Origin of the sequence: Glutamicibacter sp., from assembly GCF_032154645.1 — a bacterium.
In the GTDB taxonomy this organism is placed as follows: domain Bacteria; phylum Actinomycetota; class Actinomycetes; order Actinomycetales; family Micrococcaceae; genus Glutamicibacter.
Genome location: NZ_JALDXV010000007.1, coordinates 112,022 through 163,073 on the forward strand (window position 1 = coordinate 112,022; position 51,052 = coordinate 163,073).

Here is a 51,052-nt window from a genome sequence, read left to right on the forward strand (position 1 = left end):
GAATTCCTCCGCGGCGCTGCGCTGTTCGGCGATGACCAGCACGCGCTTGCCCTGTGCGGCCAGCGCCGCGGCGGCGTTCAGCGCGGTCTGAGTGGCACCGGTGCCCGGGGCGGCGTTGATTGCCACCGATTCACCGGCGGCAATGTATTCAAGCATCCGCGACTGCGACTCATCGGCATCCAGCAGGTACAGCTCGGATTCCGGGTCGCGTTCATCGGAGTTGGTGGCCAGCGTGGAGGTGCCGGTGTGCACCTTGCGGGTCTTGGTGTCCTCGGGCTTGCGCCCCAGCAGGCTCTTCACGCGGGAGAGACGGGAAGCCGATTCTTCGCCGGCTTCTTCCGCGGCGTTGGACTCGAGCGTGCTCACCGGCTTGGCGTTCTTGGAGGCGACCAGGTTTGCCAGCGCGGTGGATCCCTTGGTGGCTTCGGCGACCTTGGCGGCGCGGGCTGCCAGCTTTTCGTTGGCGTCGTGCGCGATCAGCGCCTCGATCACCGGGTGCGAACCGGTCAGCTTCTTCGGGTCCGCAGGGTCCATCAGGTCGGAGAAGGTGGACAGCAGCAGGCGGTGGCCCACCACGACGCCGGGGACCTCTGCCATCTGGTGGCGCAGGGCATCCATGCCGCGCACCGGATCGAAGCGGGCGATGGAGTAGGCAGCGGCGTCCACTGCGGCCACGTCGACCCTTGCCTGGTGGTCAGCCTCGAACTGGCGGACGAAGGCGGGCGACACCTCGGCCCGGCCCACCAGCTGCAGGTCGTAGTCGTCGGTGTCCAGGTGCTTGGTCAGGGTGATGCGCCCGAGCATGATCGGGGCGGAGACCGGCTCGCTCTTGCCCTCGTGCACCGCGCGCCAGTTGGCGACACCGGCGGCCAGGTAGCCGACGTCGATGCCTCGTTCATCCCACAGCTCGGAAATTTTCGATGACAGCGCGCGGGCGGTGCGGCGCGCCGTGGCGTACTGTTCGGCGTCATGCAGCAGTGTGGACAGGCGCGTGCGGCGACCTGCCAGGAACTGGGCCAAGCCGGAGGGATTTGAATGGGTGATGTCGATGCTGTTCGACGTCGACGGCGCAAAGCGCAAAGTAGTGTCGGCCCCGGCACTTTGTCCCAGGGATTTCACCCAGAGGGCCACGCGATCGGCAGCAGCATTCTGAGAACTGGTCACGACAGTAATTCCCTTCACTTACCCGCACCTACAACGGTGCCGCGCACCTGCGCACGCACCTCTTTCTAACGTAGTGCACGGGTGGCGAATCTGCCGGGCGCGAAACACGTTTTGCGCTTAAACGCACGAAGCGAAACCCGCACAGGTGCGGATTTCGCTTCGTTGTGGATGAACCCTAGCGGGTTACTCCCATTCAATGGTTGCAGGTGGCTTACTGGTCACGTCCAGTACCACGCGGTTCACGCCGTCCACCTCATTGGTGATGCGGTTGGAGATGCGCGAGAGCAGATCGTAGGGCAGGTGCGACCAGTCGGCGGTCATGGCATCCTCGGAGGATACCGGACGCAGCACGATCGGGTGGCCGTAGGTGCGGTGATCGCCCTGGACGCCCACGGAGCGGACGTCGGCGAGCAGCACTACCGGCATCTGCCATACTTCGTTGTCCAGACCGGCTGCGGTCAGCTCGGCGCGGGCAATCGCGTCGGCCTTGCGCAGGATCGACAGGCGCTCCTCATTGACCGAGCCGATGATGCGGATACCCAGGCCCGGGCCCGGGAACGGCTGGCGGTTGACGATTTCCTCTGGCAGGCCCAGTTCGCGGCCCACTGCACGGACCTCGTCCTTGAACAGTGCACGCAGTGGTTCAACGAGCTCGAACTGCAGGTCCTCCGGCAGGCCGCCCACGTTGTGGTGGCTCTTGATGTTGGAGGTACCTTCGCCGCCGCCGGACTCGACGATGTCCGGGTACAGGGTGCCCTGAACCAGGAACTTCACCGGCTCGCCCTCGGAAGCAGCCTCGGCAACGATCGCTGCCTCTGCTGCCTCGAAGGCGCGGATGAATTCGCGGCCGATGATCTTGCGCTTGGTCTCTGGATCGGTCACGCCGTCCAGAGCTGTCAAAAAGCGCTCGCGCTCGTCGGCGATGTACAGCTTGGCGCCGGTGGAAGCGACGAAGTCCTTCTCCACCTGCTCTGCTTCACCTTCGCGCAGCAGGCCGTGGTTCACGAACACACAAGTCAGCTGGTCGCCGATGGCCTTCTGCACCAAGGCAGCTGCCACAGCAGAGTCAACGCCGCCGGACAGGCCGCAGATGGCCTTGCCGGTGCCGACCTGGGCGCGGATGATTTCAACCTGTTCTTCGACAATGTTGTCCGCGGTCCAGTCTGCCTTCAGACCTGCACCGTTGTACAGGAAGTTTTCCAGTACGTCCTGGCCGAATTCGCAGTGCTTGACCTCTGGGTGCCACTGCACGCCGTAGAGGTGCTTTTCCTCGTTGGCGAAGGCTGCAACCGGTGCGCCAGCGGTGGTAGCCAGCACATCGAATCCTTCAGGGGCCTTGGAGACGGAGTCGCCGTGGCTCATCCATACGGTCGGAGGAACGGTGGCGCCGGCAAGGATCGAACGGGCTTCGCCGTTGAATTCCGAGGCGGTGCGGCCGTACTCGCGCAGACCGGTTTCAGCTACGGTGCCGCCCAGGGCGTTGGCCATAGCCTGGAAGCCGTAGCAGATGCCCAAGACCGGCACGCCGGCGTCGAACAGGTCTGCCCCGACAGATGGGGCGCCATCGGCGTAAACGCTGGAGGGACCACCGGAGAGGATGATCGCTGCAGGGTTCTTGGCCAAGATGGCTTCGGTGGACAGGGTGTGCGGAACGATCTCCGAGTACACTCGGGCTTCACGAACGCGGCGGGCGATGAGCTGCGCGTATTGGGCCCCGTAGTCGACGACCAGAACCGGCTTATGTTCTGGAATTTGGGAAGCAGTAGTCACCCATCTAGTCTACGTGGTTCACAGGGTGTGAAACAGCACAGTTTGAGATAAGTGGTACACCAAATTCGTCACAGTTAGCGCAAATGATCGCGGGCCGCACTCCCTTATGAGGAGTGCGGCCCGCGATCAACAGTAATTCGAGATACTAGTAGCGCTTGGCTGCCTTGGGATGTGCTTCCAGTTCTCGCACTACCTCCGCATGCACGCGCTTCTCGGTGAAGAAGGACAGGAACGGAACTACGCCGCCCAATGCGATGGTGATGAAGCGGGCGAAAGGCCAGCGCATCAGGGACCAGAGGCGGAAGTCGGCGAACAGGTAGACAACATACAGCCAGCCGTGGGCGATCAAGATGCCCAGGGAGGCGTTGAAGCCACCGGCTATTTCGGCGCGGTTGTACATACCGATGGTGTTGCTGGTGCCGTCCACCAGGCTGCCGCCGATGAACAGCTCCAGTTGCCAGAAGTACTTGAAGACCATTTCAAGGCACAACAGCAACAGCATGACACCGGTGATGTAGGCGAAGACCTTGTAGAACGCAGCCGCCGAACGGATCTGCGCCGGGGTGCCTCCAAACTTGCGCGGGCTGGAGGCTGGGGTGGTGCTGGACATTGTCACGTGATCCTTCCGTGGCGGTCAGTGCGTAGTTTCTGGTGAGTTCTGGTGTACTCGGCGGTTTAGGCCTGCTCGTCGTCCGTCTGCGTTTCCGCATTTTTCTTGGCCTGGGCTGCCGCCTGCTCGGCGATCTGCTCCATATCGCGCTGGTAGTCGTCGCGAACCATGCGGTACCAGAGGAACAGCGCGAACCCGGCGAACACTACCCATTCGATGCCGTAGAAGACATTGAGCCAGTTTACTTGTGCTTCCTGTGGCTGTGGACCGATGAAGATCTCGGTGATGCCCGGCTCTTGCACATCGGCGCCATCCGCGGTTTGCGTGTCATGGGCGACGACGAATCCTGAATACATGATGCTGTCCCAGATATTTGCCAGCTGCGCCGAAGACAGGGTCTCCAAAGTTGGACTGCGCAGATCGTGCTCGTTCTCGGGGCCTTCGGTAGGCATCAGGCGGCCGGTGATTTTAAGTTCGCCGTCTGGTACGGGACTCGGGGTATTCGCCTCCGGCTGCCAGCCGCGAACTACAGCAATCGTCGCGTCATCGGGTGCGCCGTCCACTTTGAACTCGGAGACTACCCAGACGCCCTTCTTACCGTCTTCGATACGCGGAGCAATCAGTTCATCGGTGCCTTTGACGAACTTTCCGTTCATCGTCACGATCTGATCGGCCTTGTTCCCCAGTAGTTCGGTGCCGACTTCATGGTGCCCTACTAGGGGCACTGCCTTCTCTGTGGTCTCCGCTTTTACCGGTGGTTCAGTTTCAGAAGAACCAAACTGCCATCCAGACAGCGCGACGAAGCCGGTCGCCAAAAGCAACGCGGCAAGCAACGCAAGGAGCCATTTTGGTTTGAAGGCAGTTTTCAGCACCCTTTAACCGTACTTCTATTCATCGTAGAATTCGAAACGAGGATAACGTGAGCTTGCACCCGTGACTGGAAAATCACTGTCAGCTGATATCAATCCATCAGTGACAGCAATGCATCGAACTCGCCAGCCATGATTCGCTCGGATAGCCGGTTGCTAGCCTGCATGTCATGTTCCCAGTATTCGTCGTCGGAGAAGTCAAAATCCTGTTCTTCATCCGACGCTAGTTCATATCTCTGAGGCACCTTCTCCGGAATAGGATTCAGTGCTTTGTCTTCACCATTGAGAATTCTCTTCAACCTTGCCAGCCCTACCAGCGGCGGCGGAACCGACCTAAACGAAATTTTTGACGTCGGCCGAATGGTGATCTCATGAGGAGTCGAGTTCGTGACTTCTTCGCTCCAGCCGGGCGATTCCTTGGCGAGGTTGCAAATTGGACAGCGGTTTCCACTGTTGTCAAAACTGGTTTCCCCACCTCGCGCAGCCTGCTTGACATGATCGATGTGCTTAGGATCATTGGAACAATAGGGCGTCCTGCAATATGGGTCGCGCATCTGGATCAACCGACGCAGCTGCCCCGAGAATAACCGTGACTTCGAATCCATGGCTACAAGCTCCTGCCCTGTCGGGTCCGTGTAGACCCGGCGAAGCGTCGGCATGGCATTCATTCGTGCTCGCATGCTCTGAGAAATTGTTGGTTCAGGCGCCGCTGCTTCGATGGAATGACTCTCGCAGGTTCCAGTTTCCAAATCATCGTTGCCCAAATCGTGTTCTGCGTCGAAAGTGGGCACACCTGTCCCCTGCGGCTTCAGGTCGCTCGAATTTTCAGCCCTCTGCTCGGCATCCGATTCATTGAGTCGCGCGATAATGATGCCTCCTGGCGCACCGCCGCCGCGCGTTTTCCTGACAGGTTCTTGATCATCCTGCATTTCGGCCAGCATTGCGCGTACATAATCAGCGGGAACGCTGCCATAGCCCTGAACCACTACGGGTTCACTACCTCGGAAGAATAATGTCCTGTCTGTAACCACCATGTTGATGTGCAGATTAACGCCGAGCGGTTCATTCACTGGCTGGCGAGCTGCCACAGCAGCAAAGATGTCAGCTCGCAACTGGTCCATCGTCCGCTCATCGCCCGCACGGTGCTGCGCGTGCGCAGCTTTATTGATCAGTTCCTGCAGCGCCACGCCCACTTCTACAGGCAGTGACCCATTGACTTTGAAGCAATCTTTGCCCTTGGTAAGTCTCATAAAACGCCGGTCCGCGGCAGATTTAACTTCAGCGCTGCGCTTTACATCGAACTTCTCGTCGTAGTACTTCTGTACGGTTTGGCCTGCGGCCACAGCCCCAGCATTTTCGAAGAGATCCGGATGCTCGCGGTAATACTCGTCAAATTCGATGCGCGCTGCCGGCTTACTGTCATCGAACGGAGCCAGAATACACATGACGTGCTTGAGCCCAAGATCGCCATTTTCAAAACGATGAAAGAGATAGGGCATGTCCGGAATGAGGTTTCGCATCCTGCGCACATAGGTAATTAAGCCGTACTGACTTTCATGCCGGGCCATACCAATGAGGTTGGCAGTTCCCCGTTCACGAAGGATCGGATGATTGTTAATAGTGCAACCGGATAGTGCGTCAATCCGTGCGGTCAAGCGAGCCTGAATGGAGCTCCAGAAAGCGATCTGCCGCTGTGCATATTGCATTGCCTCGATCTGATCCGAGGATTCCTCTGAACTCAGCGCATCGTTCATTGCCCGGGCATCCCATGGGTCTAGGCACGGCGGATGCTCGAAGGACCCCAACTCCCAGTCATGGTCTTCGAAGTATTCATTCGAAACTTCATACCAATCGGACATATATCCATTTTACTCCCACAAGATACCAAAGTATAGAACTTATCTACGAATATAAGTCCTTGGCGTAGGGGCGAATTCATGGAAAATGCAACAGCCCGCCACCAGCGTAATGCGGGTGACGGGCTGCGCTTCAGGCGCGGTGACCAACTGAGGATTTAGTAGCGGTCGGACTCGTAAGGTGACATGACGACGTCCACACGCTGGAATTCCTTCAGCGTGGAGTAGCCGGTGGTCGCCATGGAGCGACGCAGCGCGCCAACCAGGTTGGAGGTGCCATCGGTTTCATGCGATGGTCCGTTGAGAACTCGCTCTAGCGGTCCGACGGTGCCGACGAAGGCGCGGTCGCCGCGTGGGCTTGCCTCGTGAACCGCTTCCATGCCCCAGTGGTAGCCCGACCCCGGCGCTTCTTCGGCGCGTGCCAGCGCCGTGCCGAGCATGACCGCGTCGGCCCCCATGGCGATGGCCTTGACGATGTCGCCGGAGTTGCCCATGCCGCCGTCGGCGATCACGTGGACATAGCGGCCGCCGGATTCTTCGATGTAGTCGCGGCGGGCTGCTGCCACGTCGGCGATGGCGGTGGCCATTGGCGCGTGGATGCCCAGGGTGCGGCGGGTGGTGGAGGAAGCTCCGCCGCCGAAGCCCACCAGCACGCCTGCGGCGCCGGTGCGCATCAGGTGCATTGCAGGGGTGTAGCCTGCGGCGCCGCCGACGATGACGGGGACGTCGAGTTCGTAGATGAACTGCTTGAGGTTCAGCGGTTCAACACTCTTGGAGACGTGCTCGGCGGAAACGGTAGTGCCGCGGATGACGAAGATGTCAACGCCTGCGTCAACCACGGTTTTGTAGAACTGCTGGGTGCGCTGTGGCGTCAGCGAGCCGGCGACGACGACGCCGGATTCACGGATCTGCGCCAGGCGGGAGGTGATCAATTCGGGCTGGATTTCAGCCGAGTACAGCTCCTGTAGCTTTGCGGTGATCTTCGGATCGTTGCGGGTGCTGGATTCGCTCTTCAGGCCGGCGATTTCCGCCAGCACCGAGGTTGGATCCTCGTAGCGGGTCCATAGGCCCTCGAGGTTCAGCACGCCCAGACCGCCCAGCTCGCCCAGGGCGATGGCGGTTTCAGGGGAAGTCACCGAGTCCATCGGTGCACCCAGGATTGGGGTGTCGAACTGGAAGGCATCGATCTGCCATGAGACCGACACGTCCTTCGGGTCACGGGTGCGGCGATTCGGTACGATCGCTACGTCGTCCAGGGAATATGCCTTAGTGGCCCGCTTACCGCGGCCGATCTCAATCTCATTACTCACGACTCTAGGTTATCAAGAGTGACAGGCTTTCCAGTTCTCCGTGACTCGAAAACGAGTCGATCACGCGTCGGCTGCGACACAGTCCTAGGCGCGCAGCGCGGCCACCGTCTCGGCGAGCGCCGCGGCGCTGTGCTCTTCGGCATCGGCAATCTGCTCCAACGCGCCGGCCAGGGCGTTGAACAGGTCGGCAGGTTCCAGTTCCGCGAAGAGCAGCTGGGAGAAGTCAATCCACAACGCTGCCAGTGCCGCGTAGCTGGCGGCGTGCTCCCCCAGCGCCTCCAGCCCCGGAAGCTCCGCCGCCTCGTCGAGGAAGTCTGCGTACTGTCCGCGCAGGCCGCCGATGCCTCCGAAGCGGGTGTCGGCAAGGAACCCTGCAAGCTGCTCAAGTGCCTGCTCGCGCTGGGCATCCTCGGCGAAGAGCTGCGCCCAGCCGGTCTTGCCTTCACTATCGCGCAGCCGAGCGGCGAAGGTGCGCATGCCGGCGACGCCGAAGTTCTTGGCGAAGTGGGCCGGGATGCCGCGCATTTGACTGGTGCCCAGCAGGCGTGCTGTGGTTTCCGAAATTGCATCCAGTACGTTTGCTGCCAGCGCTTCGGACTTCGGCGAGCGGCGGGAGACCACCCAGGCCTGCCAGAACTTTTCCTTCTTGCGCTTGGCACGTGCGGCGCTCAGGTCTTCCGGGCTGATCGCATTCAGCGAGCCGGAGCCGTCGTCCACCAGCAGGTCGTCCTCGTAGTCGCCGACGACCGCCAGGTCGATGGTGTCCGCCTCATCCACCTGATCCGCGTCGATCCACGGCAGGGCGTTGACTGCAACGCGTACGACCACTGCCCGGCCGGCATCCAGACCCGCATCAAGGTACTCGGCGGCGCGGATCGGCGAGCTGGTGGTGCGCTCCAGCAGCTTGGCGCCGCTGCGGGTGAGCAGGTTCTGCGTGTAGGGCTCCGGGTGGGCGCGGGTAATCAGGGCGACCGATACCTCGTCCTGGTCAACGAAGCTATGCTGCATGAACCCGATGCCGCCCGCCAGTCCCGCGAGCATCGCCTCGGTGAACGGCTGTCCGGTGACCGGGTTGACGACGCCCGCCTGGGTGAAGACCCGGTGCCACAGCGCCGCGTCGTACTGCATCACATTTTCGGGTGCCGGGTATTCGGGAAGCTCTTCTTGCTTTGGCGCCTGCTTCGGCGCGGCCGCGGCAGCGGGAGCGGGAGCCTTCGCCTTTTGCGCAGCTTCCTTGCCGTAGTTGCGTGCGGCGGCCGCCCGGGCTGCTTTGGGGCTCTCGGGCTTGTTGGTCATGATGTTCTTACGGGCGGTGGTGTAGCTTTCACCGGTGCGTTCCATGCGTTCGCGGGTGAGCTTCTTCAAGTTCTTCGGCTGAACCACTGGGATCAATAACCTTTCCATCACCGGCGAATCGGCGGATTCACTCTGCCTTGCGCACCTCGCATCGCCATCAGGTAATTCTACGTGGCCGGCTGGCGGTTCACGGCGGCAACCGGCGTGGGATTAAATACCTGGGCAGCAGCGCCGTTCAGCGTACATGATCAGTAGACGGCCGATAGACTGGCGACATCATCGGATTGTTTGGCGGGCGACGCCACAGGTGGGGGCTTGAGCAATGAATCGTGTGGGGACGCGTTGGATATCCGCAGCTATAGCAACGTACATCGTTGCGATGGCGCTCATAGCCTTCTGGCCGACCCCCGTGGACAAGGGTGCTGGCCCGTGGTTGAGCTCCTTCATCGCCACCCTCCATTCCCTCGGCGTTCCGAAATGGTTCAGCTATTCGGCCATCGAGTTCGGCTCGAACATCATTTTCTTCCTCCCCTTCGGATTCCTTGCCATGTGGGCCAGCCGCAAGGTGTGGCTGAGCCTCCTGCTGGGGTTCTGCGTCTCCGCGATGATTGAGTTCTGCCAGTTCCTGTTCCTTCCTGCGCGATTCCCTTCGGCGTGGGATGTCCTGGCCAACTCCCTGGGATCTCTGATCGGAGCCTTGACTTTTGCGGCGATCGCCCGGCTCATGGCCCGCAGGCAGCTCAACACTGTTTAGCAACTTTGGTTGACATGTGCGATTAAGCAACTAAAGTTGACAGCATGGAGAGTGTTCAGATCCCGCCGCTGGGCGGCGTAGCGGATGAGCTGGCGGCAGTGCCCAGGCTGCGCGAGCTGGCAGACCGGCTCGAAGATTCGGCAGTGGAGCGCGCCCTGGCTCAGGGATGGAGTTGGACACAGATTGCCGAGGCGCTGGCGGTGACCCGGCAAGCGGTACATAAGAAGCACCTGCACCGGGTTGCGCAGGCAGACATCCCCCTGAGGAGGAGAAATGGCTAACCAGAAGACACCGGATCAGCTCAAACCAATCGTGGAGGGCAGCATCGACACCGCAAGAGAAGACCGGGCCCGCAGCGTTGAATCCGAGCACCTGCTGCTCACGGTCCTAGCGCAGGAACAACTGACCGCCACGAAGATCCTAGCCGCGGCTGGACTTGACTTCTCCTGGTGGCAGCAGGCCCTGGAACGCGAGCGGATTCAAAGCTTGGCTGCCGCTGGAATCTCCATCACCGACGCACCCCGAATACGCGCCGAACATCCCAGCCGCCCGCGCTGGGGAGCCTCGGTTAAATCCTGTCTGAAGCGCGGCACTGCCTACAGCAAGGTGCGCGGACATCGCCGCATGGACGACGTCGATGTGGTCTTGGGTGCGCTCGACGGACGCTTCGATGCCGTCGGACGCATCCTCAACCGGGAGCACGTCGACGTCGCAACCTTGCGCTCCAAGCTATTGGCCGCTTAAGGCTGTGATGGCTTCCGAGCCACCAGCAGGGTCGGGTAGAGAAGTTCCGCCCGAACGGCGTCGATCACATGCTTCATGCTCAGCGCTGGGTTCTCGCCCATGACCAGGGGTGCGCTCAGCGCAATGCCGGCGTGGGGCAAGACCGAGTCTGCATAGCTCAAGGCTTCTTGGGTGCGGTCAATCGTTTCCTTCACGTCAAAGCCAACAGCTTCCAGGTGTTCACGATAGTCTTCACGCGGCTCCACATGCGAAGCCGCGGGGACGTCCGCCCGAGGTACCGGGTAGCTCAGCTCATTTGTGCCCATTGGTTCATAGACTCCCAGGACGCCCCCCGGGGCGCAGCAGCCGGAAGATTTCGGCAAACAGCGACGTCTTATCTGCGATGCTCATCCCCACGTGCATCAGCACCGCGACGTCGAAGCTCGATCCTTCCAGTCCAGTTTGCTGTCCGGGCCGGTTCAACATCTCGATCGAGCCTTCAAGCCCGCAAGCCTGGTTCAATTCCGTGGCAAGATCTGTGAACTCCTTGGTGACATCCACCCCCGTGACCCGAGCGCCCAACACCGCGAAACGACGGGCGGGGCCTCCCAGCCCGCTGCCGACATCCAGTACTCGCACGCCTTCACCAATACCCAGAATGCCGGCGATCCAGTCGGTGGTATCCCTGCCACCCAAGTGGAAGTGGTCGCCCTCATTGAGGTCGTCTGGTTTCAGCCTTGCCGGATCGTGTCCTGCGTCGCGCAGGGCAGCGTGCACCCTCTCGCGCAGATTTCCGGTGGTGTAACGCGCAACGGCGTCGTCGATATCGCTCATGATCCGCTCCCCCAAGCCGACGCCGGGCGTGGCTCCGGGGCGAAACCACAGTGGCAGCCTTCGCGTCGTGCATCTCATGTTAAGCCCGCCAGGAACTATTGAACCCGGGCGTAAGCGCCAAATCTGGGCAGGCTCTGGGCGTACGACAAACCCCGCCGCCGCGCGCCTGGTCGGCGGGCAGTGGCGGGGTTTATTTCGACGTGTTTAGCGCGAACGGTAGTTCGGGGCCTCAACGGTCATCATGATGTCGTGCGGGTGCGATTCCTTCAGACCTGCGGCGGTGATGCGCACGAACTTGCCGCGCTCCTTGAGTTCAGGAATGTTCGGACCGCCGACGTAGAACATGGTCTGGCGCAGGCCGCCCACCAACTGGTGCACCACTGCGGACAGCGGGCCGCGGTATGGAACCTGGCCTTCGATGCCTTCAGGGATCAGCTTCTCGTTGGATGGTACGTCCGACTGGAAGTAACGGTCCTTGGAGTAGGAGGTATTCTTGCCGCGGGTTTCCATGGCGCCCAGCGAGCCCATGCCGCGGTATGCCTTGAACTGCTTGCCGTTCATGAACACCAGGTCGCCCGGGGACTCGGCGGTCCCCGCCAGCAGCGAGCCGAGCATAACCGAGTCGGCGCCGGCCACCAGTGCCTTGCCGATGTCGCCCGAGTGCTGCAGGCCGCCGTCGGCGATCAGCGGTACGCCGGCGGGGATGGCCGCCTTGGCCGATTCGTAGATGGCGGTGACCTGAGGAACGCCCACGCCGGCAACGATGCGGGTGGTGCAGATGGAGCCCGGGCCCACACCGACCTTGATGGCGTCTGCTCCGGCGTCGATCAGTGCCTTGGCGCCGTCATAGGTGGCAGCCTGGCCGCCAATGACGTCCACGTGGGCTGCGGCAGGGTCCTTCTTCAGGCGGGCGATCATTTCCAGCACGCCCTTGGAGTGGCCGTTGGCGGTGTCCACGACCAGTGCGTCCACACCGGCGTCGATCAGGGTCATGGCGCGCTCGTAGCCCTCGCCGAAGAAGCCGACGGCGGCGGCTACACGCAGACGGCCCTCGTCGTCCTTGGTCGCCAGCGGGTACTGCTCTGCCTTGTCGAAGTCCTTGACGGTGATCAGTCCGGTGAGCTTGCCGTCGTTATCCACCAGCGGCAGCTTCTCGATGCGGTTCTTGGACAGCAGACCGATGACCTCTTCGCGGGAAACGCCTTCCTTCGCGGTGATCAGCGGGGTGCTGGTCATGACCTCGTACACCTTGGTGGTCATGAACTGCTCGCGCGGCACAAAGCGGGTGTCGCGGTTGGTGATGATGCCGACCAGCTTGTGGTTCTCGTCAACGACCGGCAGGCCGGAGACGCGGTACTGGGCGCACAACTCGTCCCAGTCGGCGAGGGTTGCACCGGGGTTCACGGTGACAGGGTCGGAGATCATGCCCGACTCGCTGCGCTTGACCTGGTCGACCTGCTTGGCCTGGTTCTCGATGGACAGGTTGCGGTGGATGACACCGATGCCGCCCTGGCGGGCCAAGGCGATGGCCATCGGCGCCTCGGTCACGGTATCCATAGCAGCGGAGCTGATTGGCACGTGAATGTTGATGCGCTTGGTAAAGCGCGTGGTGGTGTCGGCGTCGGATGGGATCACATCCGTCGGACCGGGTAGCAGCAGCACGTCGTCGTAGGTGAGTCCTTCGAAGGCAAAGGGGTTGAACTCAGTCACGTATGAACCTTTCGGTGCGAAAGCGGAGGTTGCTTATATGTTAGAACTCTTTTGGCCCGCGCGTGATTCCCGATTGTCTCACTGTGTCCAACTTCATGCCCTCGCCCAGTCATAGAGCCGGTTCAGCCCTGTGATCCGTGGTCCTTGAAGCCGGTGGCCCTGCGGAATGCCGTCTCAAATTCTCCGGCGGCGCTGTCCACGAAGGTCTTGGACAGGTGGGAGTCATCCAGATAGGTCAGGACATTGCCGATGACCGCCTTACAGGTGCCGTCCGGGCAGAGCAGCTCGGTCAAATCCAGCGAAACGACCTTGTCGCCGTAGTGCTTCGACTGCAGCCAGGTATCCACCGGATTCACCGCATTGAGCCGTTCGGAAGCTTCCCTGTCACACTGGCCGGCGGCGAGCTTCTTCGAATCTGCACACTCTGGAATGGAGTATTCGTAGCGCGGGGTATCCCTGACCGCGATGATCTTGCTTCCAGCGTCCAGGAATGGCTGGATGGCAGCATCGAAGTTGTCCACCAGGTGCTCCTGCTCGCCGGGGCTGCGCAGGTCCTCGTCATAGCTGGCGGTGGTCATGCTTCCAGTGGCCATGACCCATGTTGGTGCAAGACTCTTCACGTACTCCCGTGCCGCATCCTGGAAGTCGGCACACTCCTGGACTTCTCGTGCCTCGGTGGAGCCATAGCGGCATCCCGGGTGGTGGACCAATATCCAGCTTCCTCTGGCCTCCTCCATCATCTTGGAGGCGGCATCGGACCAATGCTGAACATGCGAGTCGCCGAGCATCACCAAAACCGGCTTTCCCGGCGTGAAATCTCCGCCCTGTGCACAGAAGATGATTCGTTCGTCATTCGGCTCGTTGTCCCCCGCGCAGCTTTCGCCCGGGGTCTGCCACTCGCTGTCCAGGTCGGTGGCCAACGGAAGGGTGAGCGCTGCGGGCGATGGATCCCAGTCCTTGGGAGCCATGGCCCCGGGGTTTTCATCGGCCGACTGCGTGGCGGCGACGGTTCGGCGCTGTTCAACCTTGCCCTCCCAGGCCAATGCAGGGACGCTGGCAGCACCGATGCCGATGACCAGCACGAGTGTTCCTGCCACGAACTGCGCTTGGCGCCCCACCGCCATGCCGCCAAAGTCCAGTGTTGACTGCCATTTGGACAAGGGCTTTTCCACGCCGTGGGTGGTGCACCAAGCCAGTGCGATCGAAACGATGATGAGCACGGTTCCTGCGAAAAAGCCTGCCTGCTCGGTGCCGCTGAGCGCCAGGAAGAAGACGAGCAGCGGCCAATGCCACAGGTACATGCCGTAGGACAGGTCGCCGAGCTTGGTCAGAACCGGCAGCGAAAGGACACCGGATGGGTTGGACCAGCTGCGTGGAGCCGGTGCGGCAATGATCAGGGCCGCACCGAGCGTCGGGACCAGCGCCATGTATCCGGGGAATTGCCCCTGCACGTCCAACAGGGCGCCGCAGGTCACGATCGTGACAAGCCCTGCCCAGCCGCCGATGCGGCGCAGCCTCTCGGGCAGCGTGGCAAACCATGGCATGGCCAAGGCCACCAGGGAACCGAGGGCGAACTCCCACAGTCGCGCTCCGGTGTGGAAGTAGGCCACCTGTTGGTTGCTCGCGGTGATGCTGATCGAATAGGACAACGAGCTGGCAAAGATCAGGGTGAAGGCTGCACCAGCAACCCATGCAAAGTTGATACGCGAAAGGAAGAGCTTCCACACCAGCGCGCAGAACGCCAAGATCAAGGGCCAGATGATAAAGATCTGCCCCTGCACCGACAGCGACCAGAAGTGCTGCAACGGGGAGGCCGATGAATGGTCGAAGTTGTAGTAGTTGACCTGATTCGCCGCGAGATACCAGTTCTGCCGGTAGAGCAGCGAGGCGAATGACTGGTCAATCAGCGCTGGCCACCGGTTGGATGGAAGGAAGATCCATGAGGCGGCAATGATGGTCATGATCACCACCGCCGCCTGCGGCACCAGACGAGAGAAGCGATGCGCCCAGGCGCTGAGCACCTTGGGCCGCTGACCACGCGAGATCCGCTTGGCGGTGGACGCGGTGAGGAAGAACGCCGAGAGCATCAGAAAGATGTCTACTCCCCCGGATACCCGGGAGAACCAAATGTGATAGATCATCACCAACAACACCGCCAAGGCGCGCAAACCCTGCAGGTCGCTCCTAAAACCGGACTTCTTTTCGGTTTGCTGGGGTGGGGCGATCGTAGTCGTCACGAAGTAGTGCTTTCGTTGGGGGCATTGCAGTCAGCTTCCAGCTCCAAGGCTGAATCCAGACATCCGTCGATACTACCAAGTGAGAATTTCTCTTCCATGTGCATAGATAGTTTTTCAACGGCTTCTCTCAGGTTGCGTGCCTTCAACAGCCCTCTGACTTGTTTGTTCCAGGTCCGGCAGGTTGGCAAAGTTCTTACAGAATCTCCTTTTCTGCGACAGCTGGCTTAATTCCACGACACTGATTAGAGTGCCGCAGGACACAATAATTCTGCGTCTGTCGTTTCGCTGGGCTGTTCGCCACCATGCGTTCAACTATCTGTTTCCACGCACCGTGAGGACAAAGAAGAAGCCGCTGCCGAATCAAGTGGAGACTTGATTCGGCAGCGGCTTCAGCTACTGAGGTTGAAAAACCTTAGTGCGCGTGGGCGTGCTCTTCCGCTTCCTCAGATGGTTTGTCAGCCACCAGAGTTTCGGTGGTCAGCACCAGGGCAGCGATCGAAGCTGCGTTGCGCAGCGCCGAACGGGTGACCTTGACCGGGTCGATGACACCTGCGTGCAGCAGGTTCTCGTAGACACCGGTGCGGGCATTGAAGCCCTCGTTGGCGCCGGACTCTGCCACCTTGGAAGCGACTACTGCACCGTCGAAACCGGCGTTGCTAGCAATCCAGAACAGCGGCTGCACCAGTGCGCGGCGAACGATCGCCACACCTGCTGCAACGTCGCCTTCGGCGGAGGTTGCACGAGCATCCTCGTCCAGGGCTGCCAGGGCGTCGACCAGTGCGGTACCGCCGCCGGCAACGATGCCCTCTTCAAGTGCAGCGCGGGTGGAGGACACAGCGTCCTCGATGCGGTGCTTGCGTTCCTTGAGCTCAACCTCGGTCGAAGCGCCGACCTTGATGACGCCGATGCCGCCGGCCAGCTTGGCCAGACGCTCGGAGAGCTTCTCGCGGTCCCACTCCGAATCGGTGCGGGTCAGCTCGGCCTTCAACTGGGATACGCGATCCTGAACATCTTCCTCGGTTCCGGCGCCATCAACGATGGTGGTCGAATCCTTGGTGATGGTCACGCGGCGGGCAGAACCGAGCACCTCGGTGCCGACCTGGTCCAGGGACAAGCCCAGCTCAGGGGAAACCACCTGTGCGCCGGTGAGGATGGCGATATCCTGCATCATTGCCTTGCGACGGTCGCCGAAGCCCGGTGCCTTGACGGCAACGACGCTCAGCAGGCCGCGCAGCTTGTTGACCACCAGGGTGGACAGGGCTTCGCCCTCGACGTCCTCGGCGATGATCAGCAGCGGCTTCTTGGCTTCCAGAACCTTTTCCAGCAGCGGCAGGAATTCTGCCACGGTGGAGATCTTGCCTGGGTTGATCAGGATGAGCGCATCTTCCAGGACGACTTCCTGGCGGTCTGCGTCGGTGATGAACTGCGGCGAAAGGTAGCCCTTGTCGAACTGCATGCCCTCGGTAAGGACCAGTTCGGTGGCGGTGGTGGAGGACTCTTCGATGGTGATGACACCGTCGGTGCCAACGGTCTTGAAGGCCTCTGCCAGCAGGTCGCCGATTTCCTCGGACTGCGCAGAGATCGCGGCTACGTTGGCAACCTTGTCTTCCACTGCCACGGCGTTGACTGCCAGGCGCTCGGAGACGATGTCGGTTGCCAGCTCGATGCCCTTGCGGACATCACCCGGAGCGGCGCCGGCGGCGACGTTCTTCAGGCCTTCCTTGACCAGTGCCTGAGCCAGGACGGTAGCGGTAGTAGTGCCATCGCCTGCAACGTCGTTGGTCTTGGTGGCAACTTCCTTGGCCAGCTGCGCACCGAGGTTCTCGTATGGATCTTCCAGATCGATGTCACGAGCGATGGTGACACCGTCGTTGGTGATGGTCGGGGCGCCCCAGGTCTTGGCGAGCACCACGTTGCGGCCGCGTGGGCCGAGGGTGACCTTCACAGTGTTTGCGAGCTTATCGATGCCCGCTTCGAGGGCGCGGCGTGCGTCCTCGTTGAATGCTAGCTGCTTAGCCATGCATTTACTCCTGAAAAGTTGTAAAGGAAGGCGTTACTTGACGACGATTGCCAGAACGTCGCGAGCCGAGAGCACCAGGTACTCCTCGTTGCCGACCTTAACTTCGGTTCCACCGTACTTCGAGTACAGAACTACGTCGCCCTCGGCTACGTCCAGTGGAATGCGGTTGCCATTGTCGTCTACGCGGCCTGGGCCTACTGCAACAACGGTGCCTTCCTGTGGCTTCTCCTTGGCCGAATCTGGAATGACCAGACCGGAGGCGGTGGTGGTGACGGCTTCGACCTGCTTGATGACAATGCGGTCTTCGAGCGGCTTGATGGAGACAGACATGGTCTCTCCTTTTCAGTGTATGAACCAATGGTGTAGGGGTGCGCCCTACTGGCATTGGACCAACCGTCGTCGCGGTGCCAGTTGGTGGTGTCCAGTCAGGCGGTAGCTGATTGTCAACTTGAACTGATACATGTAAACAATCAACGTCCAAGGATGACTTTATGTCGACGTTTAGCACTCGGTCAAGGCGAGTGCTAATAGTGCGGCGTGTTCTTCATGCTGGTTCGCGCAGAGCGCACCGCTGCCGCACCACAAACCTGCATGAGACGCCGGGACAAGCGAAAAAGTGTCCCCGTTGGGCAAGGAGGATTCCTTGCCCAACGAGAACACTTTTCACGACGGCACCGGAATTAGCCGTTGGACTTCAACTCGGTGCAGGTCTGCGCGGTGCGTACAGCGGCCGACTCTTCAATGTCGTCCGGAGCTGACAGGTCCATCTCGGTCAACTTGACCACCTTCGACTTGGTGACCAGTCGGTGCACCAGCCACAGCCCAAGGAAGAGCGGCAGACCGATGTAGGCGGAAAGAACTTCTAGGCCCTTGCCCGCAAGCACAGCCTCGTAGTTCTGCCCGGCAATCACCAGAATCAACATCACGAAGGCAACGATCGGCCCCAGCGGGAAGAACGGCGCGCGGTAGGGAAGATCCTTGACGTCATAACCTTGCGCCAGGTAGCCCTTGCGGAACCGATAATGCGAAACGGCGATGCCGACCCAGACGATGAAGCCGCACAGGCCCGAGACGTTCAGCAGCCAGGCGTAAGCCGAACCCTGTCCGATCAACGCAGTCAGGAATCCAAACAGGCCGATGGCGGCGGTGGCCAGCAGCGCAGCCATGGGAACACCGCGGCGATTGACGCGACCGAAGATCTTCGGAGCCTTGCCGTCGTGGGCCATCGAGTAGAGCATGCGGGTGGATGCATAGAGTCCCGAGTTGCCAGCGGAAAGGATCGCGGTCAGGATGACTGCGTTCATTGCTGCGGCGGCGAAGGCAATGCCTGCACGTTCAAAGACCAGGGTAAACGGCGAGGATGCTACGTCGGCTTCGCCACTGGACAGCAGGCTTGGGTCGGTGAATGGCAACAGGCAACCGATGACGAAGATTGCGCCGATGTAGAAAATCATGATGCGCCAGAAGACCGAGCGGATGGCCTTGGGAACTTCTCGGCGTGGATCCTTGGCCTCGCCCGCGGCAACGCCTACGAGCTCGGTTCCCTGGAATGAGAAGCCGGCAATCATGAACACCGAGATGACCGAAACGAAGCCGCCGTGGAAGACGTCGTCTCCCACCTTCCAATTGGACAACGGGTCGGTGTGGTCACCGAGGATTCCGAAGATCATCAGCAGGCCGGCAATGATGAACGCTACGACGGTGGCTACCTTGATCAACGCGAGCCAGAACTCGCCCTCACCGAAGGCTTTGGCCGAGAGCGCATTCAATCCCGTCAACACCGCGAGGAATCCGCCGGCCCAAATCCATCCAGGAACATCGGGAAGCCAGAAACTCATGACGATGCCTGCAGCTACCAGCTCCGCGGCCACGGTGATGGCCCAGTTGAACCAGTAGTTCCAGCCGATAGCAAAGCCAAAGGACGGTGAAACGAATCGCGTAGCGAAGGTCTGGAAAGAACCGGCCACCGGAATCTTGGCGGTCATTTCGCCTAGGGACTGCATCAGCAGGTAAACCATGAGACCTACCGCGGCGTAGGCAACGAGCGCTCCGCCGGGCCCCGCCTGGGCGATGGTTCCGCCGGAGGCTACGAAGAGCCCGGTGCCGATTGATCCACCAATGGCGATCATCTGCAGGTGGCGGCTGCTCAGTCCGCGCTTGAGCTTGTGCTCCGAGGCTTCCGCACCGACGCTTGCCGCGTCAGTGGAGGCGCCTGACTTCTCTTGCGAAGACTCCAAGGTCTTCTCGCTTTGATTCATCACATGTGACATCAAACACCAACATCCATCCCCTTCGCGACGAGCTGCACCCAACTTGCGTCGAATGGATTCCGTGATTTTGCGCCTCACTTTTTGGCAGTCACGGATCCTGCCGAAAAGCGGCAGAGCACTCTACGCCACCAACTTTGGGTAAAAACGCTGAACGGAGTCGAGAAGTGACAAGGATTACGCTTCACTAACTCTCAGATAAATATGCAACAGGATTCCTTGCCCAAAAACAGGCACACTTTCCGGCCACGGAAAGCGCAGATACTCAAGGGGTACTTCACATCTTGCTTCGATCCGCACCATCGCTTACGAAAGAAAATTCTTCAAGCCGCTAATGTGACGCGATTGTGACGCGTTGTTCATGTTCCTAACGAAAGTTCGGACGTTGCAGTTGTATAGACACTGCACAAAAATTGGATCCCTCCGGTTCGCACATCAGTGGCGGCAAAGCCCCGTGGCGCACCGCACCTGGCCGGAGAAGCCTCAACGTGATGATCACCGCTAGGCTTGAACTATGGCTCAGGCTTCTAATGACTCAACGCTCAATGAACAATTCGCAGCCCTTCTTTCCGCAGAAGGTTGGAGTTTGCTGTCCACCATCGATCCTTCGATGGTGGCAACTAAGGATGCAGCGTGGTCATTAAATGAAAAGCTACGACGCGAAGGCCACGACGCACAGGTCGTTCGGGCCGTCATGGCTCAGGCAGAACTTCGCTATCGAGCCCGAGTGAAATTCGGTCCTTTCGCAGATTCACTCATCTTCACCCCAGCGGGCCTGGAACAGGCGACCCGATTAACCATTGCCGGTTTGCACGCTCGCCGTTTCGCCAATGCCGGTTGCACCCATGTTGCCGATCTCGGATGCGGTATCGGTACCGACTCCATCGCCTTGGCCAGCGCCGGCCTTCAGGTGACCGCGGTAGAAATGGATGAAACCACCGCCGCGGCGACAACACTGAATCTGATGCCATTTGAAAACGCCACGGTGATCCACGGCAGCGCCCAAGACACCGACCTCGCGGGAATCGACGGCGTCTGGCTGGATCCGGCCCGGCGCACCGACGTCAAGGGAAGCACCCGCAGGCTCTTTGACCCGGAAGCGTTCTCCCCTCCCCTCTCTTTTGTGGAGCAGCTCGTTGACTCGGGCCTCGACGTCGGAGTGAAGCTTGGACCAGGAATGCCGCATGAGGCGATCCCGGAAACCGCCGAAGCCGTATGGATCTCCGACCACGGTTCAGTCATTGAAGCGTGCCTCTGGTTCGGCAGACTCAGGCGTCAAGACATCGCCCGGGCGGCGCTGGTAATCGATAAGGATGGAGCACACGAGCTCACCAGCCCCTTGGCTGTGGATGCCGATGCTGCTGCGCCCGTAGGGGAACTTGGCGAGCATATCTATGAGCCTGACGGAGCGGTCATCCGCTCGCACTTGATTTCAACGCTGTTGGAATCCACCGGAGGCCACCTGCTTGATGAGCACATCGCCTACTTCACCCATGATGAAAAGCTGGCTACGCCATTTGCCAAGGGATTCAAGGTCATCGCAGTTCACGATTACAACGTGAAGAAGCTGCGCAGTTGGGTCAAGTCCAACGGCATCGGCACCTTGGACATCAAGAAGCGCGGTGTCGATGTTACCCCTGAAGAACTGCGACGCATCCTTCTTGCAGGCGTGCCGAAGAGCGCAAAGAACAAGGCAACCTTGATCCTTGCGCGCATTGGCGACAAACGCTTGGCCTTCGAGGTTGAACCGCACTAATACCGCACGTCATATGACGCGGCTTCGACTGACTTTGTACCGTCGAAGTGGGAAACTCGTACCACCAAATACAATGGTTAAGGCGATTCTTCGTAGCTCTACGGGTTGAGCCGATCATCGTTCACCGCGGTTCAGGTTCGTATCTGGATCGACCACGCAGCAAGAGGAGTCCCGTGCAGAAGATCGAATTCGCCGACTCGCCCCAGTCCACTATTGGTGTCGAATGGGAAATCGCGTTAGTCGATCAGGACACCGCTGATCTGTGCTCCATCGCCGAGCAGGTATTGGGCAAGCTAAAGGACGACGCGGGCATTCCTCATCATGAGGAACACCCCACCATCAAGCCCGAGTTGCTGATGAATACCGTAGAAATTGTCACCGGTGTTCACAAGACTGTGTCCAGTGCGGCCGACGAGCTTCGCGCCAATGTACGCATGCTCAGCGAGGTCACCACTCCCTTGGGTGTCGACCTGTATTGTGCCGGTTCACATCCATTTGCCGCACCGACCTCCCAGCCGGTGACCGACAAGGAACGCTACGCGAACCTGATCGACCGCACCCAGTGGTGGGGCCGTCAGATGGTGATCTACGGTGTGCACGTCCATGTTGGTTTGGATGATCGTGAAAAGGCCCTGCCTATCACCGATGGCCTGATCAACTACCAGCCGCATTTCCAGGCGTTGAGCGCATCCAGCCCCTACTGGGGTGCCGAAGATACCGGCTATGCTTCGCAGCGCTCACTGATGTTTCAGCAGCTCCCGACCGCGGGCATTCCATTCCACTTCGACACCTGGTCGCAGTACGAGTCCTACGTGGCAGACATGCTCTACACCGGTGTGATCGACGACGTCTCCGAAATCCGCTGGGACGTCCGCCCGGTGGCTCGCCTGGGAACAGTTGAAATGCGCATCTGCGACGGCATGAGTTCGCTCGAAGACATCAGCTCGGTGACCGCACTGACCCAGTGCTTGGTCCACGACATGTCCCTGACCCTTGAGGCCGGCAACAAGATTCCAGTCATGCCTGACTGGTACCGCGTTGAGAACAAGTGGCGGGCCGCCCGCTACGGTCTGGACGCCATCATCATCTTGAACGCCCAGGGCGATGAAATGCTGGTGACGGACCATCTTCGCAGCGAGGTCAAGCGACTGACCCCAATCGCAGAGCAGCTTGGCTGTGCCGATGAGCTTCAGGGCATCATTCGCTTGATTGAGCGCGGCGCCGAATACCAGTTACAGCGGCGTGCGTTCGAAGCATCGGAAGGCGACTATAGGGCCATCGTTCGCGACAATGTCGCTCGCATGAACGCGGTGTAGGCGCCGGCCGTCTGCTCATTGCTACAGGACAAACCCTCGCGTAGTTTCAGTCTAGGGTTTATCGCGTCAACCCCATCGAGCTTTGAAGCAAAGTTATCGAGGACGTCGAGTAGTTAGGCCGCTTGCCGCAATCAGGATCTCGAACCAGAGTTTGCACTAGCGAGAATTCGACGTTCTCCACGTTGTTCTATGGCGTTTTTGCAGCCACCATACTCACGCAAAGTTTGCCGACTCCGGTATCGACCGCAAGCTCATGCCGCTTATCACTCCGGCGCTAGCACTGAATCCGCCCTGAAATTAGTCGTGCCAAAGCCAGATGTGCGTCGCTAATGACTGTGGATCCCGACATGTGCTTCTCATTGGTGATTCTGCAGCAACCCGTCAGTCATCTTCAGGTCACCACGCCTAAGGGCAGCATCAACTACTGATTGAAGTCGTTCTTTAACGGCACGTCCCATTCGAGCGATTTCGAACATCCGAGCAGTCTCGCGCAACGCTTCGTCTTCAGTCATTCCGCCCGAACGCATCACGACTACTTTCATGGCGCTGAGAAGCTCCTCGTAAGGAATCTCCTGTAGCGTGCGCTCATTGCCCAAACGATAATCCGAATACTCTTCAGCATCCGCTACGTCCGCCCAGGCGACTTCATCCCCATTGGGACTGCGTCGTACGTGCTGCCTCGGAAGTTCCTTGAGGATCTGTTTTTGGCGAGCGGCCAGAAGCCGTCCGAGATCGTACCTAGAAGCAACGATCTTCGCCAGCCTAGACAACAGGACCGGGCTCTCTGCATTGACAACATCTAAAAGTTCCCCGCGCAGTCGAGCCAGGCCCTTTCCCGTCCGATCATCAAGCAATGACTTGTCGTAACGCACGCTATCTGAGGCAGGGACAAAAACGTTTAATTCTGTGTTTTCACTCGCCTGCGCGACTGGTGTGAAGGTGAATTCTGTTGTTTCCTGAACTCCAGCACTTCGATATTGGACTTGAATGGATTCAGCCTTCGGTTCAGCTGGCGCTTCGCTGCCGTTCCAAACATCAAGACTAATCTTTGGATCCGTCTTGTCTTGAAACTCAGCTGGTTCAACGCCGGTGAATACTTCGGTTTTTCCGACGCTAGGCTCGCCGAGTACAACTTCCAGTGAGAGTGGCGGTTCGGTCTCCCTTAATGTTGCGTTCTCTGCTGCTTGCCTTATCAGAGTGACAACTGCATCCTTATCTCGCATCCATTCCGGAAGCCAAACATTGAAGGTATCGACCCATCCCATTTTTTCGACAAGCACAGAATGCGGAAGCGCGTCACGATCGCCAACGCTGAGTCGCCCGTACCAAGCAGGTCCGTCGAGGAGGACCGCAATCCAAGGATGTTCTGCACTGGCCCTGACCGCAAAATCAACGGTGAAATCCGACAAACCAACGTTTGAAACCACTTCCAGCCCGTCGGCAATCAACGATGTACGAATATCACTGGCATGCGCTGTCCGATCGTTCTCGTGCGTCTTGGCCAGATGACCAACACCATTCTTGGCAGACATCAAATATTCGCGGAGGTCCTTCAATCCAGCAGAATTGCTTCGGCTCGTATCCAGCTCCTGAGGTTCGAAGGATCCGAAAACGATGACGCGTTCCTTTGCACGTGTCACCGCTACATTCAAACGCTTCTCGCCTCCCTGCCGTGTCAACGGACCCCAGTTCAGCGGAATTTTTCCGTTCTCGTCCTTGGAGAATGCCAACGTGAACAAGATTGTGTCACGTTCGTCGCCCTGCACGTTCTCGAGATTCTTGACGAAGATTTCATCGGTTTCACGTTCAAGGGCTTGTTCGAGAACGGAGTTGTCTACTGCAGCTTCATCGAGGAGATCAAGTACCAGTTCCTGCTGGGGCTTGTTAAACGTCACGACGCCAATCGATGTTTCGGGACGCAGGCGAAGCTGCCGCAGAATTTCTTCGACCACCGCCTTCGCTTCTGCACGATTGACACGCTGGGCTGAGCGCCCGGACCCGCCTTCCCACGTTCCGTGAACATTTCGGAATTCAACGGCCGAGTGCGCCGATTCTTCGGCCGGGGGCGCCGGGAAACTACTGAGTTTCTCTTCGTAATAGTGCACGTTGGAGAAAGCGATGAGCGACTCGTCCTTGGAGCGGTAATGCCAGGTGAGCATGTTTCGAGGGATGGCAGATTCAACCGCTTCGCTGAGGATCGACTCCATATCCTGAGGCGCCAGCAGCTCCCCTTCAGAGTTTTCCTCTTCTTCTTCGTCCAATGCCGCAGCCGCGAACATCGATGAAGGAGGCATCTGCTGGGAGTCGCCAACCACGACAACGGACTTGCCCCTGCCCATAGCGCCAATTGCCTCGGGTACACGAATCTGCGACGCTTCGTCAAAGACCACAACATCAAATTCAAGACCGGTAGCCGGCAAGAATCTAGACACCGAGGCAGGAGACATCAAGAAGCACGGGGAAAGCTGCGTGATCGTGTTGCCGTAACGGTGCATAAGTTCGCGGATGGACAGTCCTCCACGTCTGCGTCCCAACTGCTGCCTGAGCAATCCCACCTGTCCCACCGATGAAGTGACATCAATGGTGCGCTCGGCGATGATTTCATTCGGTACAACCCTCGCAAGCATTGCACGAATCTGCTGTGCTGATTCCATGAACGCTGTTACCTGGCGGTCGCGCTTTTTTGAGTCGAAACTACTAAGCCCGGTGGACTCCATGCGTTCTCGCTCGACTTCCAGTGCCAACGCGAAATTCACGCTGATCACTGCGTTGGCGTCATTGATCTCTTCCTCAAGAACCTGCGCGCGAATTCCTGGCATCGCCAGCGCATCAAATTCTGCCAACGCACACTGCAATGTCAGCCATCGTTGCAAAGCCAAGAAGGTCAGGTTCTTTGCGTCGTCAAGCCATGCTGCCCGCGACGCGTGCAGCGCTTCAACCCATGTGCGGCCTTCCAACCATTGCTCCTCACTTCGGGTGGTTGTATGAAGCTTGGCCTTCAGTGCCGTGTATTTCTGGTCCAGTGAAATTATGTCCCCCGCCTGCAGCCTGGATTCTCCGATAGCGACCCAAAGGTCAGTGTTGGACGAGAAGCTCTTTGACTCGGCAAGTGCAGCGACCTGGGTGAGGTTTTCAATCTGGGTGAATAGCTCGCCGATGTGTTCTGGATTCAACGGCTCGAAGTTCGTTGGCACCGCGACGCCATCAATCCCGTGAACGGCCGGCAATAGTTCTTCGGCCAGAACCTTGTAGCCGCAGGCCCAGTCATCTAAGAACCGTTCAAGCATGTCCGGGTCGATGGGCGGCTGCCCCTGAATCAGATATTGATTCAGGGAGGACGCGAATTCATTGCGTCGCTTCTTGCGTCCGAAGAATTTCCTAGTCGCTTCCGCAAGGTCGTTCTGAAGCGATTCGGGATTGCTTCGTGCCGCCTCGAAGGTAAGGATCTGCATGATCGCGTGATGGGCGGCGTTGTAACGCTCCAGGATCTCCTTGAGTGCACGTACCTTGCCATTCCAGGCGTCGGTCACCGTGGACTGTGCATCAACGATCTTTGGTGTTGCTGGTTGCTTTGAGCGCTCGGCCCAGGCAGCCAGGTTCTCGCGGTCTGCTTCCCCATCGGCGGTGATCAAGAATTCTGCGAGGTCAGGTACGGCGTCCAGCTTGTCGACAAGGTCAAACATATCGTTCAGGGCCTGCATCAGACCCTGTGCATTAAGATCGTTGTCACCTTGGCTCGGAGCATCTGCCAGGGTCCAGATGGAGTCCTGTGGCCGTGAGCTCAGGTTGGACAGCGCATCGGCAAGGGACCACGCGGCGTTGAGCGCTTCTTGAGGCTGTTCGTTGGAGAGGACTACCGAACGTGGAATCTCTACGTCAGTGGGTTCGAGAATCTCATCGGGGACAGAAGTCAATGCCACATTATGGGCTTCCCACGCAGACTTTCCGGCGGGGCCTTCCTCGTGGACCAACCGCGGGTAGAGAGCCAGGCGCTTTGCCAGCGATTCATAGGTTATTTGGGCGGCGTCAAACCCGGGTACGACGCCCGGAACATAGTCGATGGCTTCCTGCAGCTGTGCCCGGACATTCACTGGCGACTGGTTTTTGCCGTGAAGGTTCAACGTCAACGGGGCGAGTCCTACCGATTCGAGGCGGCGTCCAACAACGTCCAGTGCCGCGTGCTTCTCGGCGACGAAAAGGACCTTCTTGCCTTGAGAGAGCAGGTGGGCGATCAGATTGGTGATCGTCTGGGACTTTCCTGTCCCCGGAGGTCCTTCCAGAACAAAGGTCTTTCCCGAATCCGCCCAACGAATCGCTTCAATCTGCGAGCCATCGGCAGGTATAGGAAGGCGGAGCTTTGCTTCGTCGGCATCGGCCGGTGGCGGAACTTCAATACCGTCGTTGAACGGCGCTCCGGCATTCTCGACTAGATGCCTGACCACCGGGCGTTCCATGAACTGCGGCCAGTTGTCCTTCAGATCCCGCCACAGATCGATGGTGGCGAACTTTAGATTGGCAAGGAATACCGATTCAGAAACTCGGAAGCTCTTGGCCTCGGCATCTACAAGCTTTCGGCGGATACGCTTCAGCGCACCATCGATATCAAGTCCCTGTTCGTCATTTCCCGGATTGAGCAGCTCGGGAAGATCGATGCCGTAGCCGGTGCGCAGCTTTTCATCGAGGCAGAAGTTTGGCTGAAATTCCCTAGTAGTATCAAATGCCAGAGCGAAAGACGTCGAGCCTTTGCCTCCCAAGAGGCGAACAGGGATGAGGAACAGTGGCGCCTTGCCGGTTCGCGAGCCGTCCTCCCATTCAAGGGTGCCGATGCCAAGGTACAGCGAGTCGGCCCCCGATTCCTGAAGGTCTTCCTTAGCCTTCCGCTGCAGCGCTGTCAGCCTGCGGCGGTATTCTTTTTCCGTGTGCGTGGTGAACAGGACCCTATTCTGAGTCATTTGATCCGATAGGATCGTCGAGTTTTCTTCCCTCAGTAGTTCCATGTCGCCTACCAGTTCCGTGGCGCGGTCCTGGTGGTGCAGGGTGAGGTTGGTTCCGATATCAAGCAGGTCTTCAAGCTTGCCCAGAGATTTCGGCGACACCAAGATTTCGGAGCTGGAACGCTTCTGCATGCGCAGCAGCGGGTTCCGGAATGTCAGGTCAAGCAACCCTCGCTTCCACCGGCCAACACGAATCGGCGAGTCGTCGCTGAGCCTAGTGCTCTCCGTGGTCGAGGCGAATTCCCGTTCGGGTGCAGCTGTCCTTGAGACGACTGTCTCGATGATCCGGGTGTCACCTTCCCAGCGCATCGTTGGCAACGGTGCGATCCACTGGTGCGCCGAGTGCACGTCGATCAACGCCTTGAGATCACGGCGGAAGGCCACCGCCTTCTGCCTGCCTTCGCCACGAGCTTCATCGAAAGAAATCGGGTTGGCTCGCTGGCACAAGCTGGTAGTTTCAACAAGCTCCATGCCGTCCATGGCCAGCGCATTGGAGATCAGCCCCGCGTCAGTCAAGATCTCTGCCGTCCGAGGCGACTCGACCGTGCGGTACCCGGCAAATGCGTGATTGGAGGTCACGATCAGGTACGGGAAAACACCGGCCTGCTCCAAAGCGGCGGCATAGGTGGTGGCCAAATCCAGACAGGTACCCCGGCGTTCGACCAAAACCTCTTGCGGGCTGCGGACTCGCTGTCCCACACCGACGTGGGTGTAGAAGGATTGAGGCGGCTCCACATAGGCAATGTCTCGGGCCTGCATTGCATCGTAGATGGCATGTGCAATTTCGTGGACACGCTGTTCGCTGCTTTGATATCCGTCGAGGCTTGCCTGCCCCGTTCGGGCAAGCAGGATGTCGCTGGCTTCACGCAGCAGCACTCCGATTTCAGTGTCGTTGGGTCGAATGAACGCCACCAGGTTCAATTCGCCGCCGGCTGCCCACCATTGGTCGGCTGGGAGCAGGGTAATTTCTGTGCTGAACTGTTGCACGGTCCCGGAAACGCTGAGTTCGGTGAAGGCCACGGCTCGGCTGCCTTCCGAAATGGCGAGGAACTTCTCTCCGGAAGGAATCCAGCGGCGGCGGGGTGCGGGAATCGCGATGCTCTCGTGCGGCTTCAGTTCAGGAATTTCCACTTGGAAAGGGGACCCCATGGAGCTTCCATCGAGATCAAAGACTGCGTTGAAGCTCAGCTTTGCAGGGGCTGAGGTAGATTCCGTGGTGTTGCTTGCCTCGATGCTCAGGATCGGGCTCTCCCGGCGATGCAGGCGCTCATAGACCCATATACGGCTCATCATGATGTCGATGATCAGTCCGTTGTGTATTCCCTGCATGAGTACCAATGATTCGTTGTCGTCGGTTGATGCTTGAACCTGAACTTCTGCGATCTGCCCATCAGCATTATTTTCGGATATTCCGCTGACCGTACCGACCCGCAGGGAATAGATTCGTTCTGCTTCCTCATGGAAATTCATTGCTTCTAATGCCTGCGCCAGACAGGTTAAGCCTGCTTCAATTTCGCGATCGTCAGTGTCTGCTTGAGCCTGAATATATTCCAAAAAGCTTTCGGCTTCTTTGAGAGATTGCCTCTGCCGAGAATCGAATTCATCAAAGACGTTCGCCTGTTCTCGGATGAGTCTAAAAACAGCAATTGTTTCCGAGACGACTCGGGCATCCTGTGCAGACTGATCTCCGTTGGACGCTGCAGGCAATTCGCCGCGCCAGCTATCATCTCGATCTGAGCTTCGCATGTGTTGGTCAACAAATGGGATGAGCGCATCAAGAATGATTTGCGTTGCAAAGAAAACTGAATTTAATCGCGATGCTTCCGGCACGTCTACTCCGATTCCCCATTTGCGGTTGCGAGTTCCGCTACGTCTGGCTGTTTAGATCAATATATCCCGCTCCGAAGAGAAAACTTCAATCAATTTTCTAACCGGCCAACAGAGCAATTCAAAGGCTTTTTCTCCGAAGCAACTTATAGCAAGTTATAGAAAAACCCGTTGGTTCAGCGTCTTGGCCCTCACATAGAAATGGGACCGCCATCGGCGGTCCCATCCAGTTTTCGGGCCTACTTTGTTGAATTACCCGATAGCACAATCTGCGTCACGGGCTGCGAAGAGTCAGTGGCGAAGTCGAGCCCAGAGGGTTCCGCCCCGTCGGCCACGAGCTGCGCCCCCAAGCCTGCAACCATGCCACCGTTGTCGGTGCACAGCGAGAACGGCGGGACGACCAAGGTAATTCCGGCCGAGGCGCAACGCGCAGCCAACAGCTCGCGCAGTCGGGTATTCGCCGCCACTCCCCCGCCCAGCAGCAGGGTTGTCAGTCCGCTCTCCTGCATGGCGCGGACCGCCTTGGAGGTAATCACATCGACAACGGCCTCCTGGAATGATGCGGCAATATCGGCAACCGGGATCGGTTCACCGGCGGCCTCGAAATGTTCAACGCAGCGTGCCACCGCAGTCTTCAAACCGGAGAAGGAGAAGTTGTGGCGATTCTTGCCGGGGTTCGCTGCCGTCCCGACGAACTTCGGCAGGGTCAGCCCGCGAGGGAATCGGAAGGCTTTCTTGTCCCCGTCCTTGGCAGCCTTGTCGATGGCGGGCCCCCCTGGATAACCAAGACCCAGCAGGCGAGCGGTCTTGTCATAGGCTTCGCCCGCCGCATCGTCGATGGTCGATCCCAACAGCTGCACGTCGTTGGTCAGCGAGGTGACCTTCAGGATCTCGGTATGTCCGCCCGAAACCAGCAGCGCTCCGAAGGTCGGCGGCAGCATGGTGCCTTCCAGCACGCCGACACCCACATGCGCCACGAGATGGTTGATGCCGTAGAGCGGCTTGCCGGTAGCCAAGGCCAGCGCCTTGGCGGCGGAGACGCCGACCATCAGGGCACCTGCAAGGCCTGGACCGCTGGTCACCGCAATGGCGTCGATGTCATCCAGGGTCAGCTCGGCGGTGTCCAGGGCGGACTGCAAGGTTGGGACGAAGGCTTCAAGGTGTGCGCGGGCAGCGATCTCCGGGATCACCCCGCCGAAGCGGACGTGCTCATCCATGGAGCTGGATACCGCATTGGCCAACAGCTGGGTGCCGCGCACGATGCCCACGCCCGTTTCATCGCAGGATGATTCGATGCCCAGGACTACCGGTTCTTTGATGGTGCTCACGCGTTCGTCTCCTTCTCCAGCTGCAGTCTCATGATCAAAGCGTCGATGCCGCCCTTGTAGTAGCGCGGGCGGCGGTGGATGGTGTCGAACCCCAACGACTCATATAGGTTGATCGCGGTCGGGTTGTCGAAGCGCACTTCCAGCATCACGTCCAGCGCCTTGAGCTCCCGGGCGGTGTCGATCAGAAGATTCATCAGCTTTCGCCCGAGGCCCTGCCCCTGATAATCACTGGAAATGGCGATGGTTTGCACGTCGCTGATCGGCAGCACGGTGCACAGCCCCGCGTAGCCTATGACGCGTCCTTGATCTTCGTAGACCCAGTACCTGCGGGTCTCGGTCTGGGCGAGTTCGGATTCAAACCCGGCGATCGGCCACGCGTCCTCCGGAAACAGCTCCGTCTCCAGCTGGTGGACCGCAGGGATATCGTCCACGGTCATGGTGCGCAGTTCAACGCTCATGCCTTGGCCACCTTGTCGTTATGCTTCTTCATAAAGGCGGGAACCTGGGCGTCTGATTCGCGCAGGTACTGCGGTGCGGTGTTCGATAGGTCCAGGCCTGCGGCCAAGCCCCTGAATCCGTGCTTCGCCAGGTCCGCTGCGTCGGCGATCCAGTCGAAGGATTCTGCCACCGGCTGCGCGCCGACCTGCGTCAGCACCTCTTCGTAGAGCCCTGCGCCGACGCCGTAAACCGGCAGCGCGGGAAGGGCCGATGGATCCGAGACATGCGGGCCGTCGAGCAGCGTGCACGACGCGTCGTAGCGCGCCCAGTACTGTTCCTTGCGGCGTGCGTCGGCCGCCACCACGAACTCAGCGGGGACGTTGTCCTGCTGCAGTACTCTTTCGGCGAGCGCGTGCAGCGACATGACGCCATGCACCGGAACATTCCAGACGAAGCCGAAGGTCCGCGCCGCGACGAGTCCTACGCGCAGGCCGGTGAATGGGCCCGGGCCTACGCCGACGAAGATGCCTGCAAGCTCAGGGCCGCTCTGGTTGTTCGCGGCCAGCAGGTCGCGGACGTAGCTGGCCAGGGTTTCGGTCTGGTCATTGCCCTTGGGCGAGGTCCGCAGGTCGAGGACCTCTTGGGTGTCGGCGTCGAGAATCGCCACCGAGGCATGGGCCGAGGTGTCGATGGATAGGTAGTTAGGCATGTGCTTCTCCGGTAGCGACGGCGTGCAGCAGCGCCGATTTCAGTGATTCGAAGGCTTTCTCGTCCCAGCGGGGGCCGATGGCCTTGAGCGTGAACAGGCGCGGCTCGTCGATTTCGGTTTCGGATTCTTCCCAGGGGTTGGCCGGCAGCTCCACGGTTCCAGCGAGGGCCTCGCGGTCGAGGGTTAGCTCAAGGCGCGAATCGGTGAGGTGCTCGACCTTGCCCAGCCCCCATTCCACAACGGTGATGGATTCGGCCAACGTGGATTCCAGGTCGAGGGTGTCGACGTCGTTCTGGTCCTTCAGCCGGTAGGCATCCACGTGGATCAGACCCGGTCCGCCGACCAGCGACGGGTGCTGGCGTGCCAGCACGAAGGTCGGCGAGATGATTCCCTCGCGGACCTTCAGCCCTGCTCCCAGCGACTGGGTCAGCGTAGTTTTTCCGGCCCCCAAAGCACCGGTGAGGATCAGCAGGTCCCCCGCCTGAAGTTCTGCGCCCAGCGCCTCCCCCAGCGCTTCGGTGGCTGCGAGGTCATGCAGCTGGCAGGTGAATTCCTTGACCGCCTTATTCACCGGCTTCGCCCCAGCTGCCCTCGACGTAGAAGCGTGGAACGCGCGGTGAAATGCGGGTGACGACCTCGTAGTTGATCGTGTTGGCCGCATGGGCCCAGGTGTTCACCGACTGCCCGCCATCGCCGAAAATGATTGCCTCGCGGCCGATGAAGTCCTGCGGCTCAACATTCGGGCCAAGGTCGATGACGCACTGGTCCATGGCAATGCGCCCGCGCACCGGGTAGCTCTTGCCGTTGACCGTCACCGGTGCCCCGGTGGCGATGCGCGGAAGGCCGTCGGCATAGCCCATGGGAATCAATCCCAGGTAGGTTTCCTCGCTAGTGTGGTAGTTCAAGCCGTAGGAGACGCCCTGCCCCGCAGGAACCTTTTTGACGTTGGAGACCCGGGTGATCAGCTTCATGGCCGGACGCAGCGCGAACTTGTCAGGGGTTTCGCCTTCGAAGGGGCTCAGCCCGTAGAGGCCAAGTCCCAGGCGCACCATGTCGTGGTGCGAGTCGGGGCGGGAGAGGATGCCCGGGGTGTTGGCGATGTGGCGCACTTCCAGGTCGAATCCGGCTGCCTCAACCAGTTCGATCGCCTGATCAAAGACCGCAAGCTGCTCGTCGGTTTCCGGGCGTTCTGGCTCATCTGCCACTGCAAGGTGGGAGAAGATTCCAACCACGCGCAGCAGCCCCGACTCTTGGTATTCGTTGGCGCGTTGCAGCAGGCCCGGCAGGTCCGCCATGGTTGAGCCGTTGCGTCCCAGCCCGGTGTCGACCTTGACGTGGATGCGCGCAGGAGTTTCTACGCGCTTGGCAGCTTCTGCGATGGCATCCAGATCCCAGCCGGAGACGCCCAGGTCGATGCCTGCCTGAATTGCTTCGTCAAATGGCGTGTCCTCGGTGTGAAGCCATGCAAGCATCGGCGCATCAATGCCGGCGGTGCGCAATGCCAGCGCCTCGGTCACGTGGGCGCAGCCGATCCAGCGGGCCCCTGCCTGCAGTGCAGCATTTGCCACCTGTAGCGCTCCATGTCCGTAGCCGTCGGCCTTGACGACTGCCATCACTGCTGATGGGGCGACGAGATCTGCAACTTGCTTGATGTTGTTGCGAATAGCTGACAGGTCGATCACTGCGCGGCGTTCCCACTTAGGTGAAGTGGTCACGGTTAGCTGGGCGGTTTCGGTGCTTTGCTCAAGTGCTTCAGGGTTCACCTATCCATCTTCCCACTTTTATCCAGTGCTTGCCCGTAACCTGATTGCGCGCTGGCACACAGTTTTCGATGGTCAACAGAGATGAGGCGGGGTTGACTGCCTTTCGGCCGTCAACCCCGCCTCACAGCGAGTGATGAAAGTTTCTTTAGCGAAGTGCTTTGAGCTCGTCGCGAATCTGCTCCAGCAGAGCCAGCTGTGGATCCGCCTCGGCTTCCTCTTCTTCTTCGGAGATGCCGCGGCGGCGGTTGAGCATCTCGGTGGCCTTATTCATTGGCAGTACCAGCGCGAAGTACACAGCAGCCGCGATGAGCAGGAAGTTAACCAGTGCGGTGAGGAAAGCGCCTACTGCGATCTCCGATCCGTTGATCGTGAAGCGCAAAACGTCGTCAAACGATGGCTTTCCGACCAACGCTGCGATCAGTGGCATCAGGATGTTGTCCACCAAGGCAGTGACTACTGCGCCGAATGCGGCGCCAATGACCACGGCAACTGCCAGATCGACTACGTTGCCCTTCATTATGAAATCGCGGAATCCCTTTAACATGCTCTAGAGCATACACAGGTGATTACTAGGTTTGCTGGTTTTTCTTCCAGAAAATTCGAATTATTTGATGAATGCACATCAGAAGTTACCTAAAGTTAGATTTTTCGAAGCAACATTCGACGCACGGAGTGATCAGCGTCTTTTCGGAGCACCAATTGCGCCCGTCCGCGGGTCGGCAGCACGTTTTCCTTCAGGTTCGGTTCGTTGATGCTGCGCCAAATGCCGTGGGCCGTCTCACGAGCCTCTTCGTCGGTGAGCTTTGCATAGCGATGGAAGTAACTGGCAGGATCCGAGAAGGCACCGGAGCGAAGCTTCATAAAACGGCGGATGTACCACTCTTCAATGTTCTTGGTCTTGGCATCAACATATACGGAGAAATCAAAGAAGTCGCTCAGCGCCAAACCCACGGTTCCGTCCGATCGGGTACGCGCTGGCTGCAGCACGTTCAGCCCCTCGACAATCAGCACCTGTGGCGAGCGCACCCATTGACGCTGACCGGGGATGATGTCATAGGTCAGGTGCGAATACACCGGTGCACTGACTTCCTTGGCTCCGGACTTCACCGCGGAGACGAACTTCAGCAGGGCCCTGCGGTCATAGGATTCGGGGAAGCCTTTGCGCTGCATAATGCCACGGCGTTCAAGCTCGGCATTCGGGTAAAGGAATCCATCGGTGGTGATCAGCTGAACGTCGGGGGTTTCGGGCCAGCGGCGCAGCATTTCACGTAGCACACGCGCGGTGGTGGACTTGCCCACTGCCACAGAACCGGCCACACCGATGACAAACGGGGTACGACTGGTCTGCTCCCCCAAGAAGGTGGTGGTTGCCCGATGGGTTGCCCCTGCGCCCTGTACATAGAGGTACAGCAGGCGGCTGAGCGGCAAGTAGACATCGCGCACTTCCTGAAGGTCCAGGGCATCGCCCAGACCGCGCAGCCGCTCGATGTCATCGAGGTTCAGTGGCTGTTCCATCTGGTTGGAGAGTCGTGCCCACGTCGCTCGTTCAAGATCTACGAACGGCGTAATGGTTGGTTCGAGGGTGTCGCGTGATTCCACGAGGTCAAATTCTGCCAAGAAGTAGTGCCACACCTCAAATAGGTCTACTTCGGCTCCCAGTATTTCAGCCGAATACGCACAACGAAAGTGATCCATCCCATGACTTAAATTGAGGGGTGCACCACGATTAGTAACGCGCTAATCCCCAGAACCGGTAGTCTTTTTTCCATGTGCGGAATTGTAGGATATGCAGGAACCACCAGTGCTGTGACCAATCACGGCGCACTCGACGTTCTGATTGAAGGCTTGCGCCGATTGGAATACCGCGGCTATGACTCTGCCGGCGTGGCAGTTGTGGCCGACGGTGCGATTCACGCCAGGAAGAAGGCCGGCAAACTGGTCAACCTGGAAAATGAAATCTCTGAGACTCCATTGCCTGAGTCGATGACCGGCATCGGCCATACCCGCTGGGCCACCCATGGCGGTCCAAGCGACGGCAACGCCCACCCTCACCTTGCAGACGGTGGCAAGCTGGCCATGATCCACAACGGCATCATCGAAAACTTCGCCGGCATCAAGGCCGACTTGGTAGCCGACGGCGTCCAGTTCATCTCCGAAACGGATACCGAAGTCGCTGCAGCCCTGCTGGGCAAGGTCTACGCAGAGCAGACACAGGGCGATTTGACCCATGCTATGCAGCTTGCTGTGCAGCGTCTCGAAGGTGCTTTCACCCTGCTGGCAGTACATCAGGACCACCCGGGCGTCGTCGTGGCTGCGCGCCGCAACTCCCCGCTGGTGTTGGGTCTTGGCGATGGCGAGAACTTCCTCGGCTCAGATGTCTCCGGCTTCATTGACTTCACCCGTCGTGCGGTAGAGCTGGGTCAGGACCAGATCGTTACCATCACCCCCAACTCCCACTCGATCACCGATTTTGACGGCAACCCTGCAGAGGGCAAAGAGTTCACCGTCGATTGGGATGCAGCCAGCGCAGAAAAAGGCGGGTTCCCTTCCTTCATGGAAAAGGAAATCTTCGACCAGCCTGCGGCCGTGGCAGACACCCTGCTGGGCCGCGCCGACGCCGAGGGCCGCCTAACCCTAGACGAACTGCGCATCGATCCGGAGCAACTTACAGAGATCACCAAGATTGTCGTCCTTGCCTGCGGTACCAGCGCCTACGCGGGTTCAGTTGCCAAGTATGCCATCGAGTCCTGGTGCCGCATCCCGGTGGAGGTCGAGCTCTCCCACGAGTTCCGCTACCGCGAACCGATCGTTGACAAGAACACCCTGATCGTTTCCATCTCCCAGTCCGGAGAGACCATGGATACCCTGATGGCTGTTCGCTATGCCAAGGAGCAGGGTGCCAAGACCCTCTCCATCTGCAACACCAACGGGTCCACCATCCCTCGTGAATCCGACGCAGTACTGTACACCCACGCGGGACCGGAAATCGCAGTGGCCTCCACCAAAGCATTCCTCGCACAGATCACCGCCACCTACCTGCTGGGCCTGTACCTGGCGCAGCTGCGCGGCAATTTGTTCCAGGGCCAGATCAAGGACATCCTTGCAGACCTGGGCAAGATCCCTGCCAAGATCCAGGACATCCTGGACCGCAGCGGCGAGATCAAGGACCTAGCACGCTCCATGGCGGAGTCCAAATCGGTGCTGTTCCTCGGTCGCCACGTCGGCTACCCGGTTGCCATGGAAGGCGCCTTGAAGCTCAAGGAAATCGCCTACATCCACGCCGAAGGTTTCGCCGCTGGCGAGCTGAAGCACGGTCCGATCGCGCTGATTGAAGACGACCAGCCAGTCTTCGTGGTAGTTCCCTCCCCACGCGGCCGCGATTCGCTGCATTCCAAGGTCGTCTCCAATATCCAGGAGGTGCGAGCCCGTGGCGCCAAGACTCTGGTGATCGCCGAGGACGGTGATCAGGCGGTCAAGGACTTCTCGGAATGGGTCTTCTATGTTCCGGAGACTCCTACCCTGTTGATGCCGCTGCTGGCCACCGTGCCACTGCAGATCTTCGCCTGCGAACTGGCTACCGCCAAGGGCTATGACGTCGACCAGCCGCGCAACCTTGCCAAGTCGGTCACCGTGGAGTAATTGCTCCTCGAAGCACAACTGCGGGCCCCTCATCCACTGCGATGGGAGGCCCGCAATTTTTATGCCCCGAAACTGCTGGATAAACTGGAAGGCATGATTGCAGGAATAGGTGTAGACATCGTCGACGTGCCACGCTTTGGCAGGCAGCTGGAAAAGACACCGAAACTGCGTAACAGGCTCTTCACTGAGGTTGAGCGGGAACTTCCGCTGCGTTCCCTCGCAGCCCGCTTCGCCGCCAAGGAAGCCATTGCCAAGGCGCTGGGTGCACCGACCGGGATGAATTGGCAGGATTGCAGCATTATCAAGGACGAGTCAGGCGATCCCCAGATCCACCTCATCGGTTCCGTTCAGGCAGAAAGCACCCGCCGCGGCATCACCTCATGGCATCTGACCATGTCCCACGACGGTGATATGGCCATCGCCATGGTCATCGCCGAAAAGTTATAGATCACAAGCGACACGAAACGCTTTAAACCACTTGTTAAAGCCGCAGGGTGAGTATTGTTTGACTTATGATCCCTGTCTACAGTGTTGCGCAAGTACGTGTGGTTGAATCTCAGGAGATTGCACGCCGCGGTGATGCCACGTTAATGAAACTGGCCGCCGAGGCCTTGGCCGCCGAGGCTGTTTTCATGCTCGACGAGCACCCACTGACAACACAGAGTTTCGTCGTCGCATTAATCGGCCCGGGAAACAACGGCGGCGACGGCCTCTATGCCCTGGCTGAACTTGCCGAACGTGGCTGTTCCACCCTCGCCCTGCAGTGCTCGGACGCCATTAATTCTGAGGCTCTGGCCGCATACACCCATGCCGGCGGAACAGTTCTGCCCCTGGCTCAGGGCCACGATGCGCTGTCTCGGGCATCCTTGGTCATCGACGCCGTCTACGGCATCGGCTACCGCCCAGGCTCCGAACTCCCAAAGGTTCCTCGTGGAATCCGTGTGCTTGCCTGCGACGTGCCCTCCGGGCTTGATGCATCAACCGGCCTCGCCGATGACAACGTCATCCTGGCCGAACGTACGCTGACCTTCGGCGCGATGAAAACCGGCTTGCTTATTGCCGACGGCACCCTGGTGACCGGGGAGCTCTCGGTAGCAACACTCGACTTTGATTTCTCTGCACAGAACGCCCAAACCCACCTGGTCGACGAGCGCATCGCCCGAGACCTGCTCGATCAGCACCGCGCCTGGCGTGATGCTGGACGTCACAAGTACCAGCGCGGTGTGCTGGGACTGATCGCTGGATCCTCTCTCTACCCAGGTGCCGCCCAATTGACCGCGCGTGCGGCGGTGAACTGCGGCGTTGGACTGCTTCGGACCCACGTGCCGGAAGAGATCGCACCGCTGGTTGCCGTCGCCGCGCCGGAAACTGTGCCGCTGGACGACGAACAAATCCGTGAGGCGCTCTCTTCTGCCCGTCGCTACCTGCACGGCCGCGGCGCAAAGATTTCAGCTTGGGCCATCGGCCCGGGTCTTGACAGCCGCACTCCCCCGACCGGCATCATCGCCGACGTCTTCACCAGCCGTCAGCCTGCAGTCATCGACGCCTCGGGCCTCGAACTAGTTCCTACCGGCCCCAGCGAGCAACCTCGCGTATTGACCCCGCATGCCAAGGAACTGCGCATGCTGCTGCGCCGTGCAGGCGTCAGTGTCACCACCGACGAGATTGCCACCGACCCGGTGCGCTGGACCCGCTGGGCGGCCCTGGCGTATAACGCGGTAGTACTGCTTAAGGGGCCAACCAGTTACATCGTGGCTCCGAACGGCAACAGCCTGGTAGTTTGCCATGCCGCGGCACAGCTGGCAACCGCAGGCAGTGGTGACGTGCTCACCGGCATCCTCGGCTACCTGCTCTCCGACAGCTCCCTCACCGGGGCCAGCGGCCTGCAGACGGTCTCCAACATCCGCATGATGGAGCTCACCGCCTGCGCCGCAGTCATCCACGGATACCTCGGCCGTGTGACCGCTCAAGAAGGCACCGTCAGCGCGTCGCGTTTGATCGACCGCCTGCCGTCGGTCATGAAGGAATTCGGGTTCTAGACCTGGTCGACCTAGCTAGACGAACTCTCGAGTATTTGCGCGTCTTGGACGCCAGCATCATGGTGACAACAAGGCTTCGATGCCCCGGATGCTCCTTTATCGTTTTCCCGTAAAGGTCCTGACCCGCGGCTGACAACGTCCCGGTATATTAGCTAATGAATTTTGGCTCAATGTCACAATCAGCAATTCCTGAAAGTTTTTGCAAAGGTGGAATATTTTCTATATCGACGAAATCCCAACCTGTCACTTCAATTTCGCAATCAATAATTCATTGCTCTCCTAGGGCTTGAAGGATGTCAAAACCATGCCACGTCCAACAAATGCCAGCTCGTACCAAGGGGATACTGCCCAAATTTTCAGGTTTACTCCCTAGTAACCAATGTAAACTTGAAGCTCGAAAGCAGACTTACCTAAATTCAACCAGCAAAGTTTGCTATGGATTTGTCCCCAAGAGATGAGTAGCGACCTCAAGTATGACTGAACCGAACCCTCAGAATTCTGGATCTCCCGCAATTGCCCGTCGCAATATCGTCAAGGGCGCGGCATGGGCAGTCCCTGTTATTGCGGCAGCAACTACCGTCCCTTTCGCTTCTGCTAGTACGGATACAGAAGACGGCGACTTCTACGTTACTGCATTCCAGGTCACCGGCATCGGCACCAACGGTCAGATTCGCTCCAATGGTGTTCGTATCTCGCCAGAGGATCCCGCCAATCCAAAGGTAATTCCAGCTGGCACAATCTTCAGCATCGTAGTCACCTACACTGGCGACATGCCGGAAATGGATTTCACCAACCCGCAATACGGAGTGGACTATAACAAGGGACAGAACCCTTCATGGCCAACGATCGATGTAACAACCAATACCATCACGTTCACTGCTGTGACTCAGACGTCTTCTTCAGAACCCGTAATCGGTTCATTCGCTTGGTTCCTCCCCGCCGGTGTCCGTCCAGAGGATAACTCAATTACGGTTGCTGGTACCGCTACCATTCCAGCCAGTGCTGACTACCCCGACGGAGCAGTGCTCACGGATCTCATGGTTGACCCCAACGAAGGTACCGGTGCCTTGAGCGGTCCTACCGAGACGACCTGGCCCTCATAGTCATTAGTGGTTTGTCAGTCGGCAGTTTGGATGATGGCTGTTTAGGAGATGCGCTGTTCACTGCGAACAGCGCATTTCTTTTGTTCAAACGCTTGCTAGATACCAAACACTGAGCATTCCACTGCCTATGGTTAATACTGCACCGCCACGAATCAGTACGAAGCAGGAAACCAATGCCGCGAGGCCAGCACCTAAAGTCGCCGAATCGAAAGCCGCTGATCAACCGGATCGGGCTTGCAACGTGGACCTTTCTGAAATCGGTTCTTAGATGGTGGTCAGGCGTTTGGAAACGGCACGTCGGAACGATGTCATTGATCATACTCGCCGTCATGAGCCTGTTCATCGCCCTGGTCATCATGAGCCCTTGGCTTGAAACGAAAGACGTACAGTCCTGGCGCTGCACGATTGAATGGGCTGAACCCATCACCACTTCTGGCGGACGCTCCTCGGGTTCGTCTGCAGTTGCGGTGCATACCGAAAATTGCGGAACCATACTTCTGAATGGGCCCGGGGCCACCTACGACACCTACGAGAAAACGGCGGCGAATTTTTCCCCTGGAACGGATTGGATCTTTGAGATCGGATGGTTCTCTCAGCACATTTCACCGCTGATTCCGAACTTGGCCCCAAGCACCAAGACCTACTACCCTGCCAGCTAGGTGTCCTTACCAAGTTCCAGATATGCAAACGCCCCACAGTTCATCGTCAACGACGAACTGTGGGGCGTAGCCATAACTTCTTTGGACCGTGAACCTAGTCCAGCGACAGGTGAGCCGACACCGCTGCGGCGAGCACCTCAGCCTCTGCCAATGCATGCTCCGAGGTGGCTGCCTCAACCATCACGCGGACCACAGGTTCGGTACCTGATGGACGCAGCAGCACGCGCCCCGTAGAGCCCAGACGGGCTTCCACGGCCGCGATATCACGCTGCAACGGCACGGAGTCGGCGACCCCAGCCTTGTCCACTCCTCGCACGTTGATGAGCACCTGAGGCAATACCGTCAGCACCGAGGCAAGTTCCTTCAGGCTCTTGCCTGTCTCCTTGACCCGAGCGGCAATCATCAAGCCGGTAAGTACGCCGTCGCCGGTGGTGGCGTATTTGCTGAAGATCACGTGGCCCGACTGTTCGCCGCCCAGCGAGTAGTCGCCCTCCTGCATGCCTTCAAGCACATAGCGGTCTCCCACACCGGTCTGCTTCAGGGTGATACCTGCAGCATCCATGGCAAGCTTGAGACCCAGATTGCTCATGACGGTGGCGACCAGGGTGTCGTCCCTGAGTTCGCCGCGTTCTTTCAGGGCGATGGCCATAATGGCCATGATCTGATCGCCGTCGACGATACTCCCTTCGTGATCGACTGCCAGACAGCGGTCAGCGTCGCCGTCATGAGCGATGCCCAAGTCGGCCTTGTGTTCGAGTACCGCAGCCTGCAGCTTCTCCAGATGGGTGGAACCGTAGCCGTCGTTGATATTCACGCCATCCGGTTCGGCACCGATGACTACGATCTGTGCGCCGGCGGCCTTGAAGACCTCCGGGGAGCATCCCGAGGCTGCACCGTGCGCGCAGTCCAAAACCACCTTCAACCCTTCAAGGCGGTTTGGCAGGGACTGCAGCAGGTGCACAATGTAGCGGTCTTCCGCGTCTGCAAAGCGTTCTACGCGTCCCACCTCGCCGCCGGTAGGGCGGGGCTTTGGCATCTTTAGGCAGGCTTCGATGGCGTCCTCCAGAGAATCGTCCAGCTTCTTGCCGCCGCGCGCCAGGAACTTGATGCCGTTATCCGGCGCGTCGTTGTGGGAGGCGGAGATCATCACGCCGAAGTCTGCATCCAGGTCCCCCACTAGGTAGGCGGCGGCGGGAGTGGGAAGTGTGCCGGCGTCTCGAACGTCAACTCCGGAAGCTGCGAGACCCGCCTCGATGGCTGCCGAAAGGAAGTCGCCGCTGATGCGCGGGTCCTTGGCTACTACCGCTACAGGTTTACGCTCGCCTTCGGACTGGCTCAAACCCAAAACTACCGAAGCTGCTTGAGCGAGTTCCATCGCCAGCTCCGGAGTCAACAACTCATTTGCTTTTCCTCGGACACCATCGGTCCCAAATAACCTTGCCATCGTATTCCATCATAAACCTTGCGTTACTAGTTCCCCTTGCAGTGTGTGCTGTTCTATACGGTGAATTAGCTTGATATTTCTCATCGGTTAAAAGGCCAACGGCCCCACACTCCCGAATGGGAGCATGAGGCCGTTGGAAAAACCTTGGTAAAGGTTTAGCGCTTCGAGAACTGCGAAGCCTTGCGGGCCTTCTTCAGACCAGCCTTCTTGCGTTCGATGACGCGTGCGTCGCGGGTCAGGTAACCGGCCTTCTTCAGTGCTGGGCGGTTAGCGTCGCGGTCGATCTCGTTCAGTGCACGGGCGATGCCCAGGCGCAGTGCGCCAGCCTGACCGGAGATGCCGCCGCCGTGGATGCGAGCGATAACGTCGTATGCGCCTTCCAGACCCAGAACCTTGAAAGGCTCGTTAACATCCTGCTGGTGCAGCTTGTTTGGGAAGAAGTTGTCAAGTTCGCGACCGTTCAGGGTCCACTTGCCGGTACCTGGGATCAGGCGAACACGAGCAATAGCCTGCTTGCGGCGGCCAACAGCTGCACCTGGAACGGTCAGCGGAGCACGCTCGGTCTCGACAGCAGCGGTCGAGGCAGTGGTCTCGGTGGTGTAAGTCGAAGGAGCTTCGCCTTCGAATTCAGTGATCTCTTCAGCGTTCTGAGCCACGATAATCTCCTATTAAGTATTTCTTCTCGGGGCCAGGACTACTGAGCGACCTGGGTGATTTCCAGTGCCTTCGGGGCCTGAGCAGCGTGTGGGTGCTCGGAGCCACGGTAGACCTTCAGCTTGGACAGCTGGGTAGCTGCAAGCTTGTTCTTTGGAATCATGCCCTTGATGGCCTTCTCGACTGCGAGAACTGGGTTCTTCTCCAGCAGGTCAGCGTAGTTAACGCTCTTCAGACCACCTGGGAAGCCCGAGTGGCGGTAAGCGCGCTTGTTCTCAAGCTTCTTACCGGTCAGAGCAACCTTTTCGGCGTTGATGATGATGACGTGGTCGCCCATGTCCATGTGTGGAGCATAGGTTGGCTTATGCTTGCCGCGCAGCAGGGTTGCGGCCTGAACTGCGAGGCGGCCGAGGACTACGTCGGTAGCGTCGATGACGAACCACTGACGGGTCTGGTCAGCCGGCTTTGGGGTGTACGTACGCACAGTAATTGCCTTACGTTGTTTCGTTTCTGGTCAAACAGTCGCAAGTCCGAAGGCGGTGAGATCCCCCGGTTACGAGCACTGTCGTGTTGTTCTTGTGTTTGGACCAGTACGTCAGGTGAGGACTGATAATTACCGGCCGTCCATATAGTGTTCGCGCACCCAGCAGACCAGCGGCTATGCAACTAAACCGTCACGCTTGGGTGTGTAGTGTCGAACGTGGACATACACAACTCATAAAAGTTTAGCTGATTAAAGTGTTTCCGGGCAAAATTGCCCGGCGCTCGTGAGCAACAACACCCTTAATCCACGCGGATTTTAGGCCTCTGGCTCCTGCTTCGAGGGCAGCGTATGCACGTCGTCGTTATCGCGCTTCGCACGGGTCTGTGCAGCGCGGGCCGCCAGCTGATCGTCATCCGGGTAATAGACCTCTTCAAGCACTAATGCCCTCGGGTGTGAAAGCTTGGTCTTCGAATCGCGCACCATCGCTTCCAAACGCTTGGCCAGGAAACCAGGTTGTTCGCGCCCATCCCCCACCATCATGGCCGCCCCGATCAGTGCACGCACCATGTTGTGGCAGAAAGCATCGGCCTTAAGGTGTGCAAGGATCAGCCCGTCCCCACCCCGGGTGAACGAGAATTCCTGAAGCGTGCGGATTGTCGTCGCGTCCGGGCGTGGTTTGCAGTACGAGAGGAAGTCGTGCCGGCCCAGTACTGATTGGGCTTCACGGTTCATTGCCTCGACATCGAGTGCCGAGCGGTGCCAGGTGGTCAGATGCCGGGTGAGTGGATCCCAACGCTCCAGGCCGTCCGCGATGCGGTAGGAGTATCGACGGGCAAGGGCCGAGAAGCGCGCGTCAAACCCTTCGGGCGCCACGTCGGCCTCGTGCACCCAGACGGCGCCGTCCTGTCGCCCGAGGATACCGTTGATTCGGCGTACCAATGCGGGGCCGGGAGCCAGCGGAGCACGGCGCGGGAGCCCATCGAATTCTTCTTGGGTGAGGTCGAAGTGGACTACCTGACGGCGTGCATGGACCCCTGCATCGGTACGGCCTGCGACAATGACTCGTACACGACGTCGGATGAGTGTTTCGAGCGCTTCTTCCACCAATTGCTGCACACCGGTGACATTTGGCTGGCGGGCCCAACCGTTATAAGCGGCACCGTCGTAACCGAGCACCATACGCATCCGAATCCAAGCAGGTGTTGACGTTGACCCCAGTGCTGTTAGGCCGAGCGGATCAATGATTTCTGGATTCGTACTCATACAATCCATTATGGATGCCTTCGGTGCACCCACCGAATCACCGCGGGTCTGGCTTCTACCCCATGTGCGGAAAACTGGTTAGACTACCCACCAAATGTCGAGCATCAGCGATGATCCGTCCCAGGAGTCCATAATTGAAACCCGCGAAAGCGACAGCATCCGTTCTCATGGCCGCGGGCATCGCGGCATTGCTGACCAGCTGCGTGCGTTGCTCTCAACACAACAGACCTGCGACGATCTCAAGGAGCTGGCCTCTCAACCTGAACTCGAGCAGCAACTGGCAGACCGCAGCGATCATCGAAAAATCTCCGAAACTTTCAGCGGCATTCTCGATGACGTCGCCGCACGAACCGGCGACGAACAGCTCCATCAAGCTCTTACAAGCCTCTCCAACACGGCGCAAGACGCCTTGCGACAAACGGACGCACACGACAGCACGAATCACGGTGCCCACAATAATCTCCAGGGAACAGAGCAATTTGAGGGTGTCACTTACCTGATGCGCACCTGTCCGGGGATCAAACCCTTCACCTAGAAGGCAGAAGATCACGTCGTCAAATTATGGGTAGCACTCCCCATAAACGGCATCTCGAATAGTCAATTCGTTGGCTATATGAAAGAGTGTAGCTAACGGATTAGATTCCGCTCATCACCCTCATTTGAAAGAGAGACTCCCCCATGAAAAAGATGCGTCTCGTATCCCTCGTTGCCGCTCCCCTGGTTGGCATCAGCCTCCTGACCGGCTGCGGTTCCTCTAACACCGCGCTGTCGGATGATGCCGCGTGCAAGGAACTGCGCACCTCGCTGGAAGAGGTAGGTGCCAACATGAGCGCCGACTTCGACCCAACCAAGGATCTGGCAAAGCTGAAGGAAGCTGCACCAAAGATCCAGGACATTGCAGATCGCACCGAATCTGACTTCAAGACCCAGCTTGGCACCGTTGCCAACGGCTTCAAGGCCGTCGGCGACTTCGTCGGCGAAGACGGCCAGCTGGACATGGCAAAGATCGCAGCCGACACCGATTTCCAGAAAACCATCACCGACATGGGCCCAGCCATGGACAAGGTCGGCGAAGTTTGCGGTGACACCCTGAAGTAAGTCCTCACTGCCTTGATGCGAGGGCCGGCTCCTTCTTCACTGAAGTGAGCCGGCCCTTGCTCCATCTCTAAGCATGTGGGCATAAAGAAATCCCTCCACGAATAATCGCGGAGGGATTTCTTTATGTGCTGAGCACTAAAGAGGGTTTAGGCCTCTTCGGTTGCCTCTGCAGCCTTCTCGGCAGCCTTGGTGGCTTCCTTGACGACGGCCTGCTTTGGCGAAACTGGCTCCATCACGAGCTCGATAACAGCCATAGGAGCGTTGTCGCCCTTACGGTTGCCGATCTTGGTGATGCGGGTGTAGCCACCATTGCGGTCAGCCATTGCTGGTGCGATGTTCTCGAACAGTTCGTGAACGATCGACTTGTTGGTGCGCGAACGCGAAGCGATCACGGACTGGACGCGGCGACGCGAAGCCAAATCCCCGCGCTTTGCGAAGGTGATCAGGCGCTCTGCGTGTGGACGCAGACGCTTTGCACGGGTCAGGGTGGTGGTGATCTTCTTGTTCTCGAAGAGCTGTGCGGACATGTTAGCGAAAATCAGTCGCTCATGTGCTGCACTGCCGCCGAGACGCGGACCCTTGGTAGGGGTAGGCATGGTAGTTCTCCTAGATGAATAACCCGTTCCGAACGGTCAAACCGTGCGGACGGATGAAGTAGTGTGTCGCGAGACGAGGGTCTTTACAGACCTTCGTCGTAGTCGACGCCATCCTCGATGGCGCTACGAGCGGCCAGATCGAAGCCTGGAGGGGAATCCTTCAGTGCTAGACCCAGTTCAACAAGCTTTGCCTTGACTTCGTCAATGGACTTGGCACCGAAGTTGCGGATGTCCATCAGGTCGGCCTCGGAGCGAGTTACGAGTTCACCCACGGAGTGGATGCCCTCACGCTTCAAGCAGTTGTACGAACGAACGGTGAGTTCCAGATCCTCAATCGGCAGCGCCATGTCGGCAGCCAGGGCTGCGTCGGTAGGCGATGGGCCGATTTCGATACCCTCAGCTGCGGTGTTCAGTTCGCGGAACAAACCGAACAGCTCAACAAGGGTGGTACCTGCGGATGCAACTGCATCGCGCGGGGTGATCGATTCCTTGGTCTCCACGTCAACGATCAAACGATCGAAGTCGGTGCGCTGCTCAACACGGGTAGCCTCCACGCGGAAGGTCACCTTCAGCACTGGGGAGTAGATCGAATCAACTGGGATTCGACCGATCTCGCCATCAGCGCTCTTGTTCTGCGATGCAGACACGTAGCCGCGGCCGCGCTCGATGGTCAGTTCCATATCGAACTTGCCATTGGCGTTGAGGGTCGCGATGTGCAGATCAGGGTTGTGGAACTCCACACCGGCTGGCGGGGTGATGTCCGCTGCGGTGACGACGCCTGGGCCCTGCTTGCGCAGGTAGGCGACGACTGGCTCGTCATGCTCGGAAGACACGGACAGGTTCTTGATGTTCAAAACCAGTTCGGTGACGTCTTCCTTGACACCGGCTACGGTGGTGAACTCGTGCAGTACGCCGTCGATTCGAACGCTGGTTACGGATGCACCAGGGATCGAGGACAACAGGGTACGGCGGAGCGAGTTACCTAGGGTGTAACCAAAGCCTGGCTCCAGCGGTTCGATAACGAAACGGGAGCGGTTCTCGGCAACTACTTCTTCGGTCAGGGTTGGGCGCTGCGTAATGAGCACTTACATTTCCTTTCAGCGAGCGTCCGCTATATGACGCCTCACGGGGGTGGAAACGACGGTAGCCTTCGGGTGGCCGTTCGTCTTTTGCAGGCAGTGGGTCCAAGTCAGTCACCGAGGCGTCCGCAGGACACTTCGGTGACTTCCTTAGGCTTAGCCTAGCGAATCAATTAGACGCGGCGACGCTTCGATGGGCGGCAACCGTTGTGTGCGCTTGGGGAAACATCCTGGATGGATCCAACCTCAAGACCAGCAGCCTGCAGCGAACGGATCGCGGTTTCGCGTCCCGAGCCTGGGCCCTTGACGAAAACGTCAACCTTGCGCATGCCGTGCTCCTGAGCGCGCTTTGCAGCAGCTTCAGCAGCCATCTGGGCAGCGTATGGGGTCGACTTACGCGAACCCTTCATGCCTACCTCGCCGGCCGAAGCCCACGAGATAACAGCACCAGTTGGATCGGTGATCGAAACAATGGTGTTGTTGAAGGTGCTCTTGATATGCGCCTGTCCCTGCGCAATATTCTTTTTGTCCTTGCGACGCGGCTTACGTACCGCTCCACGAGTCTTTGGGGGCATTTCTTCTCCTACGAAAAAGGTTTATAGATTAGGCCGCTAAAATTTAGCGAGCCTTCTTCTTACCGGCTACGGTGCGCTTCGGGCCCTTGCGGGTACGAGCGTTGGTCTTGGTGCGCTGACCGTGGACCGGCAGGCCCTTACGGTGACGAAGACCTTCGTAGGATCCGATTTCAACCTTGCGGCGGATGTCTGCCTGAACCTCGCGGCGCAGGTCACCTTCCACCTTGTAGGTGCCTTCGATGAAGTCACGCAGCTGAACCAGTTCAGCGTCGGTGAGATCCTTCACACGGGTGTCCGGGCTGATGCCGGTGGCCGCGATGGTCTCTTCTGCACGGGTCTTGCCCACGCCGTAGATGTAAGTCAGCGCGATGATTACGCGCTTCTCGCGTGGAATATCCACGCCTGCTAAACGAGCCATATGTTGGCTACCTTTCAACGAACGGAGGTCTGGAGCAGCGCCACCCGCGAGTTACCTCGCGGCCCCGGCCTCCGAATCCGGGGGTTTGCAGCATTTTCATACCGCGGCACTGCCTATTTCGACTACGCGTGGGAATCCCGAAGAACGGGATTAGCCCTGACGCTGCTTGTGGCGTGGGTTCTCGCAGATCACCATGACGCGACCATTGCGGCGGATTACCTTGCACTTGTCGCAGATCGGCTTCACGCTTGGGTTAACCTTCAAGGGTTACTCCTCTTGCGGTTGCAGTTATTTGTGGAGCAGTAAAAAGCTTATCCAAGAACATTGCTCTAGCGGACGTTTTGCGATTGAACGCACAACATCCGCTAGGAAAGTCTTTTCAGTGCTGTTTACTTGTAGCGGTAAACGATACGACCTCGGTTGAGATCGTAAGGGCTCATTTCAACCTGCACTCGGTCCTCTGGGAGGATTCGAATGTAGTGCTGACGCATCTTACCCGAGATAGTGGCGAGCACCACGTGTCCGTTTGGCAGCTCTACGCGGAACATCGCGTTCGGCAGCGCTTCGGTCACAGTGCCCTCTACCTGGATGACACCTTCCTTCTTGCCCATTTTCCCCGCTAACTTTGGTTGTTGAGGTGGACCCTCAACAAGTAATTGGTTCAAGTTCGAATTCCATGCATCCAACACCAAAGGTTTTGGGCGCACTTAAATAGCGAACCAACAAATAACTCTACGCTATTGATCCGGACATCGCCAATTCCGATGGCGAACTTAAACTGTTAGATCCAGCACTAGTGCAAGAAAGCACCGGTACTGGATCCAACTTATTAAACAGATTTGTCGAGACTACGGGAGTATCGGCGAAGGCTCGACTCCGAATGGGGCAAGGCCGGCCGCTCCCCCATCATGTGCTGTAAGCACCCAAACTCCACCCATGGTGAAAGCTACCGTATGCTCCCACTGCGAAGCATTGGACTTATCATTGGTGACAACTGTCCAGTCGTCTTCCAAGACTGAAGTCTCAATATCACCGCGTACCAGCATCGGCTCAATGGCCAGAGCCATCCCTGGCTTGATGCGGGGGCCGCGGTGACCGGCGTTGTAGTTCAATACATCCGGCGCCATGTGCATAGCCGAACCGATGCCGTGACCGCAGTAGTCTTCCAAGATGCCCAATTCATCGCCTGGCTGGCTGGTGACATAGTCATCGATTGCTTCGCCGATCTGGCCGACAAAGCGGGCCTTGGCTGCAGCAGCGATGCCTGCCCACATAGCCTGCTCGGTAATCTCGCTTAGACGCTTGTCTTCTGGGTCGATATTTTCGCCCACGAGTACCGTGCGTGCGGAGTCTGCATGCCACCCGTCAACAATGGCGCCGCCATCGATCTTCAGGACATCTCCGTCTTTCAGAACATAGTCCGACGGGAAGCCGTGGACTACTTCATGGTTCACCGACGCGCAGATATTGGCCGGGAAGCCGTGGTACCCCAGAAAGTTGCTGGTGGCGTTGTGGCGTTCGAGCACCTTGCCGAAGATTTCATTCAGCGATGCTGTGGTTACACCGGGCTTCGCTGCAGCCACTGCTTCATCCAATGCTTCTGCGAGGACTAGGCCTGCTTCACGCATCTTCAGGATTTCCGAATTGGATTTGTATTCAATGCGAGGCTGTCCAAACGCCACGGTGTACTCCCCTACTAAGGTTCTTCTTTCCGCGACACCGTTAGTTGATGTTGCGAAGGAATTGATAATCAAAGACGCAGGGACCGTGGAACAGCTGCATTGCTGTTCACCACGATCCCTGCGTGTAAAACATCTAACGACTAGGCGTTGACGTTCAGTGCTTCCAGTACGCGGTCGGTGACCTCGTCGATGGCGCCGATGCCGTCAACCTTGCGTACGATGCCGCGCTCTTCGTAGCGGTCCACTACGATGCGGGTCTCTGCGTGGTACAGGCTCAGGCGATGGCGGATGACCTCTTCGGTGTCGTCTGCGCGGCCTTCGATCTCTGCACGCTTGAGCAGGCGCTGGACCAGCTCATCGTCGTCAGCGGTCAGCTGCAGGACTGCGTCCAATGCGATGCCCTTTGCGGCCAGCATGGCGTCCAAGGCGTCGACCTGTGCGCTGGTACGTGGGTAGCCGTCCAGCAGGAAGCCGGCAGCTACATCGTCCTGGTTCAGGCGGTCCTCAACCATGTTGTTGGTGACCGAGTCAGGAACGAAGTCACCGTTGTCTATGTACTTCTTGGCTTCGATGCCCAGCGGGGTTCCGCCCTTGACGTTGGCACGGAAGATGTCGCCGGTGGAGATTGCAATAATCTCAAGACGCTCGGAGATCTTCACGGCCTGGGTGCCCTTGCCGGCACCTGGTGGACCAATAATTAGCAGTCGACTCATCGCAGTAGCCCTTCGTAGTTTCGTTGCTGCATTTGAGCATTAATTTGCTTAACAG

General features: G+C 59.0%; 45 protein-coding genes and 1 pseudogene (1 of these 46 only partly in view). 12 read left to right on the forward strand and 34 right to left on the reverse strand.

Annotated features, from left to right (window positions below):
• The 7 genes from RUH64_RS08275 to RUH64_RS08305 all read right to left on the reverse strand — a co-directional run.
• Positions 1–1,164 carry the 5' end (the start) of a DNA helicase gene (locus RUH64_RS08275; protein ID WP_313812758.1) on the reverse strand. Its footprint begins 2,856 nt before the window's first position, so only the first 1,164 of its 4,020 coding nucleotides appear in the window; the start codon lies at positions 1,162–1,164; the stop codon falls past the left edge of the window.
• Between the two features lie 183 nt (positions 1,165–1,347).
• The gene (gene guaA / locus RUH64_RS08280; RefSeq protein ID WP_313812759.1) at positions 1,348–2,934 is read right to left on the reverse strand and encodes a glutamine-hydrolyzing GMP synthase; all 1,587 of its coding nucleotides are present in this window, start codon (positions 2,932–2,934) and stop codon (positions 1,348–1,350) included.
• 145 nt (positions 2,935–3,079) lie between these two features.
• The gene (locus RUH64_RS08285) at positions 3,080–3,544 is read right to left on the reverse strand and encodes a DUF3817 domain-containing protein (protein ID WP_313812760.1); all 465 of its coding nucleotides are present in this window, start codon (positions 3,542–3,544) and stop codon (positions 3,080–3,082) included.
• Positions 3,545–3,609: 65 nt separating this feature from the next.
• Complete coding sequence (locus tag RUH64_RS08290) at positions 3,610–4,416, reverse strand: SURF1 family cytochrome oxidase biogenesis protein (RefSeq protein ID WP_313812761.1); 807 nt, start codon at positions 4,414–4,416, stop codon at positions 3,610–3,612.
• A gap of 89 nt (positions 4,417–4,505) precedes the next feature.
• Complete coding sequence (locus RUH64_RS08295) at positions 4,506–6,272, reverse strand: HNH endonuclease (RefSeq protein WP_313812762.1); 1,767 nt, start codon at positions 6,270–6,272, stop codon at positions 4,506–4,508.
• A gap of 155 nt (positions 6,273–6,427) precedes the next feature.
• Positions 6,428–7,579, reverse strand: coding sequence for a GuaB3 family IMP dehydrogenase-related protein (locus tag RUH64_RS08300; RefSeq protein ID WP_313812763.1), 1,152 nt, complete (start codon positions 7,577–7,579; stop codon positions 6,428–6,430).
• A gap of 84 nt (positions 7,580–7,663) precedes the next feature.
• Positions 7,664–8,962, reverse strand: a complete 1,299-nt coding sequence (locus RUH64_RS08305) for a DUF4872 domain-containing protein (RefSeq protein ID WP_313812802.1) — start codon at positions 8,960–8,962, stop codon at positions 7,664–7,666.
• 235 nt (positions 8,963–9,197) lie between these two features.
• On the opposite strand from RUH64_RS08305, the gene RUH64_RS08310 reads away from it, so the two are divergent.
• From RUH64_RS08310 to RUH64_RS08320, 3 genes are read left to right on the forward strand one after another with little or no spacing between them, the layout of a single operon-like run.
• Positions 9,198–9,629, forward strand: a complete 432-nt coding sequence (locus RUH64_RS08310; protein WP_313812764.1) for a VanZ family protein — start codon at positions 9,198–9,200, stop codon at positions 9,627–9,629.
• A 44-nt stretch (positions 9,630–9,673) separates the two neighbouring features.
• Positions 9,674–9,910 carry a hypothetical protein gene (locus tag RUH64_RS08315; RefSeq protein ID WP_313812765.1) on the forward strand — a complete coding sequence of 79 codons (237 nt, stop codon included), beginning with the start codon at positions 9,674–9,676 and terminating at the stop codon, positions 9,908–9,910.
• Positions 9,903–10,373, forward strand: coding sequence for a Clp protease N-terminal domain-containing protein (locus tag RUH64_RS08320; RefSeq protein ID WP_313812766.1), 471 nt, complete (start codon positions 9,903–9,905; stop codon positions 10,371–10,373). Before RUH64_RS08315 ends, RUH64_RS08320 begins: the two co-directional genes overlap by 8 nt.
• On the opposite strand, the gene RUH64_RS08325 is transcribed toward RUH64_RS08320, so the two are convergent.
• The 7 genes from RUH64_RS08325 to RUH64_RS08355 form a co-directional block, all read right to left on the reverse strand.
• Positions 10,370–10,678, reverse strand: a complete 309-nt coding sequence (locus tag RUH64_RS08325) for a hypothetical protein (RefSeq protein ID WP_313812767.1) — start codon at positions 10,676–10,678, stop codon at positions 10,370–10,372. The genes RUH64_RS08320 and RUH64_RS08325 overlap by 4 nt on opposite strands.
• 4 nt (positions 10,679–10,682) lie before the next feature.
• Positions 10,683–11,186: a class I SAM-dependent methyltransferase gene (locus RUH64_RS08330; protein ID WP_313812768.1), complete on the reverse strand. Its 504-nt coding sequence runs from the start codon at positions 11,184–11,186 to the stop codon at positions 10,683–10,685.
• Positions 11,187–11,390: 204 nt separating this feature from the next.
• Entirely contained in the window at positions 11,391–12,896 is a 1,506-nt protein-coding gene (guaB, locus tag RUH64_RS08335; protein ID WP_313812769.1) for an IMP dehydrogenase, read from the reverse strand.
• A 122-nt stretch (positions 12,897–13,018) separates the two neighbouring features.
• On the reverse strand, positions 13,019–15,133 hold the full coding sequence (locus RUH64_RS08340; protein WP_313812770.1) for an acyltransferase family protein: 2,115 nt from the start codon (positions 15,131–15,133) through the stop codon (positions 13,019–13,021).
• A gap of 412 nt (positions 15,134–15,545) precedes the next feature.
• The gene (gene groL / locus RUH64_RS08345; protein WP_313812771.1) at positions 15,546–17,153 is read right to left on the reverse strand and encodes a chaperonin GroEL; all 1,608 of its coding nucleotides are present in this window, start codon (positions 17,151–17,153) and stop codon (positions 15,546–15,548) included.
• 33 nt (positions 17,154–17,186) lie between these two features.
• The gene (gene groES, locus RUH64_RS08350; protein WP_313812772.1) at positions 17,187–17,483 is read right to left on the reverse strand and encodes a co-chaperone GroES; all 297 of its coding nucleotides are present in this window, start codon (positions 17,481–17,483) and stop codon (positions 17,187–17,189) included.
• Between the two features lie 350 nt (positions 17,484–17,833).
• Complete coding sequence (locus RUH64_RS08355; protein WP_313812773.1) at positions 17,834–19,423, reverse strand: amino acid permease; 1,590 nt, start codon at positions 19,421–19,423, stop codon at positions 17,834–17,836.
• A gap of 511 nt (positions 19,424–19,934) precedes the next feature.
• Here RUH64_RS08355 and RUH64_RS08360 point away from each other — a divergent pair.
• Both RUH64_RS08360 and RUH64_RS08365 read left to right on the forward strand, forming a co-directional pair.
• On the forward strand, positions 19,935–21,176 hold the full coding sequence (locus tag RUH64_RS08360; protein WP_313812774.1) for a THUMP-like domain-containing protein: 1,242 nt from the start codon (positions 19,935–19,937) through the stop codon (positions 21,174–21,176).
• 173 nt (positions 21,177–21,349) lie between these two features.
• On the forward strand, positions 21,350–22,492 hold the full coding sequence (locus RUH64_RS08365; protein WP_313812775.1) for a glutamate--cysteine ligase: 1,143 nt from the start codon (positions 21,350–21,352) through the stop codon (positions 22,490–22,492).
• Between the two features lie 356 nt (positions 22,493–22,848).
• Here RUH64_RS08365 and RUH64_RS08370 read toward each other — a convergent pair whose 3' ends face one another.
• The 8 genes from RUH64_RS08370 to coaA form a co-directional block, all read right to left on the reverse strand.
• Complete coding sequence (locus RUH64_RS08370; protein WP_313812776.1) at positions 22,849–28,956, reverse strand: DUF4011 domain-containing protein; 6,108 nt, start codon at positions 28,954–28,956, stop codon at positions 22,849–22,851.
• 596 nt (positions 28,957–29,552) lie between these two features.
• On the reverse strand, positions 29,553–30,641 hold the full coding sequence (tsaD, locus tag RUH64_RS08375) for a tRNA (adenosine(37)-N6)-threonylcarbamoyltransferase complex transferase subunit TsaD (protein WP_313812777.1): 1,089 nt from the start codon (positions 30,639–30,641) through the stop codon (positions 29,553–29,555).
• Positions 30,638–31,099: a ribosomal protein S18-alanine N-acetyltransferase gene (gene rimI, locus RUH64_RS08380; RefSeq protein WP_313812778.1), complete on the reverse strand. Its 462-nt coding sequence runs from the start codon at positions 31,097–31,099 to the stop codon at positions 30,638–30,640. Before rimI ends, tsaD begins: the two co-directional genes overlap by 4 nt.
• Positions 31,096–31,788, reverse strand: a complete 693-nt coding sequence (gene tsaB / locus RUH64_RS08385; protein WP_313812779.1) for a tRNA (adenosine(37)-N6)-threonylcarbamoyltransferase complex dimerization subunit type 1 TsaB — start codon at positions 31,786–31,788, stop codon at positions 31,096–31,098. Before tsaB ends, rimI begins: the two co-directional genes overlap by 4 nt.
• Positions 31,781–32,359: a tRNA (adenosine(37)-N6)-threonylcarbamoyltransferase complex ATPase subunit type 1 TsaE gene (gene tsaE, locus RUH64_RS08390; RefSeq protein ID WP_313812780.1), complete on the reverse strand. Its 579-nt coding sequence runs from the start codon at positions 32,357–32,359 to the stop codon at positions 31,781–31,783. Before tsaE ends, tsaB begins: the two co-directional genes overlap by 8 nt.
• Positions 32,352–33,551, reverse strand: a complete 1,200-nt coding sequence (gene alr / locus RUH64_RS08395) for an alanine racemase (RefSeq protein WP_313812781.1) — start codon at positions 33,549–33,551, stop codon at positions 32,352–32,354. The genes tsaE and alr overlap by 8 nt, the downstream gene beginning before the upstream one ends.
• Positions 33,552–33,696: 145 nt before the next feature.
• Positions 33,697–34,095, reverse strand: a complete 399-nt coding sequence (mscL, locus tag RUH64_RS08400; RefSeq protein WP_313812782.1) for a large conductance mechanosensitive channel protein MscL — start codon at positions 34,093–34,095, stop codon at positions 33,697–33,699.
• Positions 34,096–34,190: 95 nt separating this feature from the next.
• Positions 34,191–35,150: a type I pantothenate kinase gene (gene coaA / locus RUH64_RS08405; protein WP_313812783.1), complete on the reverse strand. Its 960-nt coding sequence runs from the start codon at positions 35,148–35,150 to the stop codon at positions 34,191–34,193.
• A 168-nt stretch (positions 35,151–35,318) separates the two neighbouring features.
• On the opposite strand from coaA, the gene glmS reads away from it, so the two are divergent.
• The 5 genes from glmS to RUH64_RS08430 all read left to right on the forward strand — a co-directional run bounded on the left by glmS (position 35,319) and on the right by RUH64_RS08430 (position 40,991).
• Positions 35,319–37,190: a glutamine--fructose-6-phosphate transaminase (isomerizing) gene (glmS, locus tag RUH64_RS08410; protein ID WP_313812784.1), complete on the forward strand. Its 1,872-nt coding sequence runs from the start codon at positions 35,319–35,321 to the stop codon at positions 37,188–37,190.
• A 93-nt stretch (positions 37,191–37,283) separates the two neighbouring features.
• A complete protein-coding gene (locus RUH64_RS08415) occupies positions 37,284–37,637 on the forward strand; it encodes a holo-ACP synthase (RefSeq protein WP_313812785.1) in 354 nt (117 codons plus the stop codon).
• A 65-nt stretch (positions 37,638–37,702) separates the two neighbouring features.
• Positions 37,703–39,229 carry an NAD(P)H-hydrate dehydratase gene (locus RUH64_RS08420; RefSeq protein ID WP_313812786.1) on the forward strand — a complete coding sequence of 509 codons (1,527 nt, stop codon included), beginning with the start codon at positions 37,703–37,705 and terminating at the stop codon, positions 39,227–39,229.
• Between the two features lie 473 nt (positions 39,230–39,702).
• Positions 39,703–40,332, forward strand: coding sequence for a hypothetical protein (locus tag RUH64_RS08425; RefSeq protein ID WP_313812787.1), 630 nt, complete (start codon positions 39,703–39,705; stop codon positions 40,330–40,332).
• Positions 40,333–40,661: 329 nt separating this feature from the next.
• Positions 40,662–40,991: a hypothetical protein gene (locus tag RUH64_RS08430; protein WP_313812788.1), complete on the forward strand. Its 330-nt coding sequence runs from the start codon at positions 40,662–40,664 to the stop codon at positions 40,989–40,991.
• Between the two features lie 94 nt (positions 40,992–41,085).
• On the opposite strand, the gene glmM is transcribed toward RUH64_RS08430, so the two are convergent.
• The 4 genes from glmM to truA all read right to left on the reverse strand — a co-directional run bounded on the left by glmM (position 41,086) and on the right by truA (position 44,836).
• Positions 41,086–42,435, reverse strand: coding sequence for a phosphoglucosamine mutase (glmM, locus tag RUH64_RS08435; protein WP_313812789.1), 1,350 nt, complete (start codon positions 42,433–42,435; stop codon positions 41,086–41,088).
• A 155-nt stretch (positions 42,436–42,590) separates the two neighbouring features.
• Positions 42,591–43,091 (reverse strand): 30S ribosomal protein S9, encoded by a 501-nt coding sequence (gene rpsI, locus RUH64_RS08440; protein ID WP_313812790.1) that lies wholly within the window; start codon positions 43,089–43,091, stop codon positions 42,591–42,593.
• A gap of 38 nt (positions 43,092–43,129) precedes the next feature.
• Entirely contained in the window at positions 43,130–43,573 is a 444-nt protein-coding gene (gene rplM / locus RUH64_RS08445) for a 50S ribosomal protein L13 (RefSeq protein WP_313812791.1), read from the reverse strand.
• Positions 43,574–43,888: 315 nt separating this feature from the next.
• Complete coding sequence (gene truA / locus RUH64_RS08450) at positions 43,889–44,836, reverse strand: tRNA pseudouridine(38-40) synthase TruA (RefSeq protein WP_313812792.1); 948 nt, start codon at positions 44,834–44,836, stop codon at positions 43,889–43,891.
• Between the two features lie 94 nt (positions 44,837–44,930).
• On the opposite strand from truA, the gene RUH64_RS08455 reads away from it, so the two are divergent.
• Both RUH64_RS08455 and RUH64_RS08460 read left to right on the forward strand, forming a co-directional pair.
• Entirely contained in the window at positions 44,931–45,371 is a 441-nt protein-coding gene (locus tag RUH64_RS08455; protein WP_313812793.1) for a hypothetical protein, read from the forward strand.
• 143 nt (positions 45,372–45,514) lie between these two features.
• Positions 45,515–45,934, forward strand: coding sequence for a hypothetical protein (locus tag RUH64_RS08460; protein WP_313812794.1), 420 nt, complete (start codon positions 45,515–45,517; stop codon positions 45,932–45,934).
• A gap of 149 nt (positions 45,935–46,083) precedes the next feature.
• Here RUH64_RS08460 and rplQ read toward each other — a convergent pair.
• The 8 genes and pseudogenes from rplQ to RUH64_RS08500 all read right to left on the reverse strand — a co-directional run.
• Positions 46,084–46,530, reverse strand: a pseudogene (gene rplQ, locus RUH64_RS08465) (50S ribosomal protein L17); the annotation flags it as partial.
• Between the two features lie 83 nt (positions 46,531–46,613).
• Positions 46,614–47,615, reverse strand: coding sequence for a DNA-directed RNA polymerase subunit alpha (locus tag RUH64_RS08470; protein ID WP_313812795.1), 1,002 nt, complete (start codon positions 47,613–47,615; stop codon positions 46,614–46,616).
• Positions 47,616–47,782: 167 nt separating this feature from the next.
• Positions 47,783–48,184, reverse strand: coding sequence for a 30S ribosomal protein S11 (gene rpsK / locus RUH64_RS08475; RefSeq protein ID WP_022874114.1), 402 nt, complete (start codon positions 48,182–48,184; stop codon positions 47,783–47,785).
• 43 nt (positions 48,185–48,227) lie between these two features.
• Positions 48,228–48,602, reverse strand: coding sequence for a 30S ribosomal protein S13 (gene rpsM / locus RUH64_RS08480; protein WP_141366009.1), 375 nt, complete (start codon positions 48,600–48,602; stop codon positions 48,228–48,230).
• Positions 48,603–48,752: 150 nt separating this feature from the next.
• Complete coding sequence (gene rpmJ, locus RUH64_RS08485; RefSeq protein WP_071894985.1) at positions 48,753–48,866, reverse strand: 50S ribosomal protein L36; 114 nt, start codon at positions 48,864–48,866, stop codon at positions 48,753–48,755.
• Between the two features lie 125 nt (positions 48,867–48,991).
• Positions 48,992–49,213, reverse strand: a complete 222-nt coding sequence (gene infA, locus RUH64_RS08490) for a translation initiation factor IF-1 (RefSeq protein ID WP_047119658.1) — start codon at positions 49,211–49,213, stop codon at positions 48,992–48,994.
• Between the two features lie 237 nt (positions 49,214–49,450).
• On the reverse strand, positions 49,451–50,284 hold the full coding sequence (gene map / locus RUH64_RS08495; RefSeq protein ID WP_313812796.1) for a type I methionyl aminopeptidase: 834 nt from the start codon (positions 50,282–50,284) through the stop codon (positions 49,451–49,453).
• A 140-nt stretch (positions 50,285–50,424) separates the two neighbouring features.
• Positions 50,425–50,997 carry an adenylate kinase gene (locus tag RUH64_RS08500; protein ID WP_313812797.1) on the reverse strand — a complete coding sequence of 191 codons (573 nt, stop codon included), beginning with the start codon at positions 50,995–50,997 and terminating at the stop codon, positions 50,425–50,427.
• Between the last annotated feature and the right edge of the window lie 55 nt (positions 50,998–51,052).

What these genes read in the sequence shown, in the direction of transcription:
- RUH64_RS08285 (WP_313812760.1), bottom strand. Translation starts at nt 3,544, where the DNA reads ATGTCCAGCACCACCCCAGCCTCCAGCCCGCGCAAGTTTGGAGGCACC.
- RUH64_RS08295 (WP_313812762.1), bottom strand. Translation starts at nt 6,272, where the DNA reads ATGTCCGATTGGTATGAAGTTTCGAATGAATACTTCGAAGACCATGAC.
- RUH64_RS08310 (WP_313812764.1), top strand. Translation starts at nt 9,198, where the DNA reads ATGAATCGTGTGGGGACGCGTTGGATATCCGCAGCTATAGCAACGTAC.
- RUH64_RS08315 (WP_313812765.1), top strand. Translation starts at nt 9,674, where the DNA reads ATGGAGAGTGTTCAGATCCCGCCGCTGGGCGGCGTAGCGGATGAGCTG.
- RUH64_RS08320 (WP_313812766.1), top strand. Translation starts at nt 9,903, where the DNA reads ATGGCTAACCAGAAGACACCGGATCAGCTCAAACCAATCGTGGAGGGC.
- RUH64_RS08325 (WP_313812767.1), bottom strand. Translation starts at nt 10,678, where the DNA reads ATGGGCACAAATGAGCTGAGCTACCCGGTACCTCGGGCGGACGTCCCC.
- RUH64_RS08330 (WP_313812768.1), bottom strand. Translation starts at nt 11,186, where the DNA reads ATGAGCGATATCGACGACGCCGTTGCGCGTTACACCACCGGAAATCTG.
- groL (WP_313812771.1), bottom strand. Translation starts at nt 17,153, where the DNA reads ATGGCTAAGCAGCTAGCATTCAACGAGGACGCACGCCGCGCCCTCGAA.
- groES (WP_313812772.1), bottom strand. Translation starts at nt 17,483, where the DNA reads ATGTCTGTCTCCATCAAGCCGCTCGAAGACCGCATTGTCATCAAGCAG.
- RUH64_RS08355 (WP_313812773.1), bottom strand. Translation starts at nt 19,423, where the DNA reads ATGTCACATGTGATGAATCAAAGCGAGAAGACCTTGGAGTCTTCGCAA.
- RUH64_RS08360 (WP_313812774.1), top strand. Translation starts at nt 19,935, where the DNA reads ATGGCTCAGGCTTCTAATGACTCAACGCTCAATGAACAATTCGCAGCC.
- RUH64_RS08370 (WP_313812776.1), bottom strand. Translation starts at nt 28,956, where the DNA reads ATGAATTTCCATGAGGAAGCAGAACGAATCTATTCCCTGCGGGTCGGT.
- rimI (WP_313812778.1), bottom strand. Translation starts at nt 31,099, where the DNA reads ATGAGCGTTGAACTGCGCACCATGACCGTGGACGATATCCCTGCGGTC.
- tsaB (WP_313812779.1), bottom strand. Translation starts at nt 31,788, where the DNA reads ATGCCTAACTACCTATCCATCGACACCTCGGCCCATGCCTCGGTGGCG.
- mscL (WP_313812782.1), bottom strand. Translation starts at nt 34,095, where the DNA reads ATGTTAAAGGGATTCCGCGATTTCATAATGAAGGGCAACGTAGTCGAT.
- glmS (WP_313812784.1), top strand. Translation starts at nt 35,319, where the DNA reads ATGTGCGGAATTGTAGGATATGCAGGAACCACCAGTGCTGTGACCAAT.
- RUH64_RS08415 (WP_313812785.1), top strand. Translation starts at nt 37,284, where the DNA reads ATGATTGCAGGAATAGGTGTAGACATCGTCGACGTGCCACGCTTTGGC.
- RUH64_RS08420 (WP_313812786.1), top strand. Translation starts at nt 37,703, where the DNA reads ATGATCCCTGTCTACAGTGTTGCGCAAGTACGTGTGGTTGAATCTCAG.
- RUH64_RS08425 (WP_313812787.1), top strand. Translation starts at nt 39,703, where the DNA reads ATGACTGAACCGAACCCTCAGAATTCTGGATCTCCCGCAATTGCCCGT.
- RUH64_RS08430 (WP_313812788.1), top strand. Translation starts at nt 40,662, where the DNA reads ATGAGCCTGTTCATCGCCCTGGTCATCATGAGCCCTTGGCTTGAAACG.
- glmM (WP_313812789.1), bottom strand. Translation starts at nt 42,435, where the DNA reads ATGGCAAGGTTATTTGGGACCGATGGTGTCCGAGGAAAAGCAAATGAG.
- truA (WP_313812792.1), bottom strand. Translation starts at nt 44,836, where the DNA reads ATGAGTACGAATCCAGAAATCATTGATCCGCTCGGCCTAACAGCACTG.
- RUH64_RS08455 (WP_313812793.1), top strand. Translation starts at nt 44,931, where the DNA reads ATGTCGAGCATCAGCGATGATCCGTCCCAGGAGTCCATAATTGAAACC.
- RUH64_RS08460 (WP_313812794.1), top strand. Translation starts at nt 45,515, where the DNA reads ATGAAAAAGATGCGTCTCGTATCCCTCGTTGCCGCTCCCCTGGTTGGC.
- rpsK (WP_022874114.1), bottom strand. Translation starts at nt 48,184, where the DNA reads ATGCCCCCAAAGACTCGTGGAGCGGTACGTAAGCCGCGTCGCAAGGAC.
- rpsM (WP_141366009.1), bottom strand. Translation starts at nt 48,602, where the DNA reads ATGGCTCGTTTAGCAGGCGTGGATATTCCACGCGAGAAGCGCGTAATC.
- infA (WP_047119658.1), bottom strand. Translation starts at nt 49,213, where the DNA reads ATGGGCAAGAAGGAAGGTGTCATCCAGGTAGAGGGCACTGTGACCGAA.
- RUH64_RS08500 (WP_313812797.1), bottom strand. Translation starts at nt 50,997, where the DNA reads ATGAGTCGACTGCTAATTATTGGTCCACCAGGTGCCGGCAAGGGCACC.